The organism is Paenibacillus contaminans, assembly GCF_003285015.1.
Lineage (GTDB): Bacteria > Bacillota > Bacilli > Paenibacillales > NBRC-103111 > Paenibacillus_V > Paenibacillus_V contaminans.
The window spans coordinates 288,358-346,028 of record NZ_QMFB01000005.1 but is presented as its reverse complement, the minus strand read 5'-3'; the positions used below and the strand labels follow the sequence as shown (position 1 = coordinate 346,028).

Genomic DNA, 57,671 nt, shown 5'->3' with positions numbered 1-57,671 from the left:
TCGATCCGACGCTTTATGAAGCGGCGCGCTGCGACGGGGCGGGCAGGCTGCGCATGATGTGGCATATTACCCTGCCGGGCATACGGGCCGTGATTCTGCTGCTGCTTGTCCTGCGGCTCGGCCATATTCTCGATGCCGGCTTCGAGCAAATTTACATCATGTACAACGTTCACGTTTACCCCGTCGCCGACATTATCGATACCTGGGTGTTCCGTACGGGCCTTGAACAAATGGCCTTCAGTCTGGCAACGGCGGTCGGCTTGTTCAAATCGCTGATCGGCCTCGTCTTGATCATCGGCGCGAACCGGCTGGCCAAACGCTGGGGAGGTGCCATATGGTAGGCAACTGGAAGGATCGGCTCTATTTAACCTTTATCTACACCATACTCATCGGTCTCGTTGTCAGCATTATTTTTCCGCTTTTGTATGTCGTCAGCGTATCCTTGACGCCGTATAGCGAGGTGCTCAAGCACGGCGGCTTCCTCATTATTCCGCGGGAAATAACGCTGGCCGCGTACAAAGCGTTTCTGAGCGACGATATCATTCCCCGGGCATATGCGGTAACCATCTTCATTACGGTCGTCGGTACGCTCGTCAATCTAGCGCTTACGTCCTTGATGGCCTACCCGCTAACCAAAAAGTATTTGCCCGGCCGCAATGTATTTCTGCTCCTAGTCGTCTTTACCACGCTGTTCGGCGGCGGGATGATTCCGACGTATCTGATCGTCAAGGAGACGGGTTTGCTCGATTCGGTATGGGCGATGATCGTGCCCAGCGCGATCGGCTCGTTCAACCTGCTCGTTATGAAGTCGTTCTTCGAGCAGCTGCCGGAAAGTTTGGACGAAGCCGCCCGGATCGACGGTGCGAGCGAAACCGGCATTCTTCTGCGCGTCGTGCTTCCGTTATCGATGCCGATCATGGCGACGGTAGGGCTGTTTTACGCAGTCGGGCACTGGAACGAGTTTTTTGCAGCAATCATCTACATCAGCGATCGACAGCTGCATCCGCTGCAGGTCATGCTGCGGGCCATATTGACGGCTGCGGAGAGCCCCGAGCAGCAGAATATCGAGGAAACGCTGCCGACGGTATCCTTGCAAATGGCGGCGGTCGTGCTGACCGCGCTGCCGATTCTCGTTATCTACCCGTTCATCCAGAAGTATTTTACGAAAGGCGTGCTTCTGGGGTCGATTAAGGGCTAAGATAAAAATAAGATTCAGAGAGGCGGTCAACCGATGAAAAGAAAGACGAAAGGCATGGTGGCGCTGCTTGTTGGCGCCGGAGCTTTGGTTGCGGGTTGCAGCGGCGGGGGGACGAAAGAGACGGCTTCCCCGTCGCCGGCGCAGACTGCGGCTGCCAGCGCGTCTCCAACTGCGACACCGAAGAAGGATCCGGTCAAATTTTCGGTTTTCATCCCGGGCAGCGGCGGCAATCCGGCGCCGGACAAAGATCCGATCCTGCAGCAGCTCAACAAGGATTTGAACATGCAGATGGATTTCAATATCGGCGTCCAGGAATACAATCAGGTGCTCAACACAAAGATAGCCGGCGGTACGCCGCCCGACGTGTTCGGGGTCGTCAAAACGAACATCCAGACGTTCGCGAAGCAGGGCGTGCTGCTGGAGTTAGACAAATACCTCGATAAATTGCCGAATTTGAAAAAGACTTACACGGATACGGACTGGAACAAAGGCAAGGTCGACGGCAAGCTGTACGGCATCGCCAAACGTCCGGACATTCCGATGACGAGCTACTGGATTCGCGCCGACTGGCTGAAAAAACTGAACCTGGAGACTCCCAAAACGGTCGAGGAGTTCAAGAAGGTGCTGCAAGCGTTCACCGAGCAGGACCCTGACGGCAACGGCAAAAAAGACACGTTCGGCTTGACCGGCGCCGATCTTCCGGCATTCAGCGCGCTGTTCACTGCGTTCGGCGTAGCGGACCCGGGCCATTATATGATCCGAGACAACAAGGTTGTGTATTCGACGACCGATCCGGCCACGAAGCAAGCGCTTACGTACATTGCCGACCTGATTGCTTCCGGCGCCGTCGATCCGGAAATCATGACGAACAAAAACCCGATCGAAAAAGCGTTCAAAGGGCAAGCGGGCGTCATTTATATCGGCTGGCCGTCCATCGCCACGGACGCGACGAAAGAGACGTACAAAAAAATCAATCCGAATGCCGAATGGGTCCAGCTTGACGCTCTTACCGGGCCGGGCGGGAAATACCAAGGCATCTGGGACGTCGGCCGCAACCCTGCGATGATCGCGCTCTCCAAATCGCTGGAGAAGCAGCCGGAGAAGCTGGATAAGATTTTGGAATATATCAATTACATTACCGAACCGGGCAAAGGGCAGCTTACCGTCAACTACGGCGTGGAAGGCACTCATTACAAGATGGAGAACGGAAAAGCGGTCGCTTTGCCGGCCATGTCGGAAACCGCCTACGCCTGGCAGGTGCAATTGACGGGACGTAATGAGATGGACTATTTGAAAACGAAGTTTCCGAAGCAGGAGAAGGAAATAGATTTTGCCAAAAACCAGCCGCGCATCCTCGTATATTCCGAATTCGTACCGCTTCCCGAGCAGGTCGTCGTGGATGAACGCTACGAGTATGAAGAGCTTGTGAAGTTCTTGTATAGCAAGCGTCCGCTTTCGGACTTCGACGAATACGTCAAAACGCTCAATTCGAAATTCAATCTGCCTGCACGCCTGCAGCAAGCGGAGAAAACGCTGAAAGATTTGGGGTACGTCAAGTGAGCGCAATCGGAGGACAAAAGGAAGCCGCTCTTCGCACAAGCGAAGAGCGGTATGATATCGTCGTTTGCGGCGGCGGGCTGGCGGGTTTTTGCGCCGCCGTCGCTGCTGCGCGTCACGGGGCGCAGGTTTGTTTGGTGCAGGACCGTCCGGTGTTCGGCGGCAACAGCTCGTCGGAAATTCGCGTGCCTCCGCAGGGGGCGGCGAGCTTTCACGCTTATGCGCGGGAAACGGGCATTATTTCCGAGCTTCTGATCGAGGAGCGGGCGTGCAATCACGAAAATCCGACGTTCGACAACGGCTGGATCAACAGTGTTTGGGACATGGTGCTGTACGACATGGCGATGTCGACGCCGAATCTTACGTTCCGTCTTAACACGACGATCACCGATGTGCGCAAACGCGACGAGAAAACGGTCGATGCCGTTATCGGCCGCGTCAGCCATGCCGAGACCGAGTTGACGCTTCTGGCGGACACGTTTATCGACTGCACCGGCGATGGAGTCGTGGCAGCGCTTGCCGGCTGCGAATGGCGTATGGGGACGGAAGGCCGCTGGGAATTCGGCGAGCCTCACGCGCCGGAGGAAGCCAGCGCGGCGGTCATGGGGAATTCGATTCATTTTAAAGCGAAGGATACGGGGCGTCCCGTGCCGTTTACGGCGCCGGATTGGGCGGTTCGCTACGACAATCCGGATTTCTTCTATAAGCAGGGGAGATGGCCGGCCGACCCGCGGAGCGGTTTTTGGTGGATCGAGCTGTCCGTGCCCTGGCATACGATTTACGACAATGAGCGGCTTCGGCATGAGCTGACCCGGCATGTGCTCGGCGTTTGGGACTGGATTAAAAACCGCGATCCGCGTCTCAATGAGGAAGCGTCCACCTACGCGCTCGATTGGATCGGCCAGGTGCCGGGCAAGAGGGAAAGCCGCCGCATTATCGGCGACTATTTCATGACCGAGCACGATCCGCTGCGGAAAACGGTGTTTGACGACGAAGTCGCTTACGGCGGCTGGTTCATCGACCTGCATGAGCCGGGAGGTCTGCTCGCTTCATTCAGCGAAAAGGCGGCCGTCGAAGGCAATCAAGCGACCGGCTCCGGCTCTTACATGGCCAAAAGCTATGTGGGCCCGTACGGCATTCCGCTGCGAATATTGATTGCCAAAGGCATGAGCAATCTGATGATGGCGGGGCGCAACGTCAGCGTCACGCATGCGGCGCTCGGCACGGTGCGCGTGATGGGCACGACGGCGCTGATGGGCCAGGCCGCCGGGACGGCGGCGGCGATTGCCGTTCGCGCCGGCATCCCCGTGCGCGATGTGCCTGAGCGGGCGATCCGCGACGTGCAGCAGGCGCTGCTTCGCGACGGCTGCTTCCTGCCGAACGCGGCGAACGAGGATCCGCGCGACTTGGCGCGGTCCGCAGCCGTACGCGCGAGCAGCGAAGCGCTGCTTGCCGGCTGCGAGCCCGCAGGCGCTGCTGCTGCGGGCACGGCCGCGGGCGAGCCGGGGCGGCCGGTAGCGGAAGCGGAACAGCCGGCAGTGGGTCCTGAGAGACCGGCTGCGGAAGCGGAACAGCCGGAAGCGGGTCCTGAGAGGCTGGTAGCGGAAGCGGAACAGCCGGATGCGGGTCCTGAGAGACCGGCTGCGGGAATGGAACAGCCGGAAGCGTGTCCGGAGAGACTAGTAGCGGAAGCGGAACAGCCGGAAGCGGGTCCAGTGAGGCTGGCTTCGGAAGCGGAACAGCCGGCTGCAGTGGCGGAGCGGCCTATAGCGGAGCCGCTTGCGCAGCGGCGCGGCCAGTGGATTGCCGTCGGTGCGGATCGTATAGAGCGGCTGGCCGTTTGCCTCGATAACGATGCGGACACGCCGCAGCAGGTCGAAGCCCGGCTGTACGCGGTCGAGCACCTATGGGACTACCGGGTAGAGCCCGGGAAGCCGCTTGCCAGCGCCGTTCTCGAAGTGCGGACCGGTATCGGCTGTTGGGAGGAGTGGCATGCCGGCGTAGACGTTTCGGCGCTGCGCGGAAGCTACGTGCGGCTGGATCTGCTCGCCAATCCGAACGTCCGCTGGCATGCCGCCGCCGCGATCGAGCCCGGCCACGTCAGTGCCTACGAGCTTGGGAACGGGCTTATGCGACGTTTTGGTCAGGGCGTGACGATGAACTTCCGAATCGAACCGGCACAGGCGTGCTATAGCGCGGCCAGCGTCCTGAACGGCGTGACCCGCCCGTACCGGAGCCCGGGCCTCTGGCGCTCCGATCCGGCGCTCCCGCTGCCGCAATGGCTGGAGCTTGCGTGGGAGAAGCCGGTTCGCATCGGCAGGGTCGAGCTGACCTTCCCCGGCCAACTTCTGCGCGATTACCGGAGCTACCCGGCGCTTTACCGAGACCCGCAATGCCCCAAGGACATTACGATGGAAGCTTGGGTAGACGGCCGCTGGACCGAGGCAGGGATGCTTGGCGGCAACTACCAGCGCCGTCGGACGATCGTGCTCGAGCGGCCCGTTTGTACCGATCTGCTGCGAATAACGGTCCTTGCGACGAACGGCGACCCGTCGGCGGCGATCTACGAGGTCCGATGCTATGAGGACTGAGCGCATCGGGCGGTTAAACTGCCCGTCCAGTCAGGAACGACGAATAGTGTGCCGAAGTGTACGAGTAGATGGAACAGCGGCCGCACGAGGTTTGACAGCCGACGCGTGACCGAGCACCGCGCGCCGGGAGTCGCGCGGTGCGGAAAAGAAGCCGATTGCTGCGGGAAAAGGGAGAGCGATGCCAGTTGGACGGCGTTTACGGTGTGCCGGGACGCGGCTTCCTTTTTAAGTGGCGGTATTGGCTGGGAACGGTCAATTGTATGCGAAATTTCATATAGATTCGTCGGGTTTTATGCAGATTGACCCAATATATATGATTTTTCGAATAGAATCGTCGAACTTACCTTGGAACGACAAAATGTATGCAATTTTTCATACACATTTTCGGCTTCGGCGTGAACTGATGAGATCCTACTCGCCTTTGGCCTAAATGATGAGGCCTTGTATGGTTTTGAGGAAAACCCCCAGTGTGATGTAAGGTGTACCGATAGTTCGCGAGTAAAAAGCCCAGGGCGTCTTAAAGGACGCCTTACGTGTTATTTATATTGATTGCTAATTAAGATCGCGGAGGAAACGACGATGGAGCACAACTTGCTGGCGGCGCTGCCGGAACGGCACACGAGGTTCGTACAGCTGCCGAACGAGAACGGGCATAATGCGGTATGGGATTTTCAAAAATCCCCGGATGACCGCTGGTATATCAGCGTTTGCGGCGAGAACGAAAAACCGTTGACGGCGCTGCTCTACGAGTATTCCCCGGAAACGGGAGCGCTGCGGCTCATGTTTGACGTGGCCAAAATATGGATCGTTGATCCCGAGCAAATGCCGCCGAGCAAAATCCATACAAGCATCGATTTCATGCCGGACGGCAAGCTTATTATGGCGACGCATAATACGGCTCCCGCGCCCGGACATAAGCAGTGGATGTACGAGCAGCACTACGAGCATCCGTGGGAAGGCTATCCCGGCTCCATCCTGATGATCGTTGATCCCGACACGAACGAGGTGCAGGTGAAAGGAATCCCGGTCCCGAGGGAGAGTATTTACGGCGGCATGCTGGGGAATGATCCCCGGTATTACTATTTTCTCGGGTATATGCGGGGGCATTTTTACAGGCTGGACTTGGAAACGAACGAGGTGAAGGATTACGGAAAAGTAACCGAATTTTCCTCGTGCCGGCTGGCGAAGGATGCGAAGGGACGCCTATATGGGAGCTCCTATACGGGAGAGCTGTGGCGGTACGATCCGGAGCGGGACGAGATCGAGGATTTGAAGGTGTGTTTCGAGTCTCCGAACGGCACGAAGTATCGGCGGCAGTTTATTTTTGCGCTTAGTACGCCTAGAGATACGCTGCTGCTCGCCAACAACGTTGACGGGGAAATGATCGAGCTGGATCCCGAGACGCTGGAGGTTACGAGACACGGACATATTCATCTACCGGGACAGCAGCCGGAAAAGCCTTATTTGATCGGTGGATTGGCCGCGGACGCCGGCTTCGTCATCTACTACGGGCTAAAAACCTATGACGAGGATTTGCCGCTCCGGCTGGTCAGATGGGATATTTTACGCGGCGGGAAGCCCGAAAATCTCGGATTGATCGTTCCACAAGGAAAAGCTTCACAATATATTTGCGAGATGATATTCGACCGGGACGGCCGGCTGCATATGGTCGACGTATGCGGGGAGTTTTCGCCGTACGTTTTGACGGTTGATGCGGGCAAGCTGGAGCCGCCGGGCGAAGATGCCCCTGCAGCGGACTTCAAGCCGTATGTCGAGCCGGATTGGAACCTGGTCGGAAGCGCGGCATACATGCACATCGAAGCGGAGACGATCCGGACGCTGCCGCTGCACCGCCATATGGCGTGGAAAAATACGGGGGTCCGCCATATGCGTGCGATAGACGGCAAGCTGTACTGCATAAGCGGCAAGGAAAAGGTGTACTTGACGGTTGCCGATTATATGGGTGAAACGCCTTTGCGCAGCGAAGCCGTTTATGAGGGGGGCGCTCCGGTATTCTGTGCGGATATGAGCGGCGATACGATCGCTGTCCTTACGACGGACGGCCACATCGTATTCATCAATGTTATAACGGGAGACTGCCGGCAGTCGGCACCGTTTCCGGCTGGAGCCGCTTTTGCTAGGCTTCATTTTGCTCTCGATGAGGGAACCCTGCTGGCAAGCGATCGCGACGGCGCCGTATACGTATTCGACATTGCCGCGGGCGCTTTGCGCCAATTGGACGGCGTCCGCCTCCAAGCGGCCGAAGACGCGGCGATTATTAGGCTGGACGATCGGCGGATTTTGCTTTCCGGTTGCAACGACGAAATCGTCGTATATGATCTTGTCGCCTCGAACGGCGAAACGCTGGCCGTGAAGGCGCCGTCCATAAGAGGAAAAGCGTTCCGTGCGGCGATAACGGGAGGCGCCGTTTTGGCCGACGGCACGGTCGTAGCCGGAACGAGCGACGGCATGTTGTTCTGCTTGTCGCCCGATCTTCGGCGCACGATCTCGTACGGCAGGCTGTACTCCAGCGGACAGCTCCGGCAGTTCGTTCGGCTGACGGACGACGCGGTAGCCGGGGTTTACGGCGGCGGCAGAGATGCCGGCCATGTGTTTTATTTTTCGCAAGCCGGCGGCTTGACGGATCTGGGCAGGCCGAGAGTGATCAAGGATAACGCTAGGCTGTCGGAAATCGACTCGGAATGGGCGTGCATTCATTATATTTCCTGCCTCGCCTACGATCCAACCGAAGATTGCCTGTGCGTCGCGTCGGGTGAGTTGTACGGCTGCGTGGTCCGGTATGGGGGAGCTAGGTTTTCGAGGTAGGGCTAGCGTTCCTGCTTGTTGCTCGCATTTAATCGTAAGTTTTTCTGCACTGGAAATTCCGTGGAAAACCGCCTACTATAAGAAAAGGGGGAATGCAGCTAGCGCAACGGAGGGGATAGCATGGTTGATATAGGCGGTTTTGGCGGCATGGGCGGCGGCTTTGGGATCGTTGGCACTTTATTTCCGATCGTGTTTGTCATTATATTGATCTTCATAGTCGTCAAGCTGATTAGCGGCGTGGCGGAATGGAGCAGCAATAACCGGCAGCCGGTGCTGACCGTCGAAGCCGGGGTTGTTGCGAAGCGGACGGAAGTGAGCCACCATAACCATAATACAAACGGGCAGGCTCATATGCATACGTCGACGACATATTATGTAACGTTTCAGGTAGAAAGCGGCGACCGGATGGAATTCCGGGTCAACGGGCGCGAATTCGGCCAATTGGCTGAAGGCGATCAGGGCCGTTTGACTTTCCAAGGAACGCGATATCACGGCTACGAGCGTTGGTAAAACTCGCCGAATGCGAAAACCTCCAAATCCCCATGTATGAAATGGCGGAGATGGAGGTTCTTTGGGTTTGAATGATTGACAATGTCCCAGTCATCAATTAGTCCGTCACAAACTTGCTTTCCACGTCCGATTCAAAATGGATCAAGTCCAGCTTTTCGCCCGTATCGAGAAAAATGTCCGATTGAATGGATGTCACTTCGAAGCCGGTAATGTCGCTCAGCTTTTGCTTTAGCAGAATGTGAAGCCGGTCGCGTTCCGAAACGCTCGCATGAGGGTGGCCGTCCTCGCCGTAAACGGGAAGAGATATAGGCGATTGCTCGGTTTCGTCGCCGTCGATTCTCATGATGACGATATGGTTGCGTACGATACGTACGTCCATATTGTTCGGTTGATTACCCGACACTTCCAAGTGGCACTGCAGGTAAGCTTCCTCGATCTGGTTGCGCAATTCGTTCATCATGGCACTCACTCCTTTATTAAAATATAAGATGACTTTGTTTGTTTCGCACAAGCGTTAAAGGCCGACAGGTGATTGTGAAAATGATTTACAAAAAATGAATATAAAAAAGAAGCCTGACGAGTAGAGAAACTCTACTCTCGGCTTCTACAATCAGCTAAATAGCTGTAGAGTGCGCGATAGCGGTTCTCTCTCAAAACGCTTACGAGGTTAGCTGTCGGATTCGGGCTTGAGAGTGCCCTACCCGAGCATACGTTGTATGCTCAAGATTCACCCCATGAAACCGGATTGTGCTCGACCGGTCTCGGATGGTTCCCCCGTTTCCCTTTTGGGAACTCAGCGATCATTAACATATGAAAAGATATACTTCTATCATACCGCGATTGCGCAGCAAAGTAAAATACAAATTATTCATTTTACGCCAAAAAGCCGGAATCGGTCACACAAACTTCACTTTCGGAAGGCCTTGAATAATAAGCCGAAACCAAATACCATTGATGGCATGCAGCATAATTATAGGATAATGCAAAAGGGACGGGGGATATCGGTTGAAAGGAAAAATAGCAATGGTAACCGGCGCGAATTCGGGGATCGGCAAAGCGACCGCATTAGGGCTTGCCAAACAGGGTGCCGAGGTCGTGATCGTTTGCCGTGATCGCGTGCGCGGGGAAGCGGCCCGCAAGGAAATCGCCGAGCAAAGCGGGAACGGCAATATCGAGCTGCTCGTAGCGGATTTTGCCTCATTGGAGTCTGTGCGGCAAGTAGTCCGCCAGTTTAAGGAGCGTTATGATAAGCTGCACGTGCTCGTCAACAATGCGGGCGGCATGTTCTCGAAGCAGGAGCGCAGCATGGACGGCTTTGAAATGACGTTCGCCGTCAATTATTTGGCGCCGTTCCTGCTGACTCATCTGCTGATGGATACGCTCAAAGCAAGCGCGCCCGCAAGGATCGTGAACGTGGCATCGGAGGTGCAGGCGAAAACGATCGCCGTCGATACCGTTTTGAATCCGCCGGTCTACAAATCGTTTGCCGCATACGGACAAGCCAAGCTTGCTGTCGTCATGATGACGTATACGCTCGCCAAAAGACTCCAAGGCTCGTCGGTAACGATTAACGCGCTGCATCCCGGAGCGATATATACGCCGCAGTCGGCTAAATTCGCGCCGGCATTTCTTCGGCCGTTGATGCGCTTGTTCATGAAGACGCCTGAGCAAGGCGCGCAAACGCCATTATTTCTGGCATCGTCTCCGGAGCTGGAAGGGCGGACCGGGAAATATTATAAGGACCAGCAAGTGAAGCAGACGGGTGCCGCCTCTTACGATATCGCCCTCCAGGAGCAGTTGTACGCCAATAGCATGAAGTGGACGGGGTTGGCATAATACATTTGGAGCAAGGGGATTGCCTTACAGCGACTTTTGGCTTTGCGTTGTTGCTTCCCGAGGGCCCATCCAATAAGAGTAACGCCAAACGAGATGTCTGAAGCGGCGAGGCAACCCCATTCGGAGTGGAATGCGGACTTCCCTTCATTGGTTCAGCATATTTAGCTGCAAGCATTATTGCTTAAGAAGCATAAAGGCTATCCTGCACATCCCCAAAGGGAGGAGCGGATAGCCTTTTGCACTTGCTGTCGCCCGAAAAAATCGGGGAACGTTCTTTCACACAACTTACATGCTGTTTATCTTTGCCGTTACTCCCAAGGGAAATTCATCAACAAATGATCGGAAAACTTCTTGCTTTCCTCACGCCGGTATTTCCGCATATCGGCGCGCTGCTTCGCGGAATCGTGGAGCATGATTTCTTCATTCGTTTCGGGAATGACCTGAGGCACAATTGCAGGTTTTTTGTTTTCGTCAAGCGCGACGAAGGTCAGGAACGAAGTCGCGGCGATATCCCTTTTGCCGGTTCGCAAATCTTCGGTGATGACCTTAACGAACACTTCCATCGAGCTTTTGCCCGTCCAGGTGACGAAAGACTCCAAACATACGGAATCCGTCGGACGGATCGGGGACAGGAAGTCCACGGAGTCCGTCGAGGCCGTTACGACCGAGCAGCGGCTGTGCTTGCATGCGGAGATGGAGGCGATATCGTCGATATACGACATCAGCTTGCCGCCGAACAGCGTATTGTGATTGTTAACGTCTGTCGGAAAAATCCGCGACGTTTTGTACGTTCTCGATTCTTTGACATATCTCTTTTCCATGACTGACCCCTTTATGATTGGTGTGTATAATGCTTTGGCGATTGAGCTTCAGAAAGGATGTGCTCCGGTAACATGACGCATTGGGCGAACGTTCGCTTCTTTTGCAAGGAGAGAGGCAACCGCTTCTCTTTATTCATGCCCCTGCTCTTCATATTCTTCCATCATTTTGCGGTATCTTCGCTTGATGGAGAGAGCGATCAGCGCGATCGTGGCAAACCCGCCGACGAAACCGCCGAAATGGGCGTACAGATCGACTCTCGGGACGATGACGGAATATAGAAATCCGATTACGATAATCGTAACGATCGTCTGCTTCGTTTGCTTGTCGATAATATCTTTGCGGAATATTGCCAAGTATAAGTAGGCGGCGTATATGCCGTAAAGCGCGCCGGATGCCCCGGCCGAGATGAAATAGTCCTGATGCAGCAGCATGCTGGCGATATTCCCGACAATTCCGCTCACCAGGTACAAAAGGATGTACCGCCATTTCCCCAGCATGATTTCGAGCGGCGGCGCAAACACATATAGCGTAAAGCAGTTGAACAGCAAATGCGAAAACCCGATATGCAGAAAAATGGCCGTTACATACCTCCATGGCTCGGCCGTTTCGCCGGGAAGGTCGAATAAAGCGCCGAACCGGTACAAGGTTTCATTATCCTGAGAAGAACCGTACCATTCCATGAGCCCCAATACAATGAGATTAATGACGATTAGCGCGGTCGTTACCGGGTATAGACGTATGTATTGCTTCAAGCTTTCCGTTCTTGCGAACATTTTAACGCACTCCTTTCTTCACTGCAATTCCTTTCCTTTTATTATTCCCCAAGTTCCCCAAAACGCTTAACGATGATGCAAACGGCGGTAATCCGTAGTTTGTATATTCAACTTTTTGGAAAAAATGCGACTGAGATAATTCCCGTTCTCGAATCCGCACAGATACGCGATCTTTTGGAGAGATAACGTGCTTTCGGCAAGTAAACGTTTGGCCCTGTCCATTTTCAATTCCATGGCAAATTCCGAAGGTGTCATTCCCCATGCCGTTTTAAATTTTCGGGTGAATTGAACGGGAGTAAGGCCCAAATCATCCGATAGATTCTTCATGCTGAAGCTATATTCGAAGCAATTTTCATTAATCAGCCTCATGGCGATGCTCATCAAGGGATCGGGACTCCACTTCGGCTGTTTCAAAATATTCGCTTCCAAGCAGTAAAGCAGCCAAATGTCGTTTAGTAAATGATTTTTTCGATGAATGCTTGTCGCATCATGTTTGTTTTGCAATTTTCTCAGATAGTCATAGTTGGAACTCAGCCGTTCGTTGTTTTGCAAGGATATTTTGCCGATGGGAATATGGGATAACAGCCGGGGATCCGTGACGGTTTTTTGCTCCGCCATGCTTTTCCATTGGAAGTTGATCGAGAAGAAGGTCAGATTATGAACGATTTTCCGTCGGAAAGGGATATACGGCGGACTTAACACCAAATCCCCCGCTCTCCCGGTTCCCTTCTCTTCGCCTATCTCAAACTCAAAGCTTCCTTCCTCCACAGCGAATAAAATCCAGTTCGAATAAATATCAACACTTAACAAGAAATTGTCCTTGTTTGCCCAATGCATCGATTGTAGATAATGAGGGAGCACGCTATCAGCAGAATAGGGATTCAACTGAAACACTCCTTAACGATGAAATGAAATAAAGTGCTACGCCTATAGTAACATGGTGCATATCAAAAGGTGTAGCGATTTCCTATAATTTTGACTTATAAGCTTCATCGCTCCTTAAAGTAAGCGGATGCACGCAAAACGAGCTTAGGGAGTTTCTCTGCTGGAGCTAAGATCGGAAAATGGGGTGAATGGATGAGATCATGAAAAAGTGAACCGAACAAGCATTAGATCCTCTAACAAATACGCGGGGAACGGAGTGGTGATGGAAGTATTCCAGTATTTTTGACAGCGCTTCCATTTATGTCGAAAACGGTGAACAAATGAAGCGGACAAGGAGGAGCCGGTATGCTTGAGGAAAATAGGAATCGCAATGTCGGGGTTCGTGAGGAAGAAGGGGCGCAGGCGGAACCGGAAAGCAAGATTAGCCGGAGGAAGCTGCTGGCCTCATTAGGAATGGCAGGTGCTGCGATCGCAACACAAAGCGTGTTGTCCGGACCGTCAACGGCATTCGGGAAAGCGGAAAACTCGGTGCATGGAGCAGTCTATGGGAACCCGGACTATGGTGTTTCGGGATGCTGCTGCACGATCGTATCGGTAGACTCGATCGCCGACTTATTAAATCAGTCTGCAAGCGAAGACTTAACGTATGCGGTTAAGAGCTATTATGACGGTGAAAACGCAGGGGGCGGCGATTTTTTCTTTAAAGCTGACGAACCTAAGTCTAACCATAATGGCGGAGACATCATCAGCAGTACGGTGCCGTGGACGGGGGCGGCGTCTACTCATGCGGATTTTTTGAATGGCGCAGGCGAAACGGCCCCTTCTGGCAGCGGATGTTATATTCGTAAATCGTGCACGCTTACTCCCTATATGTTTGGATGCTTAAACGGCGTTGACCGAACCGCCGGGCTTCAAGCGTTTGCCGCTAGGGCATCAAACGTTAAGGGGGCTGTCAGTTGGGACATAGACATGATCGTATCCGACAAGATTGTATTTGCAGGAGGTGCGGTTGACAGGCCGTCTTCCATTCAAGGAACACTCAAGCTGCAATCGAACTACGCTTCTGCGGATTGGATGCTGGAGATCGATAATTTTCCAAATACGCATATAGGCAGCTTTATAGTGACAGGGAAGGGCTCGACAGTCTTGGCTCAAAGAACGAACCATAAGGGAGCCAAAATTACAAACGTATCCGGAAGCGTTTTTGGCCGTATGGAGGCTAAATACTTTAAGGTTCAGGGAATTGAGGTTCCGGATCTGGCTTATCACGTTAAGGTGGAGTCGATTCAAACGTTTTATTGCGGATTTGGGATTACCCCGGTAATCGGAGCCGTGTTTACCTACACCGGTCACACGCTTACAGGGCCATACGGCACCCATGTGCAATACACGGAGTTTACCGGCGTTACGAATATTCCTGACGAGGCGGAGGTCGGCGATAGTCTCGTAATCGGTAAAAACGATTATACGATTACCTCTATAGACAGAGGAGCAGGAACGGTAAAGGTGCAGCTGTGGGTAACGAATGATGATTTTGCATCGGCTAAAAGCCCTATGTGGTGTATTGGCTCGGGGTTTAAGGTTGCCAAAAGCACGACCGGTCCGTTCTCTGTCGGGGTTATTACTACTTTGGGGTGCTCCGTCGGATATTATGTAGCACAGCTCTATCCGGGATCGGTAGGCAAGTGCAGCGGCGAGTCTAATCTTATTACCGTTAAGCTAGGCACCGGACCCAATACCGGTCACCTTGGCGGCTCAATAGATACGGTATATGCCGAGGCAGGAAGGATAGCCGTTTCCAATAACAACGTTGTCGGTCACTACGTAATCGGCAATCTTGATCCGATGACTTGCGATCAGAGAATAAGCCAGTGCGTGGGTCGTTATGCGATAGATTTTGATGTAAGCAAAGGAGCGGTCGAAGCTGCCGATTTGGATTACCAGTCCTCTTCCGTAGCTACAGCTTACAAGAAACTGCACATACCTGTAGTCGATCCGTCAGTCTATGGGCCGGAGGTTCCCGTTACTGTCGTTACCGGTACTTCCGTAACGCTGAGCTTTATCCGCGATGATTTCATGACTTCCGGGATCTCAAGTAGGATCCTTGTATTTCCGCGCACAGGCATGCGCACGATCACGGTTACGGCGGGGACGGGAACAACGATCGGCAATCCGGCGGCGGCAGCTCAGACTTTAATCCTTTCCGGCCCTAGCCTTGTATTTGCCGAGTATTTCCGCGCTTCTAAGAATTGGATTATTAGCCGGTATGATGCAAGTTCCGTGCTTGCCGCAAGTACGACTTATAATGCGCCATCTTTATCCAGCGGCAGCCGCGACCCGGCACCGCCGGTCGTTACCGTTAATGGCGCGGCCTTTGGGGATTTTGTCGAGGCGACGTTAAATATTGATACGCAGGGAATCGAGCTGCACCCCAGAGTATCCGCTTTGAATGCCGTAACGGTTGAAGTAGTCAATCCGATGTCCAGTACGATTGATTTGCCTAATGCCACACTAACGGTACGTGTGCAAAAGAGATGATGGAAATGTTTATGTTGCACTTAATGGAAAAATAGGAGGATCGAAATGAAAAAAAGTTTTTCTCGTAAAGCATCGTTTTTTGTTTGTCTGCTGCTTTTGTTATCCTTGTTCGTGTCGCTCGTTCCCCCTCTTGCTTATGCCGAGGAAGCCGGGACTCAGAGCGATGCTGAAGGGAATGCGCCGGTAGCGGGGATTTCAAACGTTATGGGAGAATACCTTGAGCCAAACGAAGAGTCTGTTGAAGATCCTGATGCCGGCAAGCTGGAGCTTGTTATGGAAGGTGAAAGTCGTGCAGCTATCGTAGTAACGACGACTGCGACGGAGCTCGAGAAGCAGGCGGCACAAGAGCTGCAAAGCTATTTGAAACGGATATCCGGGACGGAGCTGTCTATTGTGACAAATGCAAGCGCTGTCACAGGTACGAAAATTTTTGTAGGAAGTGCTGCGCCTGATCCCGATCTGGATCAAATCCGTCAGGGTGGGACTGATCCTGATTCCTTTCGTCTGTCGGTAAGCGGCGAGAGTATTCAATTGGTCGGTCTTTCCGGCAGAGGTGTGTTGTTTGCTGCCTATGAGCTGCTTGAGCAGATCGGCATTCGTTGGTTCGCTCCCGGGGAGATCGGAACGGAAATTCCTTCTATGCAAACGATTCGCGTCAAGGAGCAGAATACAATCCAGCATCCGGGTATGACGACCCGAGTTGTCGGAGGGATGGAATATCTGTTCGCCCAGACCAAGATGGATTTCGTGGATAAGTTTGAGGGAACCCCGTGGCTGCAGCATAACCGCGGCAATAATACCATTCGTCTTAGCCAACACGGGCTCCTCTGCAAAATTACAGTGAAGGAACGGCCGGACTTGTTTGTTCAAGTGAATGGAAAGCCGACAAGCCAATTCGATGTAACGAAACCGGAGGTGCTTACATGTGTAGTTAATGAAGCGTTGAAGTACCTGGAGCAAAATCCGAATGCCAAGTATATAAACATGGGACCGAATGACGGCGACGATTTTGGTACATCTGACTGGGACGCCGTAGATTACGATCCGCTTATGGGCTCCAACTCCATAACCGATCGTTATGTAAAATTTTTCAATATGGTTTTAGAGCAAATTGAGCCCCAGTATCCTGATGTCGGCATAGCTTTTTTGGCTTACGTTCGCTACATGAGGGCACCGGTTCGCGAAATTCCCAACCCTAAGCTGCTGCCTGTTATTGCCCCGATTTCGGTCGAGCGCATCCATTCAATGGAGAATGACATGTCTTGGGAGCGGACTTATTTGAAAGGGCTCATCAGTGACTGGAAAAAATTAGGGGTAGATGTATCCTTCTACACCTATATGTATAATTTGGCTGACCCGGGGATGCCTTTTTCGATGATCAATCGAACCGTAGAGGAGATCAAGCATTTTCGCAAAGAGGGGATGAATCAGCTTGTTTTCGAAGCACTGCCGTCTTGGGCTTATCAAGGGCCGTCCTTATATTTAATGTCCAAATTAAACTGGAATCCGGAGCTTGACGTTCAGGAGACGTTAACGGACTATTTCTCCAAATATTATGGCCCGGCGGCGGAGCCCATGTGGAATCATTTTCGAAAGCTGGAAGATACGTTTATCCATGCGGATCACTACACCGGGGCTGTGTTCGATTTCTCGAAAATACTGACTGCAGAGGTTATGGCAGCTCTGGAGGACACGCTGGTCGAAGCGGAGGGCAAGGCGCCGGCGAATTCCGGATACGCCGAACGGATCAGGATGGTACGCGTCGCGTTCGATTTTGGGAAAGCGTTTACGAATATGCGTAATGCCTACCTCAAATTTGATTTTGTGAAGGCAAAGCAATATTACGACGAGGCGAAAGCGCTCTTAACGGTGGCTTCGTTTCACTCCCCCGTTATCATTCATCCTTTTGCGGGCGGATACTTGGATCTTTTTTGGAAGTACCAAATTGAGCAGGCATACGAACGGGTTACCAAAGGGAACAAAATTATTGCCGAGCTCCCTGATGAATGGTTGGCCATGTTTATTCCGGGAGGAAACGGCGAGAAGCTGGGATTATGGAAGCCGGGAGTCGGCACGCAATCGTGGATGAAGCTGAAGACATATTCCGATACGTGGTCCAATCAAGGTTTGCGTTACTACAAGGGGGAGGTTTGGTACCGTACTGCCGTTAACGTTGCGGATAAATATAAAGATAAACCGATTAAACTCTGGTTCGGAGACATTGACGAAAAACCGCGGGTTTGGGTCAACGGGAAGGAAATTCAGCCAAAGTCCAAAGGCATCGCAATGGTCATGCCGTGGGAATATGACGTTACGAGTGTTATCAAGTTTGGACAACCTAACGATATTGTCGTCTCTATAAACAATCAGTACTTAGATGAATTGGGCACCGGAGGCATTGTAGGCCCTGCAATTCTCTGGACGACTGCTTCCGAACCCGACGGAGAACCCGGCACTTCCATTGACAAAAGCATATTAACGGCTAACGTAACCTCGATTCCTGCAGGTGCGGAATTTAAGGTTAACTATGGACTTAGCGATGTTAGTCGAGCCGTTTATGCGCAGGACATCAACTTTGACTATGATCCTAACGTCATGGAGCTCGTGTCTGCAAGGCCGCTGATCGAAGGGGTTGCCATTGTCGAGACCGTCAAGGAACCTGCCGGCAAGCTTCGGTTGATTGTTGCCAGTCAAGGTCCGGAATACGCGGTTACCGGTAATGCGCAAGTGATTGAGGTTACCTTCAGAGCGAAAAATATTTTGCAAACGGCTTCAGGCGTGATTTCGATTACGAGCGTCTCTTTGGGAGATGCTCAAGGAAACGAATTTCAAACGGCATTATCGTCCGTCACCGTTGAGGTAACGGCAGGAAGCACGGGCGGAAACCATCCGGACATCAATCAAGACGGTAAAGTGAGCATAGGCGATTTGTCGTTCGTGGCTGCGCATTATGGCAAAGACAGCAGCAGTCCGAATTGGGAGCAAGTGAAGAAAGCGGATATTAATGGCGATGGTAAAATCGATATTCTTGATCTCGCCGCGGTTGCCAAAAAGATCGTGGAGTAGCGTAGGGAAAGGATGTTACTATGAATCGCAAAACAATCGTTTCTATCATACTTCCTCTGCTTTGTTTATTGTTGCTGCTTCCGACAAGCGTTTATGCGCAGACCGCCCCATCTTTTCTACTAACTGCAAATAACCCGGTTGAAGGCGAAATGACTATAACCATGAGCGGTAAAAATATTACCGATTTATACGCTTATGAGGCGAGGCTTACATTCGACCCTAGTATGCTTGAACTTGTGGAAGCCAAGTCTAATCTGGAGGGGTTTTCCGTTTCGCCTATTATTAAGGACAACGAGATCCTTCTCGCTCATACCAAAATCGGCAATGTGACCGGAGAAAGTGGGGATATCCTCATCGGTACGCTGATATTTAAGACCAAGAAATACGGGAAGTCCATTGTGGAATGGACATCTTTGGAAACGGTAAATCACAATTTGACCGGTCAAACCTATTCCATAAAAGAGAGCGTTTCCGTGAATACTGCAAAAAAAGGATTTGTAGATCTGGAGGGGCATTGGGCCAAGGCCGATATCGAGCTGCTCGCTTCGAAAGGCATTATTGAAGGAATGGACGAAGAGCATTTTGTACCGGAAGCCCATGTAACAAGAGCGCAGTTTGCCGCGATGATATCGAGAACGTTAAAATTCCAAACGAGCACGAAGGAAAATCCTTTCACTGACGTTTCGTCAGATTCCTGGTATAACGATGTTGTAAATCGCGCTTTTGCAGCAGGCGTTATCCAAGGCATGACGGAAACCAGCTTTGCTCCGGACAGAAATATCACAAGGGAAGAAATGGCTGCGATGATCGTCAGAGCGAGTAACTATGCATCGGGCTCTGAAACAGGGGAAAGCCATGAAAGCGATTTGCAGACATTTGCAGATTCAGAGGTTGCAAGCGAGTGGGCTAGAGAGGACATTCAAACGGCAGTTCGTTTAGGCATCATTAACGGCAGAGAGGAGAATCGTTTTGTTCCTAAGGATCAGGCAACCCGAGCGGAAGCGGCTGTAGTCATGAAAAGATTACTATTATCTTTAAGTCTGCTTTAATCGACTTATTACCTACAGCGGTCGTGTGTTTGATTCGAGGGGATGGAATCCGTGTTTAACGGCAAGAATGTATGGACTGACCTAGAAAAAGAGGAGCGTGGCGGTTTGCGCTGTGCTCCTCTTTGGATCGTGCAGCGGCAAAATTCGCTTAATACCTATTTTGCTTGCGGAACTCGGACGGGCTCATGCCCATTGTTTTGCGGAACACCCTGCTGAGGTAGAAGCCGTTCTCGTAACCGCATGTTCCCGCTATGACATCGAGCGTCCACTCCGTTGTCAGCAGCAGTCTGCATGCCTGCTTTACCCGAAACGTCGTTAAATATTGCAGAGGGTTGACGCCATAGCCGTTTTTGAATCTGCGGATCAGCTGCACGGGCGTCATGCCGAACTGATGCGCGACATCCCGGATTTCGATCGTTTCATGGGCATGGTGAATCAAATATATCGCGACATCGCGAATGAGTTCGTCATGTTCCAGTAAAGGCCCGGTATCGGGGGATTCCAGCGCCTGCTGCGCGATCATCAGCCATATGTCCGCCAAATAGTGCTGCTTCAGCTTTTGATTATCGGAGCTATAGGATAACTGCTGATCCGCCTGCCTTAAGCTAGTGTAGTTTTCGGACAATCGCCGGATCTGCGTCAGCGTTATTTTCCGTTGAGCCAAAAGAGGTTTAAGCTGCTGCGGTTCTCCTTCGGGGAGGGTGAACGTAATCGAATGAAAGCTTAAGGGCGTCAGCACGTTTCGATGAAAAGCAATTTGGGGCGGGCACACGACTACGTCTCCGAACTCGGCCACTCCGTAATTTTCTCCTATTTGGTATTCAAACTTTCCTTCCTCCACCGCAAAAAGGACCCAAGTCACATAGGTATCCGTTTCCATTAAAAATTTTACTTTTTTGAGCCAGTACATATGATAGACGTTTTCGGGCAAGCCTGCGGGCATCTCGCTTCACCTCTTCTGTCGTGAAATTTTGGATATGAATAAGAAATTTTATGAATTCAAATACGTAAATGAAAGATCGTAATATGTAATTAAAGATATCATAGCATGCAGAGGAGTCAATGGGAGATGGGGAAAACTGATACGAAAATGTTGGACACGGACGTTTTGATCGCCGGCGGAGGGATGACTGGGGTGGCGGCTGCATTGGCTGCGGCTCGCAACGGAGCCCGGGTCATTTTATGCCAGGACCGTTCCGTTCTTGGCGGAAACGCCTCGTCTGAGATTCGCATGAATATATCCGGCTCATCCACTATCGGGAAGGAACTGGAGACGGAGCGCAGAGAAAGCGGCATCATCGAAGAAATCGTGCTCGAATGCTCGGTCAGAAATCCGCAGCGGAGCGCGAGTATGCTGGACTTGATCTTATACGAGAAATGCCGCGCCGAACCGAATTTGACGCTGCTGTTGAATACGACGGTAGTCGCAACCGAAGTTGAGGGCTCACGTATTCGTTCCGCTTATGCGGTGAGAGAAAGCACGGAGGAAAGCTTTACGATTCGTGCCGACATTTTTGCGGATTGTACGGGCGACGGCAGGCTGGGATTTGAAGCGGGGGCCGCGTTTACGACAGGCCGCGAAGCGACCCATGAATTTAACGAGTCCGGCGCAAACCTGAACAGGGACGCTTATCGTCTCGGATCCTCCCTTTTGTTCACATCGAAGGACATGGGCCGCCCGATGCCGTTTACCCCGCCGAAATGGGCCCGCAAGTTTACGGAGGAGGATTTGAAGTTTAGAAGCCACGACGCCTGGGAGTTCGGCTATTGGTGGGTGGAATTCGGCGGCACGCTGGATACGATCAAGGATAACGAACATATTCGCGACGAGCTGCTGGCGATCATGCTGGGGGTGTGGGATCACATCAAAAATAGCGGCAATCACCCCGATTCCGAAAATTGGGCGCTGGATTGGTTCGGCTTCCTTCCGGGCAAAAGAGAGTCCAGACGATTTATCGGCGAGCACGTGCTGACCCAAAACGATATTCAGCAGGCCGTCGATTTTGATGATGTAATCGCTTACGGTGGCTGGTCGATGGATACGCATCCGCCCCAAGGTATCGATGCGAAGGACGAGGAGCCGTGCAATCAGCCGTTTACGCCTTATCTGTACGGCATCCCGCTGCGTTCGATGATTAGCGGGAACATTTCGAATCTGATGTTCGCCGGCCGCAATTTATCCGCTACCCATATCGCGTTCTCCAGCACCAGGGTAATGGCGACATGCGCGGTAATGGGAGAAGGGCTTGGAACGTTCGCGGCAACCGCGGTGAAGCGCAAGCTGCCGCTGGAACAAGCGTGGCGCGAAAGCGGCGTCGTGAAGGAGGCTCAGCAGCAATTGCTTCGGCAGGGAGCTTTTTTGCCCGGCATGATGCTGGAAGGAAATCTCGCGAAGCTTGCCCGGATTTCCGCATCGTCCGAGCAAATGCAAGGAAAATGTAGTAATGTTGTGGACGGGCATACTCGCGCGGTCCATGGCGAGAAGGGGGTACGTCACGACTTGACGTCAGCCGGCACGCATCGCTGGATGTCCGAACCGGGAGACGGCAGTCCTTGGCTGGAGCTGGAGTGGGAGGAGCCGGTAACGGTTTCCCGAATTACGATCGTTCTGGATACGGGGCTTCACCGTTTATTGATGCTATGTCATTTGGACGTGCTTCAGAATCATATGCAGTGGGGGCGGCCGCAAGCCGAAACGCTGAAGGAGTTTAAGTTGATTGCGCATGGCGAACAAGGGAGGACGGAAATCGCGCATATTAAGGACAATTATCAACGAATGATCCATCTGCCGGTAACGCTGAAAAATCTGAAGACGCTCCGTTTGGAGGCTATCTCTATGAACGGTTTGGACCATGCGCGGGTGGTTGAAATCGTTTGCGAGTAACGCCGCTTGCGCAAGGGTCCTCAGGAGGAGAATGAGATGAATAACAGCAAAGTCAGTCCTGTATGGCTGTATATGAGAAAAAACAAGTGGCTGTATTTCTTGCTAATACCGGGATTTGTATATCTGTTTATTTTCAAATACATTCCGATGTTCGGCATCGTCATTGCATTCCAGGATTTCAATTTGTTGAAAGGCATAACGGGAAGCGAATGGGTAGGCTTCGAAAATTTTCGCTATCTTTTCCAGTCGGACGATTTCTTCACGATTTTACGAAATTCGTTAATTATAAGCTTTTATCAAGTTTTATTCGGATTTCCCGCACCGATCATTTTGGCTATTCTGCTGAACGAAATGCGGAATCTGCTGTTCAAAAGAGTCGCCCAAACGGTGCTGTATTTGCCGCACTTCATATCGTGGGTGGTCATATCCGGCATCATTATCAACATGCTGTCCCCGTCGTCAGGCTGGGTTAACCGGCTGATCGTGGATTTCGGCGGAGAGCCGATTCATTTCCTGCTTAAGCCCGAATACTTCCGGACGATACTGGTTTCCGCGGAAATATGGAAGGAGCTCGGATGGGGAACGATTATTTACCTGGCCGCGCTTACGTCCGTGGACCCGTCCCTTTATGAATCGGCCACGATCGACGGGGCAAATCGTCTGCAAAAAATATGGTACATTTCGCTTCCTAGCATAGCGGCCACGATCGTCATTATTTTGATTTTGCGGGTCGGGAGCGTTTTGGATATCGGCTTCGAGCAAATTTTCTTGCTCTACAATCCGGCTACCTACAAAGTGGCGGATGTTTTTGAAACCTATACGTATCGGGTCGGCTTATTGGAAGGAAGGCTCTCTTTTACGGCTGCCGTCGGTTTGTTCAAATCGGTAGTCGGACTCGTTATGATCGTATTTGCCAATCGGATTGCACGATTATTCGGAAAGTCGTTGTGGTAGGAGGTGAAGAGGAATATGCACAAGAGAATCGAGCTTTTTGACATCGCCGTCTATCTAATCGTGTCTTTGATTTGCGTGGTCATGCTGTACCCTCTTCTGAACGTCGCCGCGGTTTCGATCAGCTCGCATACCGCGTATATGCAAAACCCGATGCGCATATGGCCGAGCGAAATATCGTTCGACGCCTATAAGGATATCCTTTCGCATCCCATTCTTGCCAGAAGCTATTTGAATACGTTTATTGTCACCGTCAGCGGGGTGGCGTTAGGCATCTTTCTGTACATCATTACGGCGTATCCGCTCTCCAAAACGCATCTGAAAGGCAGAGCGATTATGATCAATTTGGTCATTTTCACAATGCTGTTTAACGGCGGACTCATTCCGAACTTTTATTTGATTCGCTCGCTCGGCATGCTGGATACGCTGGCGGCACTCGTGTTTCCCGGATTGTTCACCGCGTTCAGCTTGATCCTGATGGTCAATTTTATGCAGAACATTCCGGAGGAGCTGGAGGAAGCCGCCAAAATGGACGGCGCCTCCGAGCCGTACATTTTGTTCAAAATTATCGTTCCGCTTTCCATGCCGATTATTGCCACATTGACGCTGTTTGCGGCGGTAGGTTATTGGAACAGCTTTTTCTCGGCGATCATCTACATCCGCAGCGTGGAAAACTGGCCGTTGATGCTGTTTTTGCGGGAGGTCATAGTAGGCGCCCAAATGCTGCAAATTTCTGCGGGGGGCAACAGCGCCGAGATCGGCAATATGAACGTCATGCCGGAGAAGCTGAAATACGCGACGATCATGATCGTCATGCTTCCGATATTGTCGGTATACCCGTTCCTGCAAAGGTTTTTCGTCAAAGGAATTATGCTGGGGTCCGTAAAAGGTTAATCTAAAGGGCCCTTGTCATAGATAAACACTCAAAGGGAGGCAGAAACAAGATGATTAAAAAAGTATTGGCGGGGGTAGGGGCTGCGGTGCTGCTCGCCGGAGTTACCGCATGCGGAACCAAAGACAAGCCGGCGGAAACCGGCGATCCGAAGCCGTCGGCGGCGGCGGAAACCGCCAAAGCCAAAGTAAGCATGAAGATTATGGGCAGTTTTGCATCCTCCAACTTGTCGGAAACGGACAAGCTGCTTGTTCAATCCATCGAGAAAGCAACGAATACGGAGATCAAATTCGACATCCCGCCGTCGACGGGCTACAACGAGCGGCTTCAATTATCGCTGACAACGGGCGATTTTGCCGACGTCGTCTGGTTTCCGAGTCCCAACGATGCCGCGTTCTTGAAAGCGGTTAAGGACGGCGTTATCCTCCCGATCGATGACTATCTGAAAAGCGCCGACAACGTTAAAAAATATTCGTACGACGTCTCCTGGGACGCCCTGCGAGTAAACGGCGACGGCAAAATTTACGGCATTCCGCGGACGACCGTTATTCGCTCCGACGGGTACTGGCTTCGAAAAGACTGGCTCGATAAATTGAATATCAAGATCCCGGATAATAACGAAATTACGCTGGATCAAATGATCGACATTATGCGCAAATTTTCCAAGGAAGATCCGGACGGCAATGGAAAGCAAGATACGTACGGGTTTGGAACGGCCGCAGGCGCCGATAAATCGATGAAGCCGATTTTCCAAAACGAGCTCGGTCTTTATGGCTGGCAAGAGTCCGGCGGCGGAGAGTACAAATACATGAATCCCCAATATGATGTGAACTCCGATCAATATACGAAGGCTTTGGAGTTAACGGCAAAGCTGTTCAAAGAAGGGTTGATCGATCCGGATTCGCCTTCGATCGACGGCACTAAAACGCTGGAACGGTTTCAAAGCGGCAAAACGGGTGCAATCGACGGGTTTGCAGGTCACTACGAAACCTTCCTGACCGCCGGTAAAAAGATCAATCCGAATTTCGAGCTTGCCTATGTATTCGTTAAGAACGAGCAAGGCGAGATGAAGGGACTGGGGCAAGGAACGGGATTGTGGGGCTTCTGGGCGGTAACGCGCAATGCGAAGGATCCGCAAAAGGTTGTCGACGTATTCGACTACATGCTGTCGGACAAAGGCTGGGATTCCATCTACACCGGCGTGGAAGGGCAAGATTACAAGGTGGAGAACAACAAGCGCACCTATGTGGAGCCGCCGAAGGAAACGTTCGTCCGCAAAAATATGGTTCGCCGCGCCAACGATTACATGTTCTTCATCAACCCGGCTATGTCGGAGGAAATGAAGCAAAAGCTCGTGCCGAATATCGAGAAGGCCGTAAAAAGAATCGTGATGTCCAAGGACCGCGATTTCACGCCGGCGATCGCAAAGACGCCGCCGTATCTCGACTTCAACAAAAAGTTCAGCGAAGTGACGACCAAAATCATTATCGGCGATGCGGAGCCATCCGAGTACAAGAAGGTGCTGCAGGACTGGAATACGAAATTCGGCAAAACGTATCTGAAGGAAATGAACGATTATATCGCCCAAATGGAAAGCAAGAAGTAATGTGAAAGGATTGTTCACACTCCCGTTTTAAACATCCTCTATTGGGGGTGAAACAATAAAGCTTGGCCATCAGGCCCGAGCCTCTCGGATGTTCATTCCGGGAGGCTTCAAAACCTGCCCAAAAACGATATTCAGCAGCTGTCGATCACTGATGTAATCGCTTACATATATTGGTCGATGTATACCCATCTTCCTCCGATCATCGATGCGAAGAACCTCAAATCATTAGGGCGTGCCTGAATACTCCGAGGACACGCCCCAGGAAAAGGAGTCGATTAACTTGAAAATAAAGCGTTTTCTTTGCTGGGGAATGATCATGGCGCTGTTGTTTTCTTTCGTTCCCTCGGTTTTGGCTGAGAATGACTCAACCGGTTTGCCCGAGGAGACTGGCACGGAAGCTTTGCAAACCGTGCTGAATGATACATATTCGAAGGAAGCTTTGCAAACCGTGCTGAATGCTACGTATTCGAATCTCGTATTGGTCGAGAACGGAATCGCCAAGTCCACCATTATTCTTTCATCAAGTGCAACCGAACCGGAACAGAAGGCGGCACAAGAACTCAAAAACTACGTCAAACAAATATCCGCAGCGGAGTTGCCTGTTGCCAACAATCCGGCCGGTGTGGCCGGAATTAAGATCTATATTGGAAGCGCCGCCCCAAGCCCCGGTAAGGAGGCAATCCGGGCAGGGGGAAATGAACCCGACTCCTTCCGGCTGCATGTAGCCGAGGAGGCCATCCAACTGGTGGGATTGGAGGATAGTGACAAAGGAAGTCTTTATGCCGTTTACGAGCTCCTCGAGCAAATGGGCGTACGGTGGTTCATGCCCGGTGAAATCGGAACGGTCGTTCCGGATCTGGAAACCATTGCGGTCCGTTATCAGGACACCATCCAGCACCCGGGACTTTCTTTCCGTTTTTTCCAAGCGGCCACGCCATACTTATGGGCCACCGGTATGCCGATGGGGGTTAATCTGGAAGAGGCAACACCCTGGGTCGAGCATGTGCGCCTTAATCAAAAGACAGTAGGCGCGCATGAATTGTTGAGTACCCCTCCGTCGAGATCAACGCGCGCGGATCTGTATCTGCCCAACGCCGACGGAACACCGTCGATACACCTCGACGTGACGAAACCGGAGGTGCTGGATCTTGTCGTAGCGGAGTCGCTTGCCAAATTGCGGAAAAATCCCAGCCTTGAATATCTGAGTATGGGACCAAGCGATGGACATGTGTTGGTGCTCAAGCCTGACCCCGAATGGGACGGGGACGATCGAGATGTATTAACAGGAGCGTTATCAACGACGGATCGCTATATCAAATTTTTTAATCTTGTTTTGGAGGAGCTTGGAAAAGAAGGCTATCAAGATGTGAAAATTGTTTTCTACGCCTATAACACTTACTATAATCCGCCGGTACGGTGGACGCCAAATCAACGAATTGTACCGATGATTGCTTCCCTCACCCTGGATCGGATACACAGCATCGGAAATCCGCTTGCATGGGAGCGTAACTATCTTAAAGAAGTTATTGACGGCTGGAATAAAATAAGCCCCACGGTGATGATTTATGACTATCTTTATAACCCTGCCGATCCGGGCCTGCCTGTTTCACTGGCAGAACGAGTAGGCACAGAGTACAAGTATTTCAAAGATCATGGTGTTGTAGGGATACGCGCTGAGACTACGCCGGAGTGGGGGTATGGCGGCCTGGGGCTTTATCTGGCAGCCAAGATGATGTGGAACCCCGATCTGGATGTGGCAGCTTTGCGGGAGGACTACTTTACAAAGTTTTATGGACCTGCGGCAGCGCCGATGGAGGAGCATTTTGACATCTTGGAAAATGCTTTTGCCAAAGCGGATTATTCTGCCGGAAACATTTATGATTTTCCACACATTTTGACCGATGAAGTCATGCAAGAGATGGCAAGAACACTTGGGGAAGCAAAGGCGAGGGTGGCGTCGGATTCGGTATATGCCAAACGGATTGATATGATCAGCATCGCTTACGGGTTCAGTGATAATTTCCTTGACATGATCGAGCAGTTCAACCGCTTTGATTTTGATGCGGCAAAGGAAAAGCTCGATAACGTTTATGACTTTAGGGAACAGGCTGCTCTTCACTCTCCTGCCATTTTAAGCAGCTATAAAGCCTATACCTATGTAGAGTGGTTTTTTGACAGGATGGTAAATGGCGGAAAACAACGGACCAGCAATGGAAATCGATTGGTTGCTGAGCTGCCGGATGAATGGAATGTCAAGCTGTTCCCCAATGCGTCCGGGGTTGACCTGGGGCTTTGGAAACCCGGCTTGGGGACGGAATCGTGGAGGAAGCTGAAAACCTATTCCGAGACCTGGTCCGATCAAGGACTTCGTTACTATAAGGGACATGCCTGGTACCGGACAACGGTAGATGTCGCTAAGGAATTTGACACCGGAAAACCGATTCGGCTTTGGTTCAGCAGTATCGATGAGACAGCCAGGGTCTGGATGAATGGCGAAGAGCTGTCCTTGGTGCAGAAGGGTACGGGTTTGACAAAACCTTGGGAATTTGACGCTACGCCGGCGGTTAAATTTGGCGAGCCCAATTTGATTGTTGTTGATGTGCGTAATGAAGACATCGATGAACTGGGTACCGGGGGGATCATGGGTCCTGCCATACTCTGGCAGGTCAATACGGAGCTGGATTATCTCCCGCCTGCAGATGTGAAGAACTTGAAAGCCGTGCACATCCCCGGCACCGACACCGTGAAAGTAACCTGGGATATACCCGCAGATAATATGGGAGTTACGGGATATCAGTTGGAAATGCTGAACCGGGAGAGCGTAGGGGGAGTACTTGGATCGGTAGTAACTACGACAAATGAATATATCGACACCGGAATGAAACCCGGCATGGAACGCAGGTACAGGGTAAGGGCAATAGACGCCGGCGGAAATAAATCGGCTAACTATAGCGCCTACGCACGTGTAACGATGAATCCGCCCTCAACGGTGACGGGTTTGAAGGTGAAGCAAATCTCCGCCGACAAGGTATATATAAGCTGGAACCCAGCTACCGTTTATGAAGATTTCGCAATTGCCGGGTATAGCCTGGAAGTGCTGAACCAGAATCCTCCGGGGGGAGTGCTTGAAACGATCAAAACGTCAACGAATGCATATACCCTCAGCGGACTGCAACCCGGTATGATACGCAGGTTCAGGGTGAAGGCAATCGATACGGCCGGAAATATGTCTGCTGACTATAGCGCTGTAGTGCAGGTGACCATGTCGGAAAATGTAACGCCTGCCGCCCCGCCCGCAGCCCCAACGGGTTTGAAATCGGAGCCGGTCGCTAACGGTGCGATGAAAATAAGCTGGAATCCGTCGACATCTGATGTAGGAATTGCTAAATACATGTTGGAGGTATGGGATGTAGACGGCGGTGCAGGACGACTCCTGACGGTAGAAGCAACAACAAATGACTATACCTTTACCGATTATTTTAAAATTGGCATCGTACGCAAGATAAGGGTGCTGGCCGTAGATAATGCCGGGGGCCAATCTGCTGCGAGTGCTTTCATTACCCTAAAAGTCCCGCCTACAAAACCTGTGCTGACCGTTGAGCAAATCTCCGGCACCGAGGTGGCCATAAGCTGGACTGCATCCGAATCGATTTACGGGATGAAGGAATATGTTTTGGAATTGCTGAATCCGGACCCTCCGGGAGGAGTCAACAAAGAACTAATGAGAGCGTTAAACACGGAATTTACCCACACCGGACTGACAGTTGACGGTAAGACGCTCAGATACAGGGTAAGGGCAATCGATAATTACAGTACAGCGTTCCCGAATGTAAGCTCTAGCGACATAGTGGAGATCATCATGCAGCCCAAATGACCCCCTAGGGCGTGTCTGAATACTCCGAGGGGAGCAGATTTTGCCGAATTTTCGTTCTAGGCAAGGCGCGTTTGTGAAGGCGTACCGGGGGTACGTCAAGCAAACGGAACGAAGCATAGGGCGAAAAGGCGGTGAAAGATGACCCCGAGCGGGTTTTCAGACACGCCCTCAATTATTGATAAAAGGAGTTGAGTATTTTGACAAGAAAGCTTTTGCTTTGCTGGGGATTAATCATTGCGTTGTTGTTTTCTTCGGTGCCCCAGGCTTTGGCTGCAAATGGCCAAACCGGTTTAACTGAGGGAATTACGGTGTTGAATGAGACGGGTCCTAAGCTCGTATTGGTCGAGAACGGAGAATCCCGGTCCACGATCATCTTGCCGCAAAGTGCAACCGAATATGAAAAGAAGGCGATGCAGGAACTCAAAGACTACATTCGGCAAATATCCGGAGTGGAGCTGCCTGTTGCCGAGGACGCGGCCGAGGTGGAGGGAACAAAGATTTATATCGGAAGCGCCGCTCCAGACCTTGATGCAGCTAAGGCTGCAATCCGTGACAAGGGAAATGAACCCGATGCGTTCCGGCTGTACGTCGAGGAGGGAGTCATTCAAATAACAGGATTGGATGACAACGACAAAGGAAGCCTTTATGCCGCTTACGAGCTCCTGGAGCAAATGGGTGTGCGGTGGTTCATGCCCGGTGAGATCGGAACCGTAGTTCCGTCGATGCGTACAATTGCGGTCGGTTATCAGGACACCATCCAGCACCCGGGCTTTGATTTCCGCTTTTTGCAAGCTGTTGCGCCATATGTCGTGGGCGCCGGTTTGCCGGTGGGTGTCAATCTGACAGAAGGTGCGCCCTGGGTCGAACATGTGCGTTTGAATCAGAAAACGTTGGGAAATCACGGCTTACTCATTACATCTCCTACGAATAAAGAACGCCCTGATTTATTTCTGCCCGATGCTAAAGGAAATCCGACCGGACAATACGATGTGACCAAGCCGGAGGTGCTGAACCTTGTTGTGGCGGAGGCAATCAGAAGATTGAATGCAGACCCCAAGCTTGAATATTTGAGAATGGGACCCAATGACGGACCTGTCTTGGTACTCCAGCCTAACCCGGAGTGGGACGGGAATGTTAAAGGTGCCATACATGGAGGAACATTATCGTTAACGGATCGTTATGTGAAATTTTTTAATCTTGTTTTGGAAAAGCTCGATGCTGCCGGCTATCATGATGTAAAAATTTCTTTCTTCGCTTATGACGAGTATTATTATCCGCCGGTCAAGCATGTGCCGGACCCGAGGATCATCCCGATCATCGCTTCCATCAGAACGGACAGGATGAAAAGCATGGAAAATCCGCTTTCGTGGGAGAGGCAGCACATCAAAGACGTGATTGACGGCTGGAAAAGGGTAAGCCCTAACGTCATGATCTATGATTATCTTTATAACCTTGCCGATCCGGGGCTGCCTTTTTCACTGACAGAAAGAATAGGCACAGAATACAAGTATTTCAAAGACCAGGGTATTATCGGCATACGCGGCGAGGCGCTGCCGGCGTGGGCGTATCATGGACCGGCGCTCTATTTGGCAGCCAAGATGATGTGGAACCCCGATCTGGATGTGGAAGCTTTGCTGGAGGACTACTTTACAACGTTTTATGGACCTGCCGCAGAGCCGATGAAAAGGCATTTCGAAATTTTGGAAAACGCTTTTGCCAAAGCGGATTATTATGCGGGAAGTATCAATGATTTTCAACATATTTTGACCGGCACTGTCATGCAGGATATGGAGCAGTCGCTAACGGAAGCTGAGGATGCGGCGCAAGGGGCATCGGATCCGGTATATGCCAGCCGGGTCAATATGGTGCGTGTTGCTTTTCGCTTTGGCGACAGCTTCCTGCAAATGAAGGAGCTGATTAACAGCTTTAAGTTTGTTGAGGCAAAGCAAACCTTTGATCAAATTACTAAAATAAGAGAAGATGCGGTTACGCACTCTCCTGTCGCGCTCAACACCCTTGCTTCCTATAATTATACAGATTGGTTTTTTGATAAAATCACCAATCAGGGAAGTCAACGGCTCAGCAATGGAAACCGCATGGTTGCCGAGTTGCCGGACGAATGGAATGTTATGCTGTTTCCCAATGGTTCCGGAGATAAATTGGGGCTCTGGAAACCCGGCGTGGGAACGGAATCCTGGATGAAACTGAAAACCTATTCAGAGTCCTGGTCCGATCAGGGGATTGGGTATTACAAAGGACATGCTTGGTACCGAACAACGGTTGATGTGAACCCGGAGTTCAATACAGGAAAACCGATTCGGCTTTGGTTCAGCAGTCTTGATGAGACAGCCAGGGTCTGGATGAATGGTATAGAGCTGAATTTGTCAGCGAATGGCAAGGGCAATGCGATGATGAAACCGTGGGAGTTTGACGCTACGCCGGCCATTAAATTTGGCGAATCGAATTTGATTGTTGTTGATGTGGGGAATGACAGTCTAGATGAGCTTGGTACCGGGGGGATAACGGGGCCTGCCATGCTTTGGCAGCTCAATACGGAATTGGATGTTACACCGCCGACAGCTCCAGAGAATTTGAAAGCCGAGCAAATTTCCGGAAGTGAAGTGCGTGTAAGCTGGTCACCGGCCACTGATGACGCAGGTGTTGCCGGATATATTCTGGAAGTGTTGAACCCTGCATCAATAGGAGGGATTAACGGGACGGTCAGAACGGATTCGACAACGTATATTCACACCGGACTGGAACCGGGTATGGAACGCAGGTATAGAGTAAAGGCCATCGATGCTGCCGGAAATATATCCGGGATTAAGGATGTAGTGACTATAAAAATGGTACCGCAGGTTGACAAGACCTACACAGTTACCTTCAACAGTAATGGGGGCAATGGGGTATCAGCGATTACCGATGTCCCAAGCGGCAGTGCAATCACAGCACCGACGCTGCCTACCAGAGAAGGATATACTTTTGCCGGATGGTACAAGGATGAAGTGTTAGAAACAGCATGGAATTTTACGACAGATGTAGTGACTAGTGATATAACACTGTATGCAAGGTGGACGGTGAAGGAGACGCCAAATCCGGAACCGACGCCGACGCCAACACCGACGCCAACACCGACGCCAACACCGACGCCGACACCGACGCCGACATCGACATCGACATCGACACCGACGCCGACGCCGACACCGACACCGGTGCCTGAAACGAAGGTTGAGGATGGGCAGGTAACAACGACGATATCCGCAAAGCCCGCGACGGATACAACCGAAAAGGCTGTAGCGTCAATATCTGAGAAACAGTTGGAGGATGCAATCGCAAAGGCTGCGGCTGAGGCGGCTAAGCAAGGTACAGGGATAGAAACAAAGATTAAAATCGAAGTGAATGCGGGCACCGATGCCACGACCGCAGGTGTCAGCCTGACAGATGCAGCTTTGAAAACATTCGTAGATAGCAATGCGGATTCCTTGGTCATTTCTACACCGTTCGGAACCATGACCTTTGATAAAAAGGCTGCGGAGGGCATTTTAAAGCAGTCGGCGGGAACCATTACGATGACTGCCACGAAGGTTGCAACATCAGAGTTGACGGCTGAAATCCGGAATAAGGTCGGAGACAGACCGTTTGTGAGCTTTGATGTTACCGGCAGGGAAAAGGGGATCGTACATTTTGGCGGTAAAGCGGAAGCAACCATTCCTTATGTGCTTAAGGCAGGCGAAAATCCAAATGCAATAGTCGCCTATACCATTAATGCGGCAGGGAAACTTGAAATCGTGACCAATTGCGTATATGACCCGGCAACAGGAACACTGACTTTCAAGGTAGAAGAAGCCTCGAAGTTTGCAGTCGCCTATAACAAGGCTGACTTTGCGGATGTGGCGGAGGGTGTATGGTACTATGATGCAGTAACCTTTGCGGCAGCAAGAGGAATCACCACAGGAGTGGGCAATGGAAACTTCGGCTCGACTGACAGTGTAACCCGAGCACAAGCTCTGGTTATGATTATGAGAGCCTTTGGCATCACTCCGAACGAAAACATCGAAAACAATTTCAGCGACGCAGGGAACACCTATTACACCGGATACCTTGCGGAGGCAAAGAAACTGGGAATCACCGGCGGTGTGGGCGACAACAAATTCGACCCCGACAGACAGGTGACCCGGCAGGAATTGTTCGTATTGGTATACAATACGCTTAAGAACATAAATGAATTGCCGGCAGCAGGCAACGTCAAAAACCTGGAAGAATTCAAGGATGCAGGGAAGGTTGCCGGTTATGCAAATCATGCAATTGAACTGTTTGTGAAAGCCGGAATTATCGCCGGGACCAATGACAACATCCTGCCGGAGGATTCGGCAAGCAGAGCGCAGTTTGTGCAGATCCTCTACAACATCATGAGTAAATAATAATAAGCAGGTACAACGGGGCAAGTGTGAGCATGTGACTATGCCCCGTTGTAATATAGAAGGTCTCCTAATAAGAAGGTTGTTATCCTCGTTAGACCTGTTGTAAGCGATTTCGGTTGGCGAAAAATCATAGGATTTTTAGGGAGGCTTCGACATGTCGGATAATCGGATACCAGACAATGCGAACGTGCAAGAACACTCTTCTGAAGATGCAATGGAAACGAACGGCAAGATGACGCGCCGGAAGCTGCTCGCCTCCTTAGGCATAGCGGGCGCCGCTATTGCGTTTTCCGGGCCTGCCGCTTTGGGAAAAGCTGCTTCCGGACCTCCGGCTTGGGGAAGAACGTCTTCCCACGCATCGGTTACGGAAGCGGTTTATGGGGAGCCGGGCTGGGAGCCCGCTTGCCTGGAAAGCATTGCGGACCTGTTATCGATCGCGAGTCCGGAGGAATGCGTTTGTGTCTATGTAAAGTCTTATTACGCTGGAAATCATGTAGGCGGCGGTATGTTTGCGTGGAACGCGGCCAGCACAGAGACTGACAATGGCGTTACCGTTTTTTCGCCACCCGGTATCGCTACAGGAAGATGGGTGCGAGCGAATGATGAAGTCATTACGCCTTATCACGCGGGAGCGGTAGATAACACGGATGCAAGCGATGCGCTTGACCGCTTTGCGGATTTTGTGATGACGGATAATGGCAAGACGCAAATTCGGGTTGTCGGCAATTTTACGATTAGCAGACCGCTGGATTTTGACTGTACCGGACAAGCGTCTATTCATTGGGATCTGAAATTAAAAGCCTTGAATGCTATGCGTTACATGATCGCTTTGCGAGGTTCCAAGGTTGTCAGCTCGGGAGCGATTGAAGTTGTCGGGACGGGTACGATTGGTACGTTTAGCACCATGACGGTTGAATATGGCGTTGTACTAAACGGGGTGCAAAGTTCAAAGCTGCCAAAAATAAAAACAAGTCTAATGAAGTATTTCGGCATTGTAACGGATGAAAACGGCTTAATCGGCATTCCGGTTCAATCGCCCGCCTATCACAACAACACCTGCGTAGAGATTGACAGCATTTTGGCGAGGGATTGCGGTTGCAGTCAAATCGCGCCGTGGTCGAATAACAATACGTCCTATACGTACTCCAATCCTGTTCATACCGGTACGTCCGGAACGGCTAACCAACGAACGACCATCACAGTTTCCGGGCTTCCGTATGATAGTAACCTCATAACGAATCCTGTTTTTGCTGTTATTAATGGGATCACCTACAAAGTCGAAGCAACCGATTTTACAAACAAAACCGTCGCGTTATTCCCGTGGATGGAAACCGCAGAACCGACAAGCGGAGCCATTAAATTTATTTTCGGCGGCGCCTTGTTCAGTGTAGGACCAAATGCCGGGCCGACAAAAGTCGGTTTGATTGACGCGATTCGATGCGGTACGGGTGTGCTTGATGCAGCTTTATACGGTGTAAATGTGACTTCCATCACGACGCAATTTTGCGGCATCGGTTCTGCTGTCGGGTATTCGGGCTCATCCCTGTCACCGCAAACGAGCGCTTATATCGGATTTTACACAGAAGCGGTTTATCGAAACCTTGTATTTATAGGATCGGGTTCGTGCCAGATTTTGAACCGGTACGGTTCGTTTAATGGGGAGCCGTTCATCAATTGCGAGCGAATAGCGCCAAACAATCGAACCGGCGATTATGGCGCGTTTGCGGATACGATCGGTTGGAAACGCTTTTATATGCCGAATTCCCTCGATAATATGCTGGATGGCGCGTACTATAAGGGGAGAAGCAGAAACCAGGATTTATTAGGCGCATCGATATCGATTTCGCCAACAGGTGTCGTACCCAGGTTATATAAAAAAAATGCGTGGACGGTCAACTTGCTTAATGTTGAGATTGCAAATAAATACAAGGGCGTTGACGATGCCATGATCGGTTTCATTGGAACCGGCACGAACGGCGCGCCAACCGGGGCGTTTACGTTTAACCCGCCTTCCGGTTGGAAAGTAAATGGGGCAACAAGCGCATCGTTCAGCGGTTTCGGCGGGCCGGCAGTGTTTTTGTGTTATTGGGAAATAGCGGCTAAAAATATAATGGTTAGTCTGCTTTCGCAAAAAGCCGCCGCACAAAGCGACAGTACGGCAGCAGATGTGGATACATTAAAAAATGACTTCAATGCTCTTCTGTCAAAACTAAGAAATGCAGGATTGATGGCATAAGGCTGTCAGGCCGCAGCCTCCCGGAATGAGAAATTCCGGGAGGCTATTGGCGTTCGTCTTCCGGCGGTATTTAGGTAAGTTCCTGGGTACAGGCTCTTGTTTTGCGTATTCGGTCAGTTTCGATAAGCAATCGAGTAACGATTCCCTGCCTTAATCGCAACCTCGTATCGCCCATTGCCCGCCGACCGCACTTCGGCTTCCTCGCACGTTGGAGGCTCGGCACTCGTAAAAGTCAGCAGGCCGGTTCCATGAGTACTCTCTACATGTATCGCGGAGTGATCCATCTCGATATGTACTTGGCCTTTGCCTGTCGGTACCGTCCCTTTCATAAACGCAAGACCGCCGAGGTTTGGCTGAATCCGATAAGTCTGGTATTCGGGTGAACTCGGCGTTATACCAAGGAAATACTTGCCGAACAGATAGATCGGTCCGGCTCCCCAAGCATGACACAGGCTTTTGCCGAAGGTACCCCCGTACATTCCGAAGTGGGCGTCGTCCGCCAGGGACGGATCGTACTCCTCCCAGAACGTCGTCGCGCCCAGTTCGATCATGCCTCCCCAGTAGGATAGCACCTCCTGCCGTACATAGTCGTGCTGTCCGCTTTCGCACAGAACCGCCAGCTCATGAAATCGCATATACGGCGTTCTGATCTGTGGCACGCCGGGATTCAGCATGACGTTGCGGATCACACTATCGCGCTGCTCCAAGCTAAGGTAATCGTAGGTCAAGGCGAACATACTTGCATGCTTCGTCAGCGTAGACTGCGTGACGCCGTCAACGCGGTGGTGTAACAGCCCGCCTCTGCTGTCGTCCCAAAACAACCGAATGGTTTTTTCCTTGATCTCCTCTGCAAGTGTTACGTAAGAGGTGGACGCGGAGACGTTGCCCAGCTTCGCAGCTAACAAGCTCATGACTTCCAGGCTGCGAGCCAGCAAAATTTGGATGGTGCTGACAGCGCCGTTATTTTTGAAATCCGCCCAATCCACGAACACCCAATCCTGCTGCCTGCCTTCTAGCAGCCCCTCTTCATTGCGCTGCGCTAGGCAGAAGTCCATTAAGGTGACCGCGCGATCGTAATACTGCCGGATAAAATCAATATCACCCGTGTAAAGGTAATAGTCATACAGCGAAATGAACCAGTACAGCGAATAGTCCAAAATCGTGTTGAAGTGCATGACAAGAGGGTCTTTGCCTCTCAGGGCAATCAGCGTCCTCCTAGTAACATCCAGGTCGAAGAAACTGTAGTAGTTCATCAGAAACGCCTGATAGGCGTCGCCCGACCACACCCACCGGTCCCGCTTGATGCCATCGAGAAAGAATTCCCGCATGTTTAGATGCAGTGTATAGAGACTCATATTGTAAATCTCGTTCAGCTTGGGGTCTGAGCACTCAAAGGTACTTCTGTGGGTTACCGGCACGTATTCGTACAGCATGGATACATGGTCCCAGTTCACGGCGGTATCGGCATGAATCCAGACATACCGATAGGCCTTCGCGTCATTCAACGTATAGATACCGTCTACTGAGCTTCTAGCCGCTTCTCCGGCTTCGAAGCGGTCCAGGCTGTAACATTCTTCCGTTGAAAGAGCCTCTGCCATCGACTCGCCGTAGTAGATATTCACCATTCCTGAGCCTCTTAGGTTGTGGAAGCGCAAATAACCGAACGTTTCGCGGCCAAAATCGAGCAGCAGATGTCCTTCTTTCATTTCTTCGGACACCGGCTCCTGCGGTGTGAGCGCTAAACGGAACGCTGACGGCGGGCTGGAAGGTGAATCAAACGTCCAATTCCCCGCAGGTACCCAGTCGTTCTGATAGGAGGTCACTTCCCAGGATGAGTTAGTTCGGATGTTGGCGCCTTCGATGAACAGCGCAGGTACCTCGATATCGTTAAAGACGCTGACGTTGATTTCGTGTCTGCCCGCCGGCAGGGTGATGACAGCATCATCCGATCGGTCATTACCCTTTCCATCGACATAAAGGGAAAAGGAGCCTTCGGCCGCGACCGTTATCCGCTCTTCCTGCGGCAGATCGTACGTATAACGGAAGGTAACGTTAGAATAGTGGCGATCGAGCCGCCAGTAAGCCGGATATAGGACACCGCGTGATCTGCGCTTCACCGACATTTTTTCGTGCAACCGGATTTCGAAATCGCCCGGATACCATATCCAGGATGCGCTCATTGTTGCTGTATGCTGTGTCATGTGAAAACTGCCCCTTCGCTCTACACAAGTATTATTCTGGATCGCCGTACTTTCAGCAAGCGGCAGCCAACGCTCCCTAGATCAACCCCGATTTTTGCAGCAATCGCTGCACCATCACGGCGACCTCGGAGCGGGTCAGGTACGCTTGCGGGGCAAGCTGATTGCCCGAGCGTCCCGACACAATCCCGGCCTGCACGCTGTCGGCGGCTCCATTCCTCGCCCAGCGGGACAGCTCGCCGGCGTCTTCGAACGGCTGCAGCCGCGCATCCGCAGACTGGACCGGCAAGGAGTCCTTCAGCTTGGTGATGCCCATGGCGCTGGACATGACGACCATCGCTTGTTCCCTTGTGATCCTGTCATAAGGGCGGAAGGCGCCGTCGTCCGTTCCTTGCATCAGGTCGTAGGCATACGCGGTTTGCACGGCATCGCTGAACCAGTCGGCCGGGCTTACGTCCCGGAACGACGCGGAGCCGGATACCGGCTTCAACCCGAGTCCGCGAACGATGATTGCGGCGAATTCCGCTCTGGTCATGTCGCGGTCCGGGGCGAACAAGCCTTCCCCGATTCCTTGAACGATCATTCGCGATCCCATATCGGCAACCGCGTCTTTTCCCCAGTGACCGGACGTGTCCTCGAACGCCACTGGATGCCAGACAACGGTATACACGCTGTTCGTCAAGCTGTTGATTATGGCGTAATACTTGCCCGTATTGAGCTCGATCCGGGTCGGCACATGGCGAACAGTTCCGTCCGGGTCGATGACGACAGCGGTCGATATTTTAGCCGGGTCGGCATTCGCGGGCAGCGCGATCGTCCGTTCGACATAAGCGTTGAATTGCGCCACTTCCACCACAGAATTCCCGTAAGCGGCTTTTACCGAAAACTGAATCGGCGGCACGACGAGGGTGAACGCCCCGTCGTTCGCGATATCCCGGGCAACCCTCAGCATGTCATCCGCAGGCTCCGCGATTTCAATTTTGATCTTGATGTCCTGAAGCTGAGCGTCTGCTCCTAATTGCGCAGCTAACGCTTGAATGTTTACTTGTTCCGCAGGCAAGGAATACGTTGCCTGCGCGGTTTGGATTTTTACAATCGCCTGCTTCCGCTCCATATCCTGAATGGTTTGACCGGTCAATTCCCCAATCACGACATTTGACGGCGTTTCAACCGGAATGACGATGACAGCGCCCTCGGCTTCGGAAGCGAGCTGCTTCGCCAGCTTCTCGGGGTTCAGGGCAATCGTAGTGACCTGCTTCGCATCAACCGTCGTTGTGGTCGTAACTCCGGCTTTCGCCAGACGGCCGTTAACGAGGACGACGACATCCGTTTGCGATCCGGGAAGCGCCGTGCCCACAGGAAGCGTTGTCGGCTGCAACGGCGATGTCGGTGTCGCAGACGGCAACGGGGGGACGGGAGATGCCGTTGGACCGGCAGACTGTACCGTCACAACGCCGTGTACAACCTGATAACGATCGGTCAAGCTTTGCGCATTGCCGTTCGCTATTTGTACGTTGGCAAGCTGTACATCATAGCTGCCCGGCGCAGCGCCTTCTTTCACCTTGAAGACGGCGACCGCAACTTCCTTGTTGCCTTCTTCGATGCCCGAACCGAGGCTGCCGATGACGACTTTCCCGGTTTCGATACTGGAAATGACGCGGAAAGCCGCGGGAAGCCCTGCCCCTTTGCGGATTTCCGTGAGTTCAAGCGCGCTTGCCGAGTAAGCAAGCTGGAACTGAAACGCCGTCACGGCTCCGTCGCTTGCGAGCGTAACGGGGATGGCAACGGTACCACCGGACCTCCCCGAAGCACTTCCGGCGCCCAACTGCCGGAGGCTGGTATCGGCGTAAACGGCGCCCCAGGCAGTCAGCAGCAAGCAGAACGTGAGCAATGAGGGAATAAGCGATCTTCTGATAGTCATCCCCTTCATTAGTGCGCCACCAGCCTATTGGCCAGCAGCACCCAGTCGCCGACATCGATCGTATTTCCGGAATTCAACCAGGAGGCGAAGGCTTGTCTGGCTGTCGGCGTTTCTTTGAGCAAAATGTAATTGGCGAGCTTCTGCCAATCGAGCAGGTCGACAATGCCGTCGTCATTCGCATCGCCTTTGATGACGATATTCGGGATATCGATGGTCTTGACCGCTTCATTGCCAACCGTGTCCTTCACAAATACCGTATACATGCCTTTCTTCACGGCGATGAAGGAAGGCGTAATCAACGGTGTGCCGACAGTGCGCATTTCTTCCAGCGTTTTCTCGCCGATGGCCCATTTCATTTCGGCAATGCTGCTTCCCGTTCCGTCACCGGCGACAGACACCGCTACCGTTTCCGCGAAGTCCGTCGTCGATGCCGTCAGGGTGATAGTTGGCGCGATCGTATCCTGAACGGTCACTGTTGTCGTTGCATTAGCGAGCGATTGGGTAACTCCAAACTCATTCGAGACGATAATATTCGACAAATTGATTGCAGTCGTCGACCCGTACGGCAGGCCGGCTTTAATTGTAAAGGCAAAGCTGCCCAAGGCAGCAGGGAGATTTACACTTGGCACGGAGCCGTTTGCTTCGGAACCGATTAGGACGCGGTATTTGTTCTGCGCCTCCACGTAGTTTATCTGAATGTGCGAGCCCGCATCGGGCGCTGCCAGCTTCAAAGCCGCTTCGTCGAATGTCATGTCGAATTCAATTGCATGAATTTGCGTCAGATCCGCCGCATCCTTCACGAGGGAAAGCGGCACAAGTACTTCATCGCCCGCATTGCCTGACTGATTGGGCATCGCCAGCGTGGGCGCAGTTCCTTCTGTCGGCGACCCGGCGGCAATTACCTGCACGAGAACCGGTTCGGATACGACTGTCGTCCCATCAAGAGTCACTTCTGCGTGAATATTCGCTTCGCCCAGCGAGAGAGCGGTCACCACGCCATTCCCTTCAATGCTCGCGACAAGCGGATCGCTTGTAACGTAGCGGAGGGATGCGCCAACCAGATTGGCCGCTTTGCCGTTCGCGAGCACGCCTTCCAATCCAAGCGCGGCGGTGCCGCCCAAAGGAAGCGCCGGCTCGTAAGTGGCGATCGACACGCTCTGCAGCTTGACTGGAATCCGGTAAATGTCTTTGCCGGACAAGGAATAGTAAGCGCTGCCGTCTTTGCCGAGCGCGAGGGCATTCGCTTTCGGAGCAAGTTGGTTGGACTCCAGCGTCTCCGGATCGATGACCGTAATTGCATTCCCGATTGTCGAATAAATGTAACCGTCTTCGCCGAAGTACAGCTCAAAAGGCTTCCAGCTTCCCGCATTGTCAAGAATCGATGAATAAAGCGTCCGGCTTTTGACCACGTCCAGCGTAACAGGATCAAGCGCGAATATTGCGCTTCCCGTCGCTCCCCACACAAGTCCGTCCGGGCCGATCGTCAGATCGCCGATCATGGGCGGCTTGTGTCCCGGAAGATCAAGCGTTCGCTCGAATAACTTCCTTTCCCCCGCCACATCCCATACGAAAAGCTTCGCTTGCGACTCTGTCGGTTCGATGCCTAACCCGCCAGCGATGGATGTGCTTCCGTACAATTTGCCGTCATGATAAGCAAGCCCCGTTATACTTTGGTTATAAACCAACTCGGAGTTGTCGTATTCCTTCCAACTGTCTGCCACGGCATCGTATATAGTTAGCTTTCCTCCCAAACGCCCGTAATCGGGAATCGTGCCGATAAACAGTCTGTTGTCTCCAGACTCGAACACATACACCCGGTCCTGTTCCTCGATATCATACGCTCGATACGGATTATATCCGGCCGCCACTCCGTACTCCCATGGCAATGCAGGATCGTATTCTAATATTTGGGCTCCTCCGTACGTGCCGAAGTATACTTTGCTATTCAAGAAGCCCATGCTATCCGCCTGCCCCGTATGATATTGATGAACAAGGAAGCTCCTCAACTCCGGATCGTATATGCTTATTGCCGAATGGTAGCCGCCGAGATACAGCTTTCCGTCCGGACCGGATTTCAGGGAATGGGTTTGCACCGGAGCGCCTTCTATTTCCAGGTTCACTTTCACGGATTGGCCGTTGACGGGATCGAACAGGAACGATTCTCCGAACGCCGTGACGCCCGAAAGCAGCGATTTCCCGGCAAATTCCCCCGCCGTTGGCTGGACCCAGCCAAGCGTCCTCATACCCGACGTCGTTCCCAAAGGCGGCAACGTGCCTACCTCTTGACTGACGTCCGTATCCATGTTGAAGCTGTAGACTTTGTTGCTGCTTGTGAAATAGATCGTATCCGGATGGTCTGGTGAAGGCGGTGAAACCAAGTTTCCGTTGCTGTATTCGCCCACAGGTTCGAATGTTTGCTCGTCAAGCACGTACAATGATCCGGATATAACGAACAATTTGCCGCCATAGGCGTGCACGTTATAAATAAACGTGTCTGTCGACGGGACGACAATGTTCATTTTGTTTCCTGTTTGCCGATCGTAGCGAACGATGAACCTCGGCTCCGTGCCATCGTATGTCCCAAGGCTGGCATACACGAATCGATCCGTTACTCCGATTCCGCGCACATAATCTTTTCCTTGCATCATGGTGCCCAAATCCCTGAATGTTTTGGTTTGCGTGTCGTATTCAAATATTTTCGCTTGTGGATATACCGATCCGTACAAGTAACGTCCGTCCGACGTCGCTTCGATATCCCAGACAAAACGGCCTGATGGGTTAATACCAAGATCGGCTATTTTTCGTTCGCTCGGAGAGTACCGGAACAGCCGCCCGGTTTCCGAACTGGCGAAGTAGACGCTGCCATCAGGCGAGAACGTCATCCCCCACACGATGTTTGCTCCCGGAACCTGTTGCGAGAATCGTTTCTCGCCCGTCATAGCATCCAGCGCATAAAAGGTACCCGGCTCGCCGTTCGCAAAAAAGTACGATTCCGGCGTACCGTCTGCGCCGATTCCAACGATTGCCGATTGACCAAGCTTATTCAGCACCGCATCCGGGATCGTCTGGACGGTTCCGAATTGTTCTAGGGCTGGAAGCTCCTCTACTTTCTCCAAAGAAAGGTCATCAAAATAACAAATGCACGACGTGACTGCTCCCGAATAAGGCATCAGCCGCACCCCAGCCGCACCTTCCGGCATAATTCCTTCCACGATGGCTTTCACCCATTGCCCCGACGTAGTCCCGCTCGTCCACGGTGTCGCGTAGCTGTGATGCAAGCCCTCAGAATTTACAAACTGCATATAAAAAGTGGCGTTACCCAGCTCAACGTTCACATACGCCTCTCCGCGGAAGCGGTCGCCGGGTTCCGCAGGAATAATAATGCTGTACGCTCCGCCATTTTGCGTCGGACCGTTGTCATCCACCCTCAAGCTGTACTGACCGCTTTGATATACAACGTTCGATATCGTGGCGCTTCCTTGCCGGACGGGCAGCCATCCGGGAATTGTCCCGCCAACCAATCCTTGTTCAAATCCGGGATTTTCAATCAGATTCGTTTTTGCCGGCGTTTGAGCGGCAACTCCCAATCCCGAGAACATGACCGTCACCAGCAACATGATGAGAAAACCGGCTAAACTCTTCTTTTTCATGGCATTCCTCTCCGTTTCAATTTATTATGCTGTCTTCTTTCCGCGAGAATGACGACTATCATAGCTTTGACCAGCATTGTATCCGCTTTCATTTTGTCATTGACAGATACATCTTGTGGCAGCACGAGTTAAATGGGGTTCAAGACCAGATCATTTGGTTTCAGTCGATTCACCTCGTATAGAAATTTATTTGGTACCCAGACTTTCCACTTCCTCTTTTATTAGTGTATATATTTATGTTATAATATGTACACTAATTGATTGTTTTTTCTGGAAACCAGTTGGGTTCATTATATTATCGCGAAATATGGCTGTCAAACAATTTTGTGTACATCAATATTTATTTATAAATGTACACCACATTTAATATGTCATTTTCCTAACACCTTTCTTTTGCCGCCATTCCATCAACCTTCGCTTCTGGGTTGATGAACGAATCGTGGTAAAATGGGGGGACACGATTACCACATGGGAGAGTTGAGTCATGAAGCCGAAACCGACAAACGAGCAATTCCGCAAGGAACTGGAACATATGGTGCAAACGCTGCGAGATGAAATCGCCAACGGCACGTTCGGACCGGGCCAATTGTTGCCTTCCGAGCCCTCGCAGGCGGAACGTTTCGGCCTTAGCAACAAATCGGTGCGCAAAGGACTGGATATGCTGGTCGAAGAGGGGCTCATCGAGAAAATCCCCCGTATCGGCAGCCGGGTGAAAGCCGCCCGCCAGCCCGTCGTGCTGACGTTAGGCTGCTATCTGACGGATATGCTCAATCTGGAGCTTGCCGGATTGTTGGACGAGTTTCAGCGACGCTACTCTTGGATTACGGTGCAGGCAAAGCCTCATCCTCAATTGGCGTATGTCGAGGATGAGATGGAATGGTTGAAACGCTCAGACTTACTCATGCTGAACGACAACCATTTCGTCAAAATGGTCGAGAACGGCCAGCATTCGCTGCTGCTCCCCGTTTCGGCAAATCCGGATGTGTATCCTTTTTTGACGAATCAGTTCATTCATGACGGGCAATTGTACGTGCAGCCGCTTCTGTTTTCTCCGGTCGTGCTCTGCTACAACAAGCGCCACTTCCGCGAGTTGAACTTGCCCGAGCCGGACGGGAGCTGGACGTGGGATGATCTTGTCCGAAGCGCGGTCAAATTATCGAACGGCAAAGGAAGATTCGGTTTTTGCTTCGATATTACGAACACCAACCGGTGGCCGCTATTTTTGCTGCAATCCGGCGTTCGCTTGGCACGGGAAGAAGGGGGAGGCTGGAATATCCGGGATAACGTGCTGCTGTCGGCCTTGAGGCTGTGCAAGAGCATCGTCCGCAACCAGGAGCTGTTTCCCTTTTTCATTGCCGAGAGCAACGACGACATAAACCGAATGTTTCTGGAAGGCAAGCTGTCGATGATCCTGAACACATATATGGGGTTAAATGCATGGAAGCATGCCGATCTGGAGTATGATGTGTCGCCTATTCCATTTATTGGAACACCGTTGACACTTGCATTCGTTGAAGGCATCGGTATCAATAAGCATTCCGCCCATCCGGAGGAAGCGCGCCTACTGGTGGATTTCATGAGCTCGCAGCATGCGCAAGGCTATATTCGTAAACATACGCTCAGCCTTCCCAGTCTGCAGATCGTGAACGCAAGCTCCGTCTCCAAGTCGATTTCCGTTCCTAGCCGGTATATGCTGTATCGGGAAATGATGTTTTCGTACCGAATGCACAGCGATTTGAACATTCCGCTGGCGAAATACGGGCCGATTAGTTATCTGTTGAAGGCATATTGGGCGAATCTGATCGACGAAGACGAACTCTGTGACCGGATTTGCCAGGAGTTGTCCACTCCATGAGCGGACGAAGGCCGCCATTCGCGAACTGTCTTTAAAACATAAAAACGCGTATATCCTTTTGCCAAGGATATGCGCGTTTTTATTTTGCGAGGGATAGTGGCGAGAAGAAGTCTCTATTCCGGCTTCTCCTCCTGGCGCTGCATGGCGACGTAATGTGACGGCGGATATCCCATAATCCGCGAGAACGCTTTGCTGAACGACTGCAGCGTTTCGTAATTGAGCCTTGCGGCCGCCTGCTTGACCGAGAGGTTGCCGTATTTGAGCAGCTCCAGCGCTTTTTCCACTTTCTTTTGATTGATGTAGCGCTGCAGCGTCATGCCTGTTTTATCCTTGAACGTATGCGACAGGTAAGTGTAGCTGTAGCCGAGCTCGTCCGCGATCGACCGGATGCTCTTGATCTCGAAAATATGGTTCTCGATGTAACGGATGACCGAATATACCGTATAACCGACCGAATGCGTCGATTTTTGCGGCGCGTACCGCGATACCTTGCCGCTTTTCTCCGTGAAGGCGCGATAGGAGAGAACGATAATTTCCTCCAGGTAGTTCTTGATCATGATGCGCGAGAACGGCTTCTGCGAATAAAACTCGTCGATGTTCCGCAGGAGAGGAATCATGAGGCTGTGCGTATCCTTCGAATGATGGTAGGGCGCCGACTGCAGGAATGCAAGAATGTCCCGGAATTCCTCATCCGCTTTCTCGTTAAAGCTGAAGCCCACGTAAACGAAGCGGAGCATGCTGGACGCATCCGTTTGGATTGCATGCATATGGCCGACATTATTGAAAATAATGTCGCCTTCGCCGACCTCTATACGCGTATCGTCGATATGGAAATAGCCGCTGCCGGATACGATGTAGCTCAGCTCAAGACAAATTTGCCTATGCGATGGTATTTCGTGACCGCATTCGCAGCAAATTTCCCCAATCTGATACAGATCGATGCCGCCGTACGTCTCCTGACCCTTCGCAAATACATTGTCGAAATGAAAAAGACAGCCTGCATGACCTTTTTCTTTCATGATGTCTCCGCTTCCACCCGTTTTCGAAAATTGTATCAGATTTAGTTAACTTATTAAACATATGATAGTTGATTTCCTGTAGCTGCCTCTTCTTCCGACTCATTTAATTTGATGTTCAAGCCGAGAGCAATAGCTACTTTAATCAATGTATCCGCTCTTGGAATTTGTGAATTATTTTCTAAACGAGCTACCTGTGCTTGAGTAAGTCCGGCTTTTTTAGCAACTTCGTCTTGTGTCCACCCAAGCATTTTACGTCGTCTAACGATATCCGATACCATGTGAGCAAGTTGACGAATCGTTTCGGTCTCTAGCGTATCTTCTCCAATTTCCTTCATAAAATCATCGAATTTCATCGTAATTCCTCCTCTTCTTAAATGACATCAATAATGTGCTTCGCAATTTCCTCCGGTGGGAAAGTGCCCTCTAACTTGATACGCTCTATACAAATAGTGTATTTGATTCAATACGATCCTTGCTTCCTTGATTCCTTTATCCTTTCGTTGTTTGAGATCACGGAGCCAATCCTTCAGTTCTGAGTTTCTTAACTTATCTTCATAAATTTCAACTTCATACACAGCTAGATTAGCTCCTTCATATTTATATCTATCTCTGGAATGAAATATGCCGATTATGATATAAAATATATCGTAATCGGCATATATTTACAAGAACTCCGCCATATCCTTAATAGCTAGAAACATCACGGAAGCAAGTTCTAACCGCCTGGCAGCGTCGACGAGGCCTGCAGGCGGTTAGCTTTCGTTTTTTATGTGGTGTTTAATGTGCGATTTTCATAAAATAGGCGAAAGCAATCTCGAGACGGATTCTTTAATCCGAATCATCCGGGATCTTTGCAGGTATTGCTCCAGCGTAAGCAGACGGCAGTCTTCAATGTCTTTGTGGAATACGCGCGTCAGCCTGCTTGCGAATTCTTTGTCATACAAAAAAGCATTCACCTCAAAGTTCAATTTGAAGCTTCTGACATCGATATTGGCCGTACCTACGGATGAAATTTCCTCGTCTACGACAATCGTTTTGGCATGAATAAATCCTTTGTCATAAATATAAACGTTGGCTCCCGTCTTTAGCATCTCGCCGATATGGGATAAGGTCGCCCAGTATACAAAGGGATGATCCGGTTTGTTCGGGACCATAATATTCACTTCTACGCCGGACATGGAAGCGATTCTGAGAGCATCCAAATAACTCGCATCCGGGATAAAGTAGGGGGTCTGGATGGAGACCGATTTTTTGGCCGCCATTATCATTTTGATATAGCCGATCTTGATGTTCTCCAGCTCCGAGTCGGGACCGCTGGTCACGATCTGCATGCCGATGTTCCCCGTAGATTCCGCATGGGGGAAGTAATCGGGGTCGTACGTAATGTCATCGGCGGAAGCTTGATTCCAATCCAGAATGAACCTTGTCTGCAGCGCAAAGACGGCTGTGCCTACCATTCGCAGATGAGTATCCCGCCAATAGCCGAATTTTTTGCTCAGCCCCAAGTACTCGTCGCCGACGTTAAACCCGCCTGTATATCCGATTTTTCCGTCGATGATGACCATTTTTCGATGATTGCGATAATTCAGCCTGAGGTTGATCAGTCGAAAGCGGGACGGGAAAAAGACGGCCACTTCGCCTCCAGCCTCGCGAAATGCCTTGAAAAACCGTTTCGTTAATGTTCTTGAACCCATTTCGTCATATAAAACTTTAACCTTAACGCCGTTTCTGGCTCTTTCGGTTAATGCCTCAACCAGCTTTTTCCCGATCGAATCTTTCTTAAGAATATAGTATTGAACATGAATATGTTCCTTCGCTTCGCGGATATCCCGCAATAGCCGGCCAAATTTCTCTTCGCCTTCGACGAGCAGCTCGACCTGATTGTCCTCGGTATAGATCGCATGATTGTTGAAGGCATGCAAATGAATTAAATCCATATGGTCCGCAGCCGCATCGTTAACCACGCGAAACTGTCCCAAGTGCAGCAGACTGTTTTGCGTCTTCGATAATCTCGCGATTTCGCTCTTCCCGAAATCTTTCCACTTGAACAGCTTGGAGCGGGATAAATTTTGCGCAAACAGCAAATAGACCACAAAACCGAGCAGCGGAATAAAAAATAAGACGAGCAGCCATGCCCAAGTAGTGCCGATGTCCCTTCTCTCAAGAAATACGACAACCAAGGCAAGCATAATGTTTAGAAAAAGGATGACGCTCAGCAGTACATTGTATACAACCATAGATGCAATCCTCCCGTTACTGCTTCCAGTCCAAAATTCCGGATCACTTTAAGCACCGCGCACAGCGGGTCGTTATGTGTCGGCAGTCAACCGCACATTCCATTCAGCTGCCGGCGTGAAAAGATTTACCGTCAATGGAATATGCTGCATCCCCGGGGCCAACAGCATTATACCATTCAACCCATGTTAACTCTATAGCAATTTTACTATATAACCTGGAGAACGGGCATGCGAAAAAAGACCCCCAATCCGCAGGAAGCGGTTTGGAGGTCTGCCGTCGTATCGGGCAAGCGCAGGATAGCGCTGCCGATTTTCGATATTAAGCTTTAGGCAGCTCGACCCATTGATAAGGCGTCTTCATTGCTTGAAGGCCGTATTCGATAATCGTAATGATCGCGATCGTTTCGGCCGGCTCGACCGCAGCTTCGCCCGTTTCGAAAAAGCGCGCCAAATCTTTGATGAAAGCCCCGAAAAAGTCGGATTCCGCTTTCAGCAGAGACGATTTGCCGGATTCGTAGCCTACCGTCAGGCTGAAGCCGCTGTCTCCGAAATGATGGATCGTCGCGGTTCTGCCGCCGGAAAATCCGATCAGCAGAGCCGTGGAGCGTTCCGTGCCGATAAACATGACGCGCTCCGCTTCGCTGCCCATCAGCGCGACGATCGGCTCGATTTGATGGATCGAGTAATTTTCGTATTTCCCCGGACCTGCGCTGCTGATCGTATCGATCCCTTGCTTCTCGGCCCCGGCGTACTCGGCGGCATAACGGAGAGCGGAAGACGAATACAGCGGCGTACCATGCTTGGCTGCCGTATCGAATAAGAGCTGCGCCGTTCGCCTGTCGGGCGCGAACGTTTTGTCGACATAAGTCGGCTTGCCCGATTGGAGGGGCAGCATGGCGAGCTCCTCATGATATTCCGGATGATCGGGCGACAGCACGATTAAATAATCGCTTTTGGCCACGACCTCTTCAATGGAGCCGAGCAGCTCGATGCCTTTGTTCCTGCACCAGGTTGCATTATCGAGACCGTTCTGCGAATCGACTTTGCCGTAGGCGTAAGCAACTTGCATCTCGCCGCCTGTTGCCTGATCGATCCACTCGGGATATTTGTTTGCATGCCACTCGTCCAGAAAATAATCGATAAATCCGATTTTCTTCATTCGTATCGTCCTCCGGCTCTAATCGAGCGAAATTTCCGCGCGCTGCTCGGAAGAATCGTAGATCGCTTGAATGATTTGCGAGGAAAGAATGACGGTATCGATATGGGAAGCCGCCTTCTCGCCGGTACGCACGCACTTCAGGAAGGCGTCGATCTCGTTCTGGAACATGTCGGTTGTTGTGAATTTTGGCGTCGTTTCAAGCAATGCGCCGTCTTTGGCGCTATATATTTTAAAGTCCTTGCCGTACTGCAGGCGAATCCCCGCTTTGTCGCCGAGGAAGTCGATGTACATTTCGTCGACGCCGATATTTTGCGCCCATGCGCCGTTGACGGTGATTGTCGGACCTTCCGTACGGATCATCGCGGTGACGAAATCGTCCACGTCGTATGTACCGTTATAATTCGGCGGACCCGCCCACATGTTGACGTACGTATAATTTTCCATGTCGGTTCCCAGCTTGCTGTAGGCTTGGCCGGTAACCGTCTTCGGCTTCGGATCGCCCGAGCAGTACATGACGACATCGAGGAAATGCACGCCCCAGTCGATCAGCGCGCCGCCGCCGGCGATGGCCTTCGTCGTAAATGCGCCGCCCAGCCCCGGAATGGAACGCTGCGAGCGGAAGCTGATATAAACGTGGTAAAGCTCGCCCAGCTCGCCGTTCTGGATCATTTTCTTGATCATGTTGACGCCTGTATTGAAACGGTTTACGACGCCGATGTTAAGCACCTTGCCGGTTTCGTGCTGCACCTTCTGCATTTCGAGCGCTTCCGCATACGTTCTTGCCGCCGGCTTTTCGCAAAGCACGTTTTTGCCTGCGCGCAAAGCGTCGATCGTGATCGAGGCGTGAACGTTGTTCGGCGTACAGATCGAAACCGCTTCGATTTCGGGATCGTTCAGGACTACGCGATAATCCTCGACCGCTTCGCCGCAGCCATAGTCTTTCACGGCTTTCTCGGCTCTTTCCTTAATAATATCGCAAAAATATTTGATCTCCGCATCCGGATTTCCCAAGTAAGACTTGATGTGTGCGCTGTTGGCGATCGTGCCGCAGCCGATAATCGCTACTTTGATTTTACTCATTGCTAGTCCCTCCCAAATAAGTGTAGGCAAGTTCATTGTATTCCTTTGAGTGTCAAATAAACAATAGATAAGTTCAACTTTGCGCTTATCCCAATTTGTCTTTTGTGGACGGGAGTCCGGTCAGCTTCTCGGCGCCCAAAGCATGATGGAGACGCCTGCGATGCAGACCGCAGCTCCGATCCAGTCGTACAGATCCGGCGTTTTTTTGTCTACGAGCCAGCCCCACAGAACGGCAAGCAATATAAAAACGCCGCCGTAAGCGGCATACACTCTGCCGAAGGACGGAAATTTTTGCAGCGTCGCAATGATTCCGTAGGCAATCAGAATAATGCCGCCTACGAGTCCGTACCAGCTTGGCTTGGACTCCCGCAGCCACAGCCAAATCAAGTACCCTCCGCCGATTTCCGCCAGACCCGCGGCAATAAACAATAGTGCGGCTGTCACCATCTTTCATCGTTCCTCTCCAGTAATGCGTTAAGATGACCTTACGAAACTCGTACCCGAATGTAAAGAGCAAGGTTGTACGCGATGCAACAATCCGCCTCTAAAGACCGGGACAGCAACTAATGGGTGGTTCGCAACAAGACGGCGTCCGATTTAGCCGAACTGGGTCGGATTTCCATCCGATGATGCTTTCCTAAAAGGTTAATTAATCGTTTATCCTTGTGATAAACTTAGTTGGTTATCCGGCGGCTTGCGCCCCAAAATCATTCGCTCGGAAAAGGACGAAAAAAATAATTTTCTTTATTATTCTCTACCTCTTTAGCATTTTCCACACACGTTAAACCCTTGCGCCGAAGGGCTTTTTTGCAAAATCTATTTGCTTTATACGAAATAGCCAAGCGAAATGAAAACGCTTCGTTTACAGAAGCTGAAAGCGTTTTTACAATGGAGACTGTACCGGTGACAGACAACCGGACAACCGGAACACACCGGTACGAAATTGGGAACGATATCAAAAGGGAGGACAAAAAAATGTCGAACAAGAAAAAACACCTGGCTGTACTTTCCGCGGTGACACTGGTCGCGTCGTTCGTTGCCGGCTGCGGCGGCGGAAGCGGAACAAAAGAGAATACGGGATCGTCTTCATCGCCGTCTCCGGCAGCATCCGCATCCGCTTCTCCTACAAAGAACATCGGCGATACGGGGGGCCTCAAGCTGCCAATCGTCGACAAACCGACAACCTTGTCGATTATGGTGGTTGCTGACAATACGAACCTGAATGATTCGACGGTTATTAAGGAAATTGAGAAGCGTACGGGAATCAAGCTTGATGTGCAAGCGTATTCGGCCCAAACGTATAATGATAAATTGAAAATCGTGGTCGCTTCCGGCAAGCTTCCAGACATTTTCCACGGTTTGACGCTGAACGAAGCCAACAAAATGGGCCTTCAAGGAGCGCTTGAGCCGATCAACAAGCATCTGAACGATTTGCCTAACTTCAAAAAGCTGTACGTCGACAATGCGGAAAACAGCTGGGTCATGAAGTCGTACTCGGATGACAAAAACAACATCTATACTTGGCCGATTTACGGCTTGCAGCGCGATGTCAACCACGGCTTCCTGTACCGCAAAGACATTTTAGACAAGCTGGGCATCAAGGAATGGACAAATACCGATGAGTTCTACGATGCGCTGAAGAAGCTGAAGGAAGCGTATCCGCAATCGTTCCCGTATGCATCCAAAACGAAGGAAAACATTTTCGTCGACTGGGCGTACGGCTGGGGAATCGGCAGCGCAAGCTTCCCGGCTTACTATGACGAGAAAGCCAAAACGTGGAAGCTTCAGTATTCGCAGTCTGAATATAAAGCGATGCTCGACTTTATGAAGAAGCTGTATAACGAAGGTCTAATCGATCCTGAATTTATTACGGATACCGACGCTTCCTGGACAGCCAAAATGACGACAGACAAATCATTCGTAACCTTCGACTGGATCGGACGATTGGAGCAGTTCGCGAACCAGGTCAAATCGCAAAATCCGACGTACGACCTGCGCTACGCCAATCCGGTAGGCCCGACAGGAAACATTCGTTCGCTTCCGAAGGTCGACAACTTCAGTATCGTTGTGGCGAACAATGACAAGAAAGAGGCCGCTCTGAAGCTGCTTGATTACTTGGCCAGTCCGTCTGGCGCCTCACTCATTACAATGGGGATCGAAGGCGAAACGTACAACCTCGTGGACGGCAAACCGGTGTATCCGGAGCTGAAGGATGCCCCGAACGTCGACATCAAGACGCTTGAACAGAAATACGGCATGTGGGTGCAAGGGATGTATCTCCGTCCGGACAAACGCAGCGTATACTACAAATTCTCGGAGAGAGAGCAAGAAGCGCAAGACAAGATCAACAAAGCGAAGAAATTTGAAGCGGCCGATCCGGTCCTGAAATTCTCCGATGATGAAACGAAAACGATCGCAGAACTCCGCGCAACGATTTTGAAAGCGGCAAACGAGTTCTCCACTAAGTATGTCATGAAGAAAGAGTTTGGCGACGCGCAATGGGAAGAGTGGAAGCAAACGGTTGAGAAACTGGGTGCGGCGAAGTACATTGAAGCCTTCAATTCGGCTCAGAAACGTTTCGACGAAGCGAAATAAAGACAGCATAACCGCGTTATACCGGCGGCACCCGGGTGAAGTCGATTCGGGTGCCCTTCTCTTTCATCATTCAGAGCATACAACTATGGCGATTGCGCCTTGTTTCGGTAAACGCGCTCGGCAGCCGAGCCGTTCAGGCGTTTATCCTCGCATTCGGAGGGATAACTTATGCAAACAACACATTCGAAGATGAGCCCGCTGCCGAACGCAGGCAAGCCTCGTTCCGGGATTTCTTCGTTATGGAAAAATATAAGGCGCGACAGGCAACTGCTTATTTTGTTTATACCTTGTATTGTGTTCTACGCCTTGTTCCGGTACGGACCAATCTACGGGCTGATTATCGCTTTCAAGGACTATAGCGTTTACGAAGGTATCTTGGGCAGCAAATGGGTCGGCCTTGAGCATTTTAGGCGGTTTTTCGATAGTCCGGATTTCTGGTTGCTGTTCAAAAACACGTTCCTGCTGGGCTTATTTACGCTCTTGTGGGCGTTCCCGTTCCCGATCATCTTTGCCGTTCTGTTGAACGAAGTACGCAATATCAAGTTCAAGAAAACGGTGCAAACGTTCAGCTATTTGCCGGCTTTCTTGTCGGTCGTTATCGTCTGCAGTATGGTGATCGATTTCTTGTCGCCGACGAACGGCCTGATCAATACGGCGTTAAAAGCGATGGGTTTCGAGGGCATTTACTTCCTAGCTGCGCCGGAATGGTTCCGAACCGTCTTCATTTCCTCGGAAATTTGGCAGCATATGGGCTATGAAGCGATTATTTACCTCGCAGCGATCGCAGGCATCGATCCGACTTTGTACGAAGCGGCCAAGGTGGACGGTGCGAAGCGCTGGCATATGATGCGATATATTACGCTTCCAAGCATCATGCCGACGATTTTGATCCTGTTCATTATCAAGAGCGGCTCCGTCTTCCGGATCGGTTACGAGAAGGTGCTTCTGCTTTATAACCCGATGACCTATGAAGTGGCGGACGTATTCTCGACCTATGTGTACCGGAAAGGCTTGCTGGAAACGAACTACAGTTACGCGTCGGCGGTAGGCTTGTTCGAAGCGTCAATCGCTCTTGTTATGCTGCTCATTTCTAATGCGATCAGCAAGAAGGCGGGAGGGAAAGGACTATGGTAAGAAGAGGCTCGCTAAATAAACGGTTCACCTTCTTTGATTTCTTGCTCACTGTGGTGCTGGGCCTGGTTGCGATCGTAACGGTTTATCCGGTTGTATATATCGTCGCGGTATCGTTCAGCGATACGGCGTACATTGTGCAAAATAAAGTGTATTTATGGCCGAGAGGCTTTAATCTCGATGCATACAAGCAAATTTTGGAAAGCCCGAAAATTCCGCGGGCCTATTGGAACACGATCCTGTATACAACGGTCGGGACGTTTATTAACCTCCTGATGACGGCGGTAGCGGCGTATCCATTGTCGCGTACAGGCTTCGTCGGCAGAAAGTTTTTCATGGTGGCGATCGTGCTGACGATGTTCCTGAACGGCGGCATTATTCCGACCTTCCTTATCGTACAGAAGCTGAACTTGATCGATTCGATCTGGGCGATCGTGCTGCCGAATGCGATCTGGACGGTCGAACTGCTCATCATCAAGAGCTTCTACGAAAACATGTCGCCTTCGCTGCGCGAATCTGCGGTGATGGACGGAGCGTCCGAATACAGGGTGCTGTTCAATATCGTCATCCCGCTGTCCAAGCCGGCGCTTGCGTCGATCGGCCTATTCTATTTCATGGGTCACTGGAACAGCTTCTTCATCCCGATGATTTATTTGAACGATACCAAGCTTTATCCGCTGCAGGTCGTGCTTCGCGATATGCTGCTCTTCGATACGAACAAGCAGGCGGGGGCGATCGAACAGGCGCTGCTTGCGCCGCAAGCGTTGAAGAATGCGACCATTTTTATCTCGATGGTTCCGGTGCTGCTCATCTATCCGTTCGCTCAGAAATATTTTGCTCAAGGCATTATGCTAGGCTCCGAAAAGGGATAATTCCTCCGTTTGTCGAAAGTATATGGAGTACGGATAGGTTTTGCCGTTGCTTTCATAGGGGGTAAGCGTTGATGACAGCTATGAGATGGATCGCAAACAGGGGCTTCCTCAAAATTTTTACGGCTTTGCTGCTGATTGTCATCATCATGTTCGTTTCCAATTACATGGTGTACAAAAAATCGATTTCGGGCATCTACGATCAGGTCAGCGAAAACAATAAGCTAGTCGTCAGAAATATGATTCGTATTTTTGATGAAAGCTTTACCGATATCGCTAACATTATCGATACCATCCAAAAGCTGCCTTATATGACTTGGACAGCGACCGGCGCGAACTCCGGCGCGGATGATTTGCACGAAATGTATTTGATGAAACGTTCGATGGGTGAGATTGTCCCTCGAATCGACTATATCGAAGAGGTAGTCGTCTTCAACCCAAATTCAGAACTTGCCGTTACGACAGCCGGGACCATTCATCTGAAAGATCTGTTCCGGCTGAAGTTCAACAATCAGATGTACAACTCCGAATTTTGGATGTCCTATGGGCGCAGTTTGCACTCGTCGAAAATATTTCCTTCGCAGTGGTACGGCCAGTGGAACAGCGAGACGGGAGCGGTCAACCAAAATTTGCGGAAGCTTCTTGTCATGTCGAACGGCACTCAGCTGTACAATCTTAACGTTCTTGTTTTTCTGGACGTGGATAAGCTGCTGCAGCACGTCAACCAAACGGCGATGATGCAGGGGACTTCGCTGGTCATGCTCGACAAGGAGCGCAACGTCATCCTAAGCACGGAGGAATCGCTGGATCTCGTTAACGTACTAAGCGAGCTAAGCGGCAAGCCGGGGGAATCGACGCTCAAAAAGACAGGGTATGAGTATAACATCTACGAAACGGACTATTACACTTTTATCAACAAAGTGCCGTATCAATTCGCCGATTTGAACCCGGTAAGCGAGGCGAACCGCCGGATCATCATGATCGCCATCGGCTTCGCCGTCGTTCTTTCGGGCGTGCTCAGTCTATATTTGTATAAGCCGATGCGGATCATCTTCAAGCAGATGGGCGGCAGAGACCCGCGGGAAATCGACTTTCGGGTAATCAGCGCGGGCATCGTCAAATTGAAGGAAGAGAACGAGGCATACAAAGCCAGGCTGGACGAGGCTGACGCGGATATGGCGAGGAACGCGTTCTTCGATACGCTCGCGAATCGCGCGCAATCGCGGGGGGCGGAGCTTCGGATGAGGCGGATGATCGCGGAAGATTTCAAACAGCCTTATTTTGTGCTGACAGCGCTTCATTTCAAGCCTGAGGGGAATGGCGAGCAGGACGTTCCTTTTGAGACCGACCGCGCGCTCGAATCGATCCGCACCGGCTTGCAGGAGCAGGGTGGGCAAGTAACCGCGTTTCAAATCGGACAGGATACGATTATGGCGATGATC

At 51.4% G+C, this 57,671-nt stretch carries 36 protein-coding genes and 1 riboswitch (2 of these 37 only partly in view); of the genes, 22 read left to right on the top strand and 14 right to left on the bottom strand.

Going from position 1 to position 57,671, the window contains the following annotated elements; all coding sequences use genetic code 11:
* From DQG23_RS11810 to DQG23_RS11785, 6 genes are all read left to right on the top strand, one after another.
* Nucleotides 1-341 carry the 3' portion of an ABC transporter permease gene (locus DQG23_RS11810; protein ID WP_113031038.1) on the top strand. Its footprint begins 622 nt before the window's first position, so the window shows 341 of its 963 coding nt (coding positions 623-963); its start codon lies beyond the left edge, outside the window; its stop codon occupies nucleotides 339-341.
* The gene (locus tag DQG23_RS11805) at nucleotides 335-1,198 is read left to right on the top strand and encodes a carbohydrate ABC transporter permease (RefSeq protein WP_113031037.1); all 864 of its coding nucleotides are present in this window, start codon (nucleotides 335-337) and stop codon (nucleotides 1,196-1,198) included. The genes DQG23_RS11810 and DQG23_RS11805 overlap by 7 nt, the downstream gene beginning before the upstream one ends.
* A gap of 33 nt (nucleotides 1,199-1,231) precedes the next feature.
* Nucleotides 1,232-2,758: a type 2 periplasmic-binding domain-containing protein gene (locus DQG23_RS11800; protein ID WP_113031036.1), complete on the top strand. Its 1,527-nt coding sequence runs from the start codon at nucleotides 1,232-1,234 to the stop codon at nucleotides 2,756-2,758.
* Nucleotides 2,755-5,346 (top strand): FAD-dependent oxidoreductase, encoded by a 2,592-nt coding sequence (locus DQG23_RS42930; protein WP_238177851.1) that lies wholly within the window; start codon nucleotides 2,755-2,757, stop codon nucleotides 5,344-5,346. Before DQG23_RS11800 ends, DQG23_RS42930 begins: the two co-directional genes overlap by 4 nt.
* A gap of 579 nt (nucleotides 5,347-5,925) precedes the next feature.
* Nucleotides 5,926-8,172 (top strand): WD40 repeat domain-containing protein, encoded by a 2,247-nt coding sequence (locus DQG23_RS11790; protein WP_113031035.1) that lies wholly within the window; start codon nucleotides 5,926-5,928, stop codon nucleotides 8,170-8,172.
* Between the two features lie 120 nt (nucleotides 8,173-8,292).
* Nucleotides 8,293-8,682, top strand: a complete 390-nt coding sequence (locus tag DQG23_RS11785) for a DUF2500 domain-containing protein (protein WP_113031034.1) — start codon at nucleotides 8,293-8,295, stop codon at nucleotides 8,680-8,682.
* 97 nt (nucleotides 8,683-8,779) lie between these two features.
* On the opposite strand, the gene DQG23_RS11780 is transcribed toward DQG23_RS11785, so the two are convergent.
* The gene (locus DQG23_RS11780) at nucleotides 8,780-9,142 is read right to left on the bottom strand and encodes a DUF2294 family protein (protein WP_113031033.1); all 363 of its coding nucleotides are present in this window, start codon (nucleotides 9,140-9,142) and stop codon (nucleotides 8,780-8,782) included.
* A gap of 180 nt (nucleotides 9,143-9,322) precedes the next feature.
* Nucleotides 9,323-9,491: riboswitch (cyclic di-AMP (ydaO/yuaA leader) on the bottom strand.
* Nucleotides 9,492-9,687: 196 nt separating this feature from the next.
* Between DQG23_RS11780 and DQG23_RS11775 the strand changes: the two genes are divergently transcribed.
* The gene (locus DQG23_RS11775; protein ID WP_202865902.1) at nucleotides 9,688-10,518 is read left to right on the top strand and encodes an SDR family oxidoreductase; all 831 of its coding nucleotides are present in this window, start codon (nucleotides 9,688-9,690) and stop codon (nucleotides 10,516-10,518) included.
* A 308-nt stretch (nucleotides 10,519-10,826) separates the two neighbouring features.
* Here DQG23_RS11775 and DQG23_RS11770 read toward each other — a convergent pair whose 3' ends face one another.
* The 3 genes from DQG23_RS11770 to DQG23_RS11760 all read right to left on the bottom strand — a co-directional run bounded on the left by DQG23_RS11770 (nucleotide 10,827) and on the right by DQG23_RS11760 (nucleotide 12,998).
* Complete coding sequence (locus tag DQG23_RS11770) at nucleotides 10,827-11,339, bottom strand: acyl-CoA thioesterase (protein ID WP_113031031.1); 513 nt, start codon at nucleotides 11,337-11,339, stop codon at nucleotides 10,827-10,829.
* A gap of 129 nt (nucleotides 11,340-11,468) precedes the next feature.
* Nucleotides 11,469-12,113, bottom strand: coding sequence for a rhomboid family intramembrane serine protease (locus DQG23_RS11765; protein ID WP_113031030.1), 645 nt, complete (start codon nucleotides 12,111-12,113; stop codon nucleotides 11,469-11,471).
* Between the two features lie 66 nt (nucleotides 12,114-12,179).
* Nucleotides 12,180-12,998: a helix-turn-helix domain-containing protein gene (locus tag DQG23_RS11760; RefSeq protein ID WP_113031029.1), complete on the bottom strand. Its 819-nt coding sequence runs from the start codon at nucleotides 12,996-12,998 to the stop codon at nucleotides 12,180-12,182.
* 345 nt (nucleotides 12,999-13,343) lie between these two features.
* Between DQG23_RS11760 and DQG23_RS11755 the strand changes: the two genes are divergently transcribed.
* The 3 genes from DQG23_RS11755 to DQG23_RS11745 are packed head-to-tail and all read left to right on the top strand — an operon-like array spanning nucleotide 13,344 to nucleotide 19,651.
* A complete protein-coding gene (locus tag DQG23_RS11755) occupies nucleotides 13,344-15,536 on the top strand; it encodes a hypothetical protein (RefSeq protein WP_113031028.1) in 2,193 nt (730 codons plus the stop codon).
* 45 nt (nucleotides 15,537-15,581) lie between these two features.
* On the top strand, nucleotides 15,582-18,602 hold the full coding sequence (locus DQG23_RS11750) for a DUF4838 domain-containing protein (RefSeq protein WP_113031027.1): 3,021 nt from the start codon (nucleotides 15,582-15,584) through the stop codon (nucleotides 18,600-18,602).
* A 20-nt stretch (nucleotides 18,603-18,622) separates the two neighbouring features.
* Complete coding sequence (locus tag DQG23_RS11745) at nucleotides 18,623-19,651, top strand: S-layer homology domain-containing protein (protein ID WP_113031026.1); 1,029 nt, start codon at nucleotides 18,623-18,625, stop codon at nucleotides 19,649-19,651.
* A gap of 148 nt (nucleotides 19,652-19,799) precedes the next feature.
* Here DQG23_RS11745 and DQG23_RS11740 read toward each other — a convergent pair whose 3' ends face one another.
* Entirely contained in the window at nucleotides 19,800-20,594 is a 795-nt protein-coding gene (locus DQG23_RS11740) for a helix-turn-helix domain-containing protein (protein WP_113031025.1), read from the bottom strand.
* A gap of 126 nt (nucleotides 20,595-20,720) precedes the next feature.
* Between DQG23_RS11740 and DQG23_RS11735 the strand changes: the two genes are divergently transcribed.
* The 7 genes from DQG23_RS11735 to DQG23_RS11705 all read left to right on the top strand — a co-directional run bounded on the left by DQG23_RS11735 (nucleotide 20,721) and on the right by DQG23_RS11705 (nucleotide 36,515).
* Nucleotides 20,721-22,535, top strand: a complete 1,815-nt coding sequence (locus tag DQG23_RS11735; RefSeq protein ID WP_113031024.1) for an FAD-dependent oxidoreductase — start codon at nucleotides 20,721-20,723, stop codon at nucleotides 22,533-22,535.
* A gap of 36 nt (nucleotides 22,536-22,571) precedes the next feature.
* Entirely contained in the window at nucleotides 22,572-23,489 is a 918-nt protein-coding gene (locus DQG23_RS11730; RefSeq protein WP_238177850.1) for an ABC transporter permease, read from the top strand.
* Nucleotides 23,490-23,504: 15 nt separating this feature from the next.
* The gene (locus DQG23_RS11725) at nucleotides 23,505-24,380 is read left to right on the top strand and encodes a carbohydrate ABC transporter permease (RefSeq protein ID WP_113031023.1); all 876 of its coding nucleotides are present in this window, start codon (nucleotides 23,505-23,507) and stop codon (nucleotides 24,378-24,380) included.
* Nucleotides 24,381-24,430: 50 nt separating this feature from the next.
* Nucleotides 24,431-25,984 (top strand): extracellular solute-binding protein, encoded by a 1,554-nt coding sequence (locus tag DQG23_RS11720; protein ID WP_113031022.1) that lies wholly within the window; start codon nucleotides 24,431-24,433, stop codon nucleotides 25,982-25,984.
* Nucleotides 25,985-26,264: 280 nt separating this feature from the next.
* Nucleotides 26,265-29,858, top strand: coding sequence for a DUF4838 domain-containing protein (locus DQG23_RS11715; RefSeq protein ID WP_113031021.1), 3,594 nt, complete (start codon nucleotides 26,265-26,267; stop codon nucleotides 29,856-29,858).
* 197 nt (nucleotides 29,859-30,055) lie between these two features.
* A complete protein-coding gene (locus tag DQG23_RS11710; protein ID WP_113031020.1) occupies nucleotides 30,056-34,279 on the top strand; it encodes a DUF4838 domain-containing protein in 4,224 nt (1,407 codons plus the stop codon).
* Nucleotides 34,280-34,433: 154 nt separating this feature from the next.
* The gene (locus tag DQG23_RS11705) at nucleotides 34,434-36,515 is read left to right on the top strand and encodes a hypothetical protein (RefSeq protein WP_113031019.1); all 2,082 of its coding nucleotides are present in this window, start codon (nucleotides 34,434-34,436) and stop codon (nucleotides 36,513-36,515) included.
* 113 nt (nucleotides 36,516-36,628) lie between these two features.
* Here the strand turns inward: DQG23_RS11705 and DQG23_RS11700 are convergent, their stop codons facing one another.
* The 3 genes from DQG23_RS11700 to DQG23_RS11690 form a co-directional block, all read right to left on the bottom strand.
* Nucleotides 36,629-38,716 (bottom strand): alpha-L-rhamnosidase-related protein, encoded by a 2,088-nt coding sequence (locus DQG23_RS11700; RefSeq protein WP_113031018.1) that lies wholly within the window; start codon nucleotides 38,714-38,716, stop codon nucleotides 36,629-36,631.
* Between the two features lie 76 nt (nucleotides 38,717-38,792).
* Nucleotides 38,793-40,643, bottom strand: coding sequence for an S-layer homology domain-containing protein (locus tag DQG23_RS11695; RefSeq protein ID WP_113031017.1), 1,851 nt, complete (start codon nucleotides 40,641-40,643; stop codon nucleotides 38,793-38,795).
* Nucleotides 40,643-44,284: a carbohydrate binding domain-containing protein gene (locus DQG23_RS11690; RefSeq protein ID WP_113031016.1), complete on the bottom strand. Its 3,642-nt coding sequence runs from the start codon at nucleotides 44,282-44,284 to the stop codon at nucleotides 40,643-40,645. The genes DQG23_RS11695 and DQG23_RS11690 overlap by 1 nt, the downstream gene beginning before the upstream one ends.
* Before the next feature lie 484 nt (nucleotides 44,285-44,768).
* Here DQG23_RS11690 and DQG23_RS11685 point away from each other — a divergent pair, with 484 nt between their 5' ends.
* Nucleotides 44,769-46,139, top strand: coding sequence for an extracellular solute-binding protein (locus DQG23_RS11685; protein ID WP_113031015.1), 1,371 nt, complete (start codon nucleotides 44,769-44,771; stop codon nucleotides 46,137-46,139).
* A gap of 113 nt (nucleotides 46,140-46,252) precedes the next feature.
* Here the strand turns inward: DQG23_RS11685 and DQG23_RS11680 are convergent, their stop codons facing one another.
* The 6 genes from DQG23_RS11680 to DQG23_RS11650 form a co-directional block, all read right to left on the bottom strand.
* Nucleotides 46,253-47,158 carry an AraC family transcriptional regulator gene (locus DQG23_RS11680; protein ID WP_113031014.1) on the bottom strand — a complete coding sequence of 302 codons (906 nt, stop codon included), beginning with the start codon at nucleotides 47,156-47,158 and terminating at the stop codon, nucleotides 46,253-46,255.
* Nucleotides 47,159-47,211: 53 nt separating this feature from the next.
* The gene (locus tag DQG23_RS11675; RefSeq protein WP_113031013.1) at nucleotides 47,212-47,511 is read right to left on the bottom strand and encodes a helix-turn-helix domain-containing protein; all 300 of its coding nucleotides are present in this window, start codon (nucleotides 47,509-47,511) and stop codon (nucleotides 47,212-47,214) included.
* Between the two features lie 438 nt (nucleotides 47,512-47,949).
* Nucleotides 47,950-49,395 carry a cardiolipin synthase gene (cls, locus tag DQG23_RS11665; protein WP_113031011.1) on the bottom strand — a complete coding sequence of 482 codons (1,446 nt, stop codon included), beginning with the start codon at nucleotides 49,393-49,395 and terminating at the stop codon, nucleotides 47,950-47,952.
* A 319-nt stretch (nucleotides 49,396-49,714) separates the two neighbouring features.
* The gene (locus DQG23_RS11660) at nucleotides 49,715-50,554 is read right to left on the bottom strand and encodes a Gfo/Idh/MocA family oxidoreductase (RefSeq protein ID WP_113031010.1); all 840 of its coding nucleotides are present in this window, start codon (nucleotides 50,552-50,554) and stop codon (nucleotides 49,715-49,717) included.
* Between the two features lie 18 nt (nucleotides 50,555-50,572).
* Nucleotides 50,573-51,634 carry a Gfo/Idh/MocA family protein gene (locus tag DQG23_RS11655; RefSeq protein ID WP_113031009.1) on the bottom strand — a complete coding sequence of 354 codons (1,062 nt, stop codon included), beginning with the start codon at nucleotides 51,632-51,634 and terminating at the stop codon, nucleotides 50,573-50,575.
* Nucleotides 51,635-51,754: 120 nt separating this feature from the next.
* Entirely contained in the window at nucleotides 51,755-52,081 is a 327-nt protein-coding gene (locus tag DQG23_RS11650) for a YnfA family protein (RefSeq protein WP_113031008.1), read from the bottom strand.
* Nucleotides 52,082-52,609: 528 nt separating this feature from the next.
* Between DQG23_RS11650 and DQG23_RS11645 the strand changes: the two genes are divergently transcribed.
* From DQG23_RS11645 to DQG23_RS11630, 4 genes are all read left to right on the top strand, one after another.
* Nucleotides 52,610-54,229 carry an extracellular solute-binding protein gene (locus DQG23_RS11645; protein WP_113031098.1) on the top strand — a complete coding sequence of 540 codons (1,620 nt, stop codon included), beginning with the start codon at nucleotides 52,610-52,612 and terminating at the stop codon, nucleotides 54,227-54,229.
* Between the two features lie 189 nt (nucleotides 54,230-54,418).
* On the top strand, nucleotides 54,419-55,363 hold the full coding sequence (locus DQG23_RS11640) for an ABC transporter permease (RefSeq protein WP_238177858.1): 945 nt from the start codon (nucleotides 54,419-54,421) through the stop codon (nucleotides 55,361-55,363).
* Nucleotides 55,357-56,232 carry a carbohydrate ABC transporter permease gene (locus DQG23_RS11635; protein ID WP_113031006.1) on the top strand — a complete coding sequence of 292 codons (876 nt, stop codon included), beginning with the start codon at nucleotides 55,357-55,359 and terminating at the stop codon, nucleotides 56,230-56,232. Before DQG23_RS11640 ends, DQG23_RS11635 begins: the two co-directional genes overlap by 7 nt.
* A gap of 71 nt (nucleotides 56,233-56,303) precedes the next feature.
* On the top strand, nucleotides 56,304-57,671 hold the 5' portion of the coding sequence (locus DQG23_RS11630) for a helix-turn-helix transcriptional regulator (RefSeq protein WP_113031005.1). The gene runs 921 nt beyond the window's last position; 1,368 of the gene's 2,289 nt are visible here — the first part of the coding sequence; its start codon is at nucleotides 56,304-56,306; the stop codon falls past the right edge of the window.

Excerpts from the sequence above, each read along its gene's own strand:
- DQG23_RS11805 (WP_113031037.1), top strand. The coding sequence starts at position 335 with ATGGTAGGCAACTGGAAGGATCGGCTCTATTTAACCTTTATCTACACC.
- DQG23_RS11800 (WP_113031036.1), top strand. The coding sequence starts at position 1,232 with ATGAAAAGAAAGACGAAAGGCATGGTGGCGCTGCTTGTTGGCGCCGGA.
- DQG23_RS11790 (WP_113031035.1), top strand. The coding sequence starts at position 5,926 with ATGGAGCACAACTTGCTGGCGGCGCTGCCGGAACGGCACACGAGGTTC.
- DQG23_RS11785 (WP_113031034.1), top strand. The coding sequence starts at position 8,293 with ATGGTTGATATAGGCGGTTTTGGCGGCATGGGCGGCGGCTTTGGGATC.
- DQG23_RS11780 (WP_113031033.1), bottom strand. The coding sequence starts at position 9,142 with ATGATGAACGAATTGCGCAACCAGATCGAGGAAGCTTACCTGCAGTGC.
- DQG23_RS11770 (WP_113031031.1), bottom strand. The coding sequence starts at position 11,339 with ATGGAAAAGAGATATGTCAAAGAATCGAGAACGTACAAAACGTCGCGG.
- DQG23_RS11765 (WP_113031030.1), bottom strand. The coding sequence starts at position 12,113 with ATGTTCGCAAGAACGGAAAGCTTGAAGCAATACATACGTCTATACCCG.
- DQG23_RS11755 (WP_113031028.1), top strand. The coding sequence starts at position 13,344 with ATGCTTGAGGAAAATAGGAATCGCAATGTCGGGGTTCGTGAGGAAGAA.
- DQG23_RS11750 (WP_113031027.1), top strand. The coding sequence starts at position 15,582 with ATGAAAAAAAGTTTTTCTCGTAAAGCATCGTTTTTTGTTTGTCTGCTG.
- DQG23_RS11745 (WP_113031026.1), top strand. The coding sequence starts at position 18,623 with ATGAATCGCAAAACAATCGTTTCTATCATACTTCCTCTGCTTTGTTTA.
- DQG23_RS11740 (WP_113031025.1), bottom strand. The coding sequence starts at position 20,594 with ATGCCCGCAGGCTTGCCCGAAAACGTCTATCATATGTACTGGCTCAAA.
- DQG23_RS11735 (WP_113031024.1), top strand. The coding sequence starts at position 20,721 with ATGGGGAAAACTGATACGAAAATGTTGGACACGGACGTTTTGATCGCC.
- DQG23_RS11730 (WP_238177850.1), top strand. The coding sequence starts at position 22,572 with ATGAATAACAGCAAAGTCAGTCCTGTATGGCTGTATATGAGAAAAAAC.
- DQG23_RS11725 (WP_113031023.1), top strand. The coding sequence starts at position 23,505 with ATGCACAAGAGAATCGAGCTTTTTGACATCGCCGTCTATCTAATCGTG.
- DQG23_RS11720 (WP_113031022.1), top strand. The coding sequence starts at position 24,431 with ATGATTAAAAAAGTATTGGCGGGGGTAGGGGCTGCGGTGCTGCTCGCC.
- DQG23_RS11705 (WP_113031019.1), top strand. The coding sequence starts at position 34,434 with ATGTCGGATAATCGGATACCAGACAATGCGAACGTGCAAGAACACTCT.
- DQG23_RS11700 (WP_113031018.1), bottom strand. The coding sequence starts at position 38,716 with ATGACACAGCATACAGCAACAATGAGCGCATCCTGGATATGGTATCCG.
- DQG23_RS11695 (WP_113031017.1), bottom strand. The coding sequence starts at position 40,643 with ATGAAGGGGATGACTATCAGAAGATCGCTTATTCCCTCATTGCTCACG.
- DQG23_RS11690 (WP_113031016.1), bottom strand. The coding sequence starts at position 44,284 with ATGAAAAAGAAGAGTTTAGCCGGTTTTCTCATCATGTTGCTGGTGACG.
- DQG23_RS11685 (WP_113031015.1), top strand. The coding sequence starts at position 44,769 with ATGAAGCCGAAACCGACAAACGAGCAATTCCGCAAGGAACTGGAACAT.
- DQG23_RS11680 (WP_113031014.1), bottom strand. The coding sequence starts at position 47,158 with ATGAAAGAAAAAGGTCATGCAGGCTGTCTTTTTCATTTCGACAATGTA.
- DQG23_RS11675 (WP_113031013.1), bottom strand. The coding sequence starts at position 47,511 with ATGAAATTCGATGATTTTATGAAGGAAATTGGAGAAGATACGCTAGAG.
- cls (WP_113031011.1), bottom strand. The coding sequence starts at position 49,395 with ATGGTTGTATACAATGTACTGCTGAGCGTCATCCTTTTTCTAAACATT.
- DQG23_RS11660 (WP_113031010.1), bottom strand. The coding sequence starts at position 50,554 with ATGAAGAAAATCGGATTTATCGATTATTTTCTGGACGAGTGGCATGCA.
- DQG23_RS11655 (WP_113031009.1), bottom strand. The coding sequence starts at position 51,634 with ATGAGTAAAATCAAAGTAGCGATTATCGGCTGCGGCACGATCGCCAAC.
- DQG23_RS11650 (WP_113031008.1), bottom strand. The coding sequence starts at position 52,081 with ATGGTGACAGCCGCACTATTGTTTATTGCCGCGGGTCTGGCGGAAATC.
- DQG23_RS11645 (WP_113031098.1), top strand. The coding sequence starts at position 52,610 with ATGTCGAACAAGAAAAAACACCTGGCTGTACTTTCCGCGGTGACACTG.
- DQG23_RS11640 (WP_238177858.1), top strand. The coding sequence starts at position 54,419 with ATGAGCCCGCTGCCGAACGCAGGCAAGCCTCGTTCCGGGATTTCTTCG.
- DQG23_RS11635 (WP_113031006.1), top strand. The coding sequence starts at position 55,357 with ATGGTAAGAAGAGGCTCGCTAAATAAACGGTTCACCTTCTTTGATTTC.